48 protein-coding genes and 1 other annotated feature (2 of these 49 cut by a window edge) are annotated in these 57,671 nt (G+C 57.1%); of the genes, 37 read left to right on the top strand and 11 right to left on the bottom strand.

The window, feature by feature from the left end; genetic code table 11:
- The 11 genes from ACTQY1_RS04055 to malQ form a co-directional block, all read left to right on the top strand.
- On the top strand, positions 1-913 hold the 3' portion of the coding sequence (locus ACTQY1_RS04055) for an AAA family ATPase (RefSeq protein WP_022487197.1). The gene continues 5 nt to the left of window position 1, outside the view; the window shows 913 of its 918 coding nt (coding positions 6-918); its start codon lies beyond the left edge, outside the window; it ends in the stop codon at positions 911-913.
- A gap of 6 nt (positions 914-919) precedes the next feature.
- Positions 920-2,644: a VWA domain-containing protein gene (locus ACTQY1_RS04050; protein ID WP_022487198.1), complete on the top strand. Its 1,725-nt coding sequence runs from the start codon at positions 920-922 to the stop codon at positions 2,642-2,644.
- A 143-nt stretch (positions 2,645-2,787) separates the two neighbouring features.
- Positions 2,788-2,988 (top strand) — a binding site (T-box leader).
- A 36-nt stretch (positions 2,989-3,024) separates the two neighbouring features.
- Entirely contained in the window at positions 3,025-5,679 is a 2,655-nt protein-coding gene (locus ACTQY1_RS04045) for a valine--tRNA ligase (RefSeq protein ID WP_441373801.1), read from the top strand.
- An 18-nt stretch (positions 5,680-5,697) separates the two neighbouring features.
- Positions 5,698-6,978, top strand: coding sequence for a bifunctional folylpolyglutamate synthase/dihydrofolate synthase (locus tag ACTQY1_RS04040; RefSeq protein WP_308664618.1), 1,281 nt, complete (start codon positions 5,698-5,700; stop codon positions 6,976-6,978).
- Positions 6,979-6,982: 4 nt separating this feature from the next.
- Positions 6,983-8,281 carry an O-antigen ligase family protein gene (locus ACTQY1_RS04035; protein WP_308664619.1) on the top strand — a complete coding sequence of 433 codons (1,299 nt, stop codon included), beginning with the start codon at positions 6,983-6,985 and terminating at the stop codon, positions 8,279-8,281.
- Between the two features lie 634 nt (positions 8,282-8,915).
- A complete protein-coding gene (locus ACTQY1_RS04030) occupies positions 8,916-10,133 on the top strand; it encodes a glucose-1-phosphate adenylyltransferase (RefSeq protein ID WP_022486967.1) in 1,218 nt (405 codons plus the stop codon).
- The gene (gene glgD / locus ACTQY1_RS04025; protein ID WP_022486966.1) at positions 10,126-11,238 is read left to right on the top strand and encodes a glucose-1-phosphate adenylyltransferase subunit GlgD; all 1,113 of its coding nucleotides are present in this window, start codon (positions 10,126-10,128) and stop codon (positions 11,236-11,238) included. Before ACTQY1_RS04030 ends, glgD begins: the two co-directional genes overlap by 8 nt.
- A complete protein-coding gene (locus ACTQY1_RS04020) occupies positions 11,235-13,688 on the top strand; it encodes a glycogen/starch/alpha-glucan phosphorylase (RefSeq protein WP_308664315.1) in 2,454 nt (817 codons plus the stop codon). The genes glgD and ACTQY1_RS04020 overlap by 4 nt, the downstream gene beginning before the upstream one ends.
- 19 nt (positions 13,689-13,707) lie before the next feature.
- On the top strand, positions 13,708-15,675 hold the full coding sequence (glgB, locus tag ACTQY1_RS04015) for a 1,4-alpha-glucan branching protein GlgB (RefSeq protein WP_022486964.1): 1,968 nt from the start codon (positions 13,708-13,710) through the stop codon (positions 15,673-15,675).
- A 5-nt stretch (positions 15,676-15,680) separates the two neighbouring features.
- The gene (gene glgA / locus ACTQY1_RS04010; protein WP_308664313.1) at positions 15,681-17,318 is read left to right on the top strand and encodes a glycogen synthase GlgA; all 1,638 of its coding nucleotides are present in this window, start codon (positions 15,681-15,683) and stop codon (positions 17,316-17,318) included.
- A gap of 120 nt (positions 17,319-17,438) precedes the next feature.
- Entirely contained in the window at positions 17,439-20,732 is a 3,294-nt protein-coding gene (malQ, locus tag ACTQY1_RS04005) for a 4-alpha-glucanotransferase (protein ID WP_441373800.1), read from the top strand.
- Positions 20,733-20,804: 72 nt separating this feature from the next.
- On the opposite strand, the gene ACTQY1_RS04000 is transcribed toward malQ, so the two are convergent.
- The 5 genes from ACTQY1_RS04000 to citD form a co-directional block, all read right to left on the bottom strand.
- Complete coding sequence (locus ACTQY1_RS04000) at positions 20,805-22,139, bottom strand: CitMHS family transporter (protein ID WP_441368954.1); 1,335 nt, start codon at positions 22,137-22,139, stop codon at positions 20,805-20,807.
- 303 nt (positions 22,140-22,442) lie between these two features.
- Positions 22,443-23,777, bottom strand: coding sequence for a CitMHS family transporter (locus tag ACTQY1_RS03995; RefSeq protein ID WP_308664311.1), 1,335 nt, complete (start codon positions 23,775-23,777; stop codon positions 22,443-22,445).
- A gap of 317 nt (positions 23,778-24,094) precedes the next feature.
- Positions 24,095-25,657, bottom strand: a complete 1,563-nt coding sequence (citF, locus tag ACTQY1_RS03990; protein ID WP_022486946.1) for a citrate lyase subunit alpha — start codon at positions 25,655-25,657, stop codon at positions 24,095-24,097.
- 1 nt (position 25,658) lies between these two features.
- Complete coding sequence (locus ACTQY1_RS03985; RefSeq protein WP_022486945.1) at positions 25,659-26,570, bottom strand: aldolase/citrate lyase family protein; 912 nt, start codon at positions 26,568-26,570, stop codon at positions 25,659-25,661.
- 1 nt (position 26,571) lies between these two features.
- Entirely contained in the window at positions 26,572-26,871 is a 300-nt protein-coding gene (citD, locus tag ACTQY1_RS03980) for a citrate lyase acyl carrier protein (protein ID WP_022486944.1), read from the bottom strand.
- A 244-nt stretch (positions 26,872-27,115) separates the two neighbouring features.
- Between citD and ACTQY1_RS03975 the strand changes: the two genes are divergently transcribed.
- The 4 genes from ACTQY1_RS03975 (at position 27,116) to ACTQY1_RS03960 (ending at position 31,573) form a co-directional block, all read left to right on the top strand.
- A complete protein-coding gene (locus ACTQY1_RS03975; RefSeq protein WP_022486943.1) occupies positions 27,116-28,030 on the top strand; it encodes a LysR family transcriptional regulator in 915 nt (304 codons plus the stop codon).
- A 4-nt stretch (positions 28,031-28,034) separates the two neighbouring features.
- Positions 28,035-29,420 (top strand): triphosphoribosyl-dephospho-CoA synthase CitG, encoded by a 1,386-nt coding sequence (gene citG, locus ACTQY1_RS03970; protein ID WP_022486942.1) that lies wholly within the window; start codon positions 28,035-28,037, stop codon positions 29,418-29,420.
- Positions 29,421-29,842: 422 nt separating this feature from the next.
- A complete protein-coding gene (locus tag ACTQY1_RS03965) occupies positions 29,843-31,321 on the top strand; it encodes a putative sulfate exporter family transporter (protein WP_308664310.1) in 1,479 nt (492 codons plus the stop codon).
- Positions 31,322-31,351: 30 nt separating this feature from the next.
- On the top strand, positions 31,352-31,573 hold the full coding sequence (locus ACTQY1_RS03960; protein ID WP_022486940.1) for a hypothetical protein: 222 nt from the start codon (positions 31,352-31,354) through the stop codon (positions 31,571-31,573).
- A 35-nt stretch (positions 31,574-31,608) separates the two neighbouring features.
- Here ACTQY1_RS03960 and sdaAA read toward each other — a convergent pair whose 3' ends face one another.
- The 3 genes from sdaAA to ACTQY1_RS03945 form a co-directional block, all read right to left on the bottom strand.
- Positions 31,609-32,493, bottom strand: coding sequence for an L-serine ammonia-lyase, iron-sulfur-dependent, subunit alpha (gene sdaAA, locus ACTQY1_RS03955; RefSeq protein WP_022486939.1), 885 nt, complete (start codon positions 32,491-32,493; stop codon positions 31,609-31,611).
- Between the two features lie 10 nt (positions 32,494-32,503).
- Entirely contained in the window at positions 32,504-33,169 is a 666-nt protein-coding gene (sdaAB, locus tag ACTQY1_RS03950; RefSeq protein WP_022486938.1) for an L-serine ammonia-lyase, iron-sulfur-dependent subunit beta, read from the bottom strand.
- Positions 33,170-33,377: 208 nt separating this feature from the next.
- The gene (locus ACTQY1_RS03945) at positions 33,378-34,568 is read right to left on the bottom strand and encodes a dicarboxylate/amino acid:cation symporter (RefSeq protein WP_022486937.1); all 1,191 of its coding nucleotides are present in this window, start codon (positions 34,566-34,568) and stop codon (positions 33,378-33,380) included.
- A 166-nt stretch (positions 34,569-34,734) separates the two neighbouring features.
- On the opposite strand from ACTQY1_RS03945, the gene ACTQY1_RS03940 reads away from it, so the two are divergent.
- From ACTQY1_RS03940 to ACTQY1_RS03890, 11 genes are all read left to right on the top strand, one after another.
- Positions 34,735-35,694: a LysR family transcriptional regulator gene (locus ACTQY1_RS03940; protein WP_022486936.1), complete on the top strand. Its 960-nt coding sequence runs from the start codon at positions 34,735-34,737 to the stop codon at positions 35,692-35,694.
- 57 nt (positions 35,695-35,751) lie between these two features.
- Entirely contained in the window at positions 35,752-35,958 is a 207-nt protein-coding gene (gene rpmE / locus ACTQY1_RS03935) for a 50S ribosomal protein L31 (protein ID WP_012937812.1), read from the top strand.
- Between the two features lie 72 nt (positions 35,959-36,030).
- Positions 36,031-36,915, top strand: a complete 885-nt coding sequence (locus ACTQY1_RS03930; RefSeq protein ID WP_022486935.1) for a DUF1385 domain-containing protein — start codon at positions 36,031-36,033, stop codon at positions 36,913-36,915.
- A 12-nt stretch (positions 36,916-36,927) separates the two neighbouring features.
- On the top strand, positions 36,928-38,004 hold the full coding sequence (prfA, locus tag ACTQY1_RS03925) for a peptide chain release factor 1 (protein WP_022486934.1): 1,077 nt from the start codon (positions 36,928-36,930) through the stop codon (positions 38,002-38,004).
- Between the two features lies 1 nt (position 38,005).
- A complete protein-coding gene (gene prmC, locus ACTQY1_RS03920; RefSeq protein ID WP_022486933.1) occupies positions 38,006-38,914 on the top strand; it encodes a peptide chain release factor N(5)-glutamine methyltransferase in 909 nt (302 codons plus the stop codon).
- Positions 38,880-39,986: an L-threonylcarbamoyladenylate synthase gene (locus ACTQY1_RS03915; RefSeq protein ID WP_022486932.1), complete on the top strand. Its 1,107-nt coding sequence runs from the start codon at positions 38,880-38,882 to the stop codon at positions 39,984-39,986. Before prmC ends, ACTQY1_RS03915 begins: the two co-directional genes overlap by 35 nt.
- Positions 39,987-40,053: 67 nt before the next feature.
- Positions 40,054-40,491, top strand: coding sequence for a ribose 5-phosphate isomerase B (gene rpiB, locus ACTQY1_RS03910; RefSeq protein ID WP_022486931.1), 438 nt, complete (start codon positions 40,054-40,056; stop codon positions 40,489-40,491).
- Between the two features lie 9 nt (positions 40,492-40,500).
- Entirely contained in the window at positions 40,501-41,043 is a 543-nt protein-coding gene (locus ACTQY1_RS03905) for a TIGR01440 family protein (RefSeq protein ID WP_022486930.1), read from the top strand.
- Positions 41,044-41,097: 54 nt separating this feature from the next.
- Positions 41,098-42,345: a serine hydroxymethyltransferase gene (gene glyA / locus ACTQY1_RS03900; RefSeq protein WP_022486929.1), complete on the top strand. Its 1,248-nt coding sequence runs from the start codon at positions 41,098-41,100 to the stop codon at positions 42,343-42,345.
- 21 nt (positions 42,346-42,366) lie between these two features.
- The gene (gene upp / locus ACTQY1_RS03895; protein ID WP_022486928.1) at positions 42,367-42,993 is read left to right on the top strand and encodes a uracil phosphoribosyltransferase; all 627 of its coding nucleotides are present in this window, start codon (positions 42,367-42,369) and stop codon (positions 42,991-42,993) included.
- Positions 42,994-42,996: 3 nt separating this feature from the next.
- Positions 42,997-43,449: a deoxycytidylate deaminase gene (locus tag ACTQY1_RS03890; RefSeq protein WP_154487731.1), complete on the top strand. Its 453-nt coding sequence runs from the start codon at positions 42,997-42,999 to the stop codon at positions 43,447-43,449.
- Positions 43,450-43,601: 152 nt separating this feature from the next.
- On the opposite strand, the gene fliB is transcribed toward ACTQY1_RS03890, so the two are convergent.
- The gene (fliB, locus tag ACTQY1_RS03885; RefSeq protein ID WP_022486926.1) at positions 43,602-44,486 is read right to left on the bottom strand and encodes a flagellin lysine-N-methylase; all 885 of its coding nucleotides are present in this window, start codon (positions 44,484-44,486) and stop codon (positions 43,602-43,604) included.
- A 160-nt stretch (positions 44,487-44,646) separates the two neighbouring features.
- Between fliB and ACTQY1_RS03880 the strand changes: the two genes are divergently transcribed.
- The 9 genes from ACTQY1_RS03880 (at position 44,647) to ACTQY1_RS03840 (ending at position 51,101) form a co-directional block, all read left to right on the top strand.
- On the top strand, positions 44,647-45,627 hold the full coding sequence (locus ACTQY1_RS03880) for a 4Fe-4S cluster-binding domain-containing protein (protein ID WP_022486925.1): 981 nt from the start codon (positions 44,647-44,649) through the stop codon (positions 45,625-45,627).
- A gap of 80 nt (positions 45,628-45,707) precedes the next feature.
- Complete coding sequence (locus ACTQY1_RS03875; RefSeq protein WP_154487733.1) at positions 45,708-46,274, top strand: chorismate mutase; 567 nt, start codon at positions 45,708-45,710, stop codon at positions 46,272-46,274.
- Between the two features lie 9 nt (positions 46,275-46,283).
- Positions 46,284-47,741, top strand: a complete 1,458-nt coding sequence (locus ACTQY1_RS03870) for an SLC13 family permease (RefSeq protein WP_022486923.1) — start codon at positions 46,284-46,286, stop codon at positions 47,739-47,741.
- Positions 47,742-47,903: 162 nt separating this feature from the next.
- Complete coding sequence (locus ACTQY1_RS03865; RefSeq protein ID WP_441373799.1) at positions 47,904-48,725, top strand: zinc-ribbon domain-containing protein; 822 nt, start codon at positions 47,904-47,906, stop codon at positions 48,723-48,725.
- Between the two features lie 35 nt (positions 48,726-48,760).
- Positions 48,761-49,111 (top strand): hypothetical protein, encoded by a 351-nt coding sequence (locus ACTQY1_RS03860; protein ID WP_302574614.1) that lies wholly within the window; start codon positions 48,761-48,763, stop codon positions 49,109-49,111.
- A 62-nt stretch (positions 49,112-49,173) separates the two neighbouring features.
- Positions 49,174-49,617, top strand: a complete 444-nt coding sequence (locus tag ACTQY1_RS03855) for a universal stress protein (protein ID WP_154487734.1) — start codon at positions 49,174-49,176, stop codon at positions 49,615-49,617.
- A 13-nt stretch (positions 49,618-49,630) separates the two neighbouring features.
- The gene (locus ACTQY1_RS03850) at positions 49,631-50,068 is read left to right on the top strand and encodes a universal stress protein (RefSeq protein WP_022486919.1); all 438 of its coding nucleotides are present in this window, start codon (positions 49,631-49,633) and stop codon (positions 50,066-50,068) included.
- Between the two features lie 127 nt (positions 50,069-50,195).
- Positions 50,196-50,633, top strand: a complete 438-nt coding sequence (locus ACTQY1_RS03845; RefSeq protein ID WP_022486918.1) for a universal stress protein — start codon at positions 50,196-50,198, stop codon at positions 50,631-50,633.
- A 33-nt stretch (positions 50,634-50,666) separates the two neighbouring features.
- Entirely contained in the window at positions 50,667-51,101 is a 435-nt protein-coding gene (locus ACTQY1_RS03840; protein WP_154487735.1) for a universal stress protein, read from the top strand.
- Between the two features lie 92 nt (positions 51,102-51,193).
- Here the strand turns inward: ACTQY1_RS03840 and ACTQY1_RS03835 are convergent, their stop codons facing one another.
- On the bottom strand, positions 51,194-52,741 hold the full coding sequence (locus tag ACTQY1_RS03835) for a Na+/H+ antiporter NhaC family protein (RefSeq protein ID WP_441373798.1): 1,548 nt from the start codon (positions 52,739-52,741) through the stop codon (positions 51,194-51,196).
- A gap of 160 nt (positions 52,742-52,901) precedes the next feature.
- Here ACTQY1_RS03835 and ACTQY1_RS03830 point away from each other — a divergent pair, with 160 nt between their 5' ends.
- A complete protein-coding gene (locus ACTQY1_RS03830) occupies positions 52,902-54,428 on the top strand; it encodes an alanine/glycine:cation symporter family protein (RefSeq protein ID WP_022486916.1) in 1,527 nt (508 codons plus the stop codon).
- Between the two features lie 66 nt (positions 54,429-54,494).
- Here ACTQY1_RS03830 and ACTQY1_RS03825 read toward each other — a convergent pair whose 3' ends face one another.
- The gene (locus ACTQY1_RS03825) at positions 54,495-55,688 is read right to left on the bottom strand and encodes an aminotransferase-like domain-containing protein (protein ID WP_022486915.1); all 1,194 of its coding nucleotides are present in this window, start codon (positions 55,686-55,688) and stop codon (positions 54,495-54,497) included.
- 320 nt (positions 55,689-56,008) lie between these two features.
- Between ACTQY1_RS03825 and polA the strand changes: the two genes are divergently transcribed.
- Positions 56,009-57,671 carry the 5' portion of a DNA polymerase I gene (gene polA, locus ACTQY1_RS03820; RefSeq protein WP_441373797.1) on the top strand. 956 nt of this gene lie beyond the right edge of the window, so 1,663 of the gene's 2,619 nt are visible here — the first part of the coding sequence; the start codon lies at positions 56,009-56,011; the stop codon falls past the right edge of the window.

Raw genomic sequence — 57,671 nt, 5'->3', positions numbered from 1 at the left:
GCTGGAATTTTTAGAGAGTGAACAAATCAACCCGGAACTGATCCAGGGAATCCGGGCGTACCGGAAGGAATTTCCCACCCCGGAAGACCTGACGGCCCGTGTCCCTGTGCCCCATTTCCATTATTATGGAAAGGATGTGTGGGAAGAGGCCATTGCGGCCCTTCTGTGCGGCCAGAATCTGCTGCTGGCCGGACCCAAGGCCACCGGGAAGAACGTGCTGGCGGAGAACCTGGCAGCGGTGTTCGGCCGTCCCATGTGGAACGTGTCCTTCCACATCAACATGGATGCCACCGGGATGCTGGGCACTGATACCTTCAAAAACGGGGAAGTGGAATTCCGTCCCGGACCGGTGTACCAGTGCGCGGTGAAAGGGGGATTCGGGGTCTTCGATGAAATCAACATGGCCCGGAACGAAGCCATGGCTGTGCTCCATTCTCTGCTGGACTTCCGGCATACGGTGGATATTCCCGGTTATGACCTGCTCCATGCCCACAAGGCCTGCCGGTTCATCGCCACCATGAACTACGGCTATTCCGGCACCCGGGAACTGAACGAAGCCCTGGCTTCCCGGTTTGCGGTGATCCAGCTGCCGCCCATTTCCATGGAATCCCTGGACCGGCTGCTCCAGGACGAATTCCCCAGACTGCGGAAGGAACCCCGGAAGGCCTTCTGTCAGATCTTCAAGGACCTGGAAAAGAAATGCCAGGAAAGCGAAATCTCTGAAAAGGCCCTGGATCTGCGGGGGATGCTGGATGCCATCCACCTGATGGAAGCCGGGCTGGAAGCCCACAAGGCCCTGGATCTGGGAATCGTGAACAAATCCTTCGATGAATATGAACCGGGGCTGATCCGGGACGTGATCAATCTCCACATTCCCGGGAACTATACCAAAAAGGACATTTTCGAGGACTGAGGAACCATGGGAAAACTCAAGTACGATGCCAAACGCCGCCGGGCTTTGAATATCGTATGGGACGTGTCCTGGGACTACCGGTTCGATCCCGATTTTCTGGCCTATACGGAACAGGGTACCCCGGATCTATATCTGAACGCGGTGGTGGGCTTCACCCGGAAATATTATGATGTGAAGCTGATCCACCAGATGTTCGAGGAAATGGAAGACAGCGCCCTCCGGGATACCTTTACGGACCTGTTCTGGCTGGGACTGGAATACGCCACCTACGCCAAGGAGGCTCCGGTGCGGCCGGTGCTGCCCTATCTCCGGCAGCAGCATGCCAGGGCCTATTTTGACGGCACCAAACTGGACAAAACCGGAGTGGCCCACGAAATGCAGGCGGCACGGTGGCACGAGGTGCTGGGGGAGGGACTGGATCTCCATGACCCCTGGGCTAAGGGGCTCTATGCCAATCTTTGCTTCGATCCGGCCTGGGATACCAAGCAGCTGTGCGACCATTTCCGGAAGATTACCAAAAAGTACTTCGTCTCCCATTTCCTGGTCCGGGAAAGCCTGGAAAAAGTCATCATCAGCAAAGGCCTGGGGGACTTTATCGACTGGCTGCTGCCCCATGTGTTCCGGAAGCAGGAAAGCGTGTTCAATTTTCTCTATTCCAAGAAGCAGGCCATGGACATCCTGGCCGGGAAAAACGCCCACAACGGGCTCATGGCCATTATCACCGGCCAGACGGCGTCGGAAAACTACAACTATATCATCGACTGTTTCGGCGCCAGCATCTACCCGCCCCGGAAAATGCTGGATATTGACCAGGCCTGGTGCAACGGGCCTCATCAGGGGTGCCATCTCCACTTTACCCGGGGCCGGCTGGGGAGCAAAGGGGCCACCGGGGAAGCTTCCCGCTGGCTTGAGGGAGCCCACGCCCAGCGGGTGAAGAACCTGGCCTACTACAAGGATCACGGGGAACAGTGCCGGAAGAGTATAGCCCGGCTCACCAGCCAGCTCCGGAGCGTCATGCGCATGGCCCAGACCCGGCTGCCGGTGCCCGCCAAGGAAGGGGAACTGGTACCCGGCCTGGTGTGGCGGGCCCTGAAGGTGAACGACAGCCGGGTGTTCTTCGAACGGGAGACCGTCTCCAGCCCGGATTTCACCGTGGACCTGATGCTGGATGCTTCCGCCTCCCGGGGGGAGTATCAGCAGGTAATCGCCTCCCAGGCCTATGTGATCGCCGAAAGTCTCCGCCAGTGCGGGATTCCCTACCAGGTGTATTCCTTCTGCACTCTGCGGAACTATACGGTACTCACCCTGTTCAAGGACTATGCGGACAAGAAGCGGTGCACCAACATCTTCAACTATGTGGCCACCGGGTGGAACCGGGACGGGCTGGCCCTCCGGGGAGCCCGGCAGCTGATGGGGGACTTTACCCAGACCAAAAAGATCCTGATCATGCTCACGGATGCGGAGCCCAACGACGACAAGCCTCTGGTGGGAGACGGGCTGTTTAGCTCTTCGGAATACCGGGATGAAAAAGCCGTGGCCAACACCGCTGACGAAGCCGCCAGCCTCCGCCGGGAAGGGATCCGGATCATCGGGCTCATCAACGGAGAGAATCAGCACATCATGAAAGATGCCCGGAAGATCTTCGGGGAAGACTGTGTGGAAGTCCGGGATCTGGATAAAATGGCCGACAGCGTAGGCAAGATGCTGTGCCGGCAGATCGAGGCGCTGTGAAAAAGAGGGTGTTGCACGTTTTGTGCAGCACCCCTTTTCTGTCGGCGTTCAACGGCCGCTGACCGTTGACGGGGCCTTGAAAGGGTCCACCCCATTGACAATCCCGCGCACCCTTGTTACAATGACTCCATACAACCATACAGCCAAAGGCGATGATGGGAAGGAGTACAGCGCCCCTTGCACCGGCAGAGAGGATGCGGGTGGTGGAAGCATCCGGGCAATGCGCTGGAAGTCGTCCTGGAGCCGGCAGGAGGAAAGCCCTGTCCGTCACGGCACGTTACGCCGCTTTAAGGTGCTCAAGCAATTGAGAATGTAGGTGGTACCGCGAACAACTCGTCCTATACAGCAGGACGGGTTTATTTTTTTAAGGAGGCAGAGTTATGGCAGAAGAAAACAACATCCCCAAGGTCTATGATCCGGCTGCGGTGGAGAAGAAATGGTATGCATACTGGATCGATCACGGCTTTTTCCATCAGCCGGTGGACAAGAGCCGGAAACCCTTCAGTGTGGTGATCCCGCCTCCCAACATTACCGGCAAGCTCCACATGGGCCATGCCCTGGACAATACCCTCCAGGACATCCTGGTGCGCTGGCACCGGATGATGGGGGACAACACCTGCTGGCTGCCGGGCTATGACCATGCAGGACTGGCCACCCAGATCAAGGTGGAAGAGGAACTGAAGAAGAAGGAAGGTCTGACCCGGTATGATCTGGGCCGGGAAGAATTCATCAAACGGGTGTGGAAATGGAAGGAAGCCTACGGGGACGAAATCGTCCGGCAGCTGAAGAGCCTGGGGATTTCCTGCGACTGGGACCGGCAGCGGTTCACCATGGACGAAGGCCTGAGCCAGGCGGTCCGGGAAGCCTTTGTGAGCCTTTATGAAAAGGGCCTGATCTACAAGGGCACCCGGATGATCAACTGGTGCGTCAACTGCCGTACGGCTTTGTCCGATGTGGAAGTGGAACACCAGGACGATGCTGGTGCCCTGTGGTACATCAACTATCCCATTGTGGGCGAAAAGGACCAGTACCTGACCATCGCCACCAGCCGTCCGGAAACCATCCCCGGGGATACTGCCGTGGCCGTGAACCCCAAGGATGAACGGTACGGGAAACTGGTGGGAAAGAAGATCGCCCTGCCCACCACCAACCGGGAGATCCCCATTATCGCCGATGAATATGTGGACCTGGAATTTGGTACCGGCGCGGTGAAAATCACCCCGGCCCACGACCCCAACGACTATGAAGTGGGCCAGCGGCACAACCTGGAACAGATCGTGGTCATTGGCCTGGACGGGAAAATGACCAAAGAGGCTGGCAAATACGAAGGGGAAGACCGGTATGAATGCCGGAAGCACATTGTCCAGGATCTGAAGGACATGGGCCTTCTGGTGAAAATCGAAGATGCTCCCCACTCCGTTGGCCACTGCCAGCGCTGCCACCATGTGGTGGAACCCATGGTGTCCACCCAGTGGTTCGTGAAGATGAAACCCCTGGCGGAAGCAGCCATTAAATGCGTCACCGAAGGCCATACGGAATTTGTTCCCAGTCGGTTCACCAAAACCTATCTCCAATGGCTGGAAAACATCCATGACTGGTGCATTTCCCGGCAGATCTGGTGGGGGCACCGGATCCCGGTGTGGTACTGTGACGACTGCGGGGAAGTGGCCGCTTCCCGGACGGATCTTACCGCCTGCCCCAAATGCGGCAGCACCCATATCCATCAGGAAGAAGACTGCCTGGACACCTGGTTCAGCTCCGGCCTGTGGCCCTTCTCCACTTTCGGCTGGCCGCAAAAGACGGAAGAACTGGAACACTGGTATCCCACCAGCGTGCTGGTCACCGGCTATGACATCATCTTCTTCTGGGTGGCCCGGATGATCACCATGGGTGAGGAATTCATGGGGAAGGAACCCTTCAAGCACGTGTTCATCCACGGACTGGTCCGGGACGAACAGGGCCGGAAGATGAGCAAATCCCTGGGCAACGGCATCGACCCGGTGGAAGTGGTGAACAAGTACGGGGCGGATACCCTGCGGTTCATGCTGATCACCGGCAATACTCCGGGGAACGACATGCGGTTCTACTGGAACCGGATCGAAAGCACCCGGAATTTTGCCAACAAAATCTGGAACGCCTCCCGGTTCGCTCTCATGAACCTGGACGGTTATGACAAGAATGCGGAAAAAGCACCGCTCACCCTGGCGGACAAATGGATCCTCTCCCGGCTCCAGCACACCATCCGGGATGTGTCCAACTATCTGGAAAAATTCGAACTGGGCGAAGCGGGCCGTCTGATCTACGATTTCATCTGGGGCGAAGTGTGCGACTGGTACATCGAACTGGCCAAACCCCGTCTCTACGACCGGGAAAACGCCGCTGCCCGGGCTACGGCCCAGACGGTGCTGTGCCGGGTACTGGGAGATGCCATGAAGCTGCTCCATCCCTACATGCCTTTCATTACGGAAGAAATCTGGCAGCACCTGCCTCATGAAGGACAGAGCATCATGATCGCTCCCTGGCCGGTGGCGGATGAAGGGCTGATGGACGACACCGTGGAAAAACAGATGACTGCGGTGATGGATGTGATCAAGGCCATCCGGAACATGCGGGCGGAAGTGAACGCGGCTCCCGGCCACAAGGCTCCGGCCATGGTGCTGGTGGATGCCGACCTCCGGGACGTGTTCGCCGCCAACGGGGATTACATCCGGCAGCTGGGCACGGTGGATGTCCTGACCCTGGGGGCCATGGATGACGCCGCTCCGGAAAACGCCATGGCTGCTGTGGTGAACGGGGCCAAGGTGTATCTGCCTCTCAAAGGTCTTATCGACGTGGACAAGGAACTGGCCCGTCTCCAGAAGGAACTGGACGGGGCGGAAAAGGAAGCCAAGCGGGTAGCCGGGAAACTGAGCAACCAGAACTTCCTGGCCAAGGCTCCCGCCGAAGTGGTGGAAAAGGAAAAGACCAAACAGACGGAGATCCTGGCGCGGATCGACGGCCTGAAGGAACGGATGGCAACCCTGCGCAGCCTGTAAAAGGGAAAGGAGCAGACTATGGAATATGCGGACGCAGTAGACTATGTAGAAAGCCTGGGCAAGTTCGGCATCCATCTGGGCATGGAACGGATCCAGGGGCTTACGGCCCTTTTGGACCATCCGGAACGGAAGATCCGGACCGTCCATGTGACCGGGACCAACGGCAAAGGCAGTGTCACCACATTTCTGGCCAACATGCTCCAGCAGGCGGGGCTGAAGGTGGGGAGCTACACCTCCCCCCACTTTGTCCGGTACAACGAGCGGATCTGCCTCAACGGGGAAGAGATTTCCAATGAAGACTTTGCCGCGGTAACGGAAAAGACCAAAGCCGCTCTGGACCGGTTCCTGGCCCAGGGAGGAGAACAGCCCACCCAGTTTGAATTCATCACCGCCATGGCCTTCCTGTATTTTGCGGAAAAGCAGGTGGACTGTGCCGTGATCGAAGTGGGCATGGGCGGCCTGTGGGATTCTACCAACATCATCACCCCGGAGGTGTCCGTGATCACCAATGTGACCCTGGAACACACGGAACGGCTGGGGAAGACCATCGAAGCCATTGCCGCCCAGAAGGCGGGAATCATCAAACCGGGGGTGCCGGTGGTGACGGAGGCGGAAGGGAAGGCCCTGGAAGTGATCCGGGGTGCGGCGGAAGCCAACCATGCCCCTCTGTATGTATATGGGGATGATTTTTCCACCGAAGAACTCACCAGTTCCATGGACACCCAGACCTTTTTGTACCGGCTGGGAGAAAAGGAACTGGAAGTGGCCATCCACCTGCCCGGGGAACACCAGATCCTCAACGGGGCGGCGGCCCTTACGGCAGCGGAGATCCTCCGGGACAAGCACGGGGTGCCTGATGAGGCGGCCATGCTCCGGGGGATGGAGGCGGCCCGGTGGCCGGGACGGCTGGAGCGGATCCACCGGAACCCGGACATTATCCTGGACGGGGCCCACAATCCCTCCGGGGTGACGGTGCTCCGGAAGGCTCTGGATGAGTATTATCCCAAAGCCCGGCGGATCTACGTGTTCGGCATGATGGCGGACAAGGACGTGAGCCAGGTATCGGACATCCTGTTCCGTCCGGAAGACACCATCTATACGGTGCTGGCTCATGAGGGAGACCGGTCGGAGAAACCGGAAAAACTGGCCCAGCGGCTCCACAAGAATGCGGTTCCCATGGAGAATCTCACCGCTGCCTACCAACGGGCGGTGTCGGAAGCGGGGCCGGAGGACGTGGTGATCGTCTGTGGGTCCCTGTATCTCATCGGCACCTTCAAGGAACTGGGATTGGACCGGTAAGACCATGGGAAGACCGCAAGGCTGGGGTCTCCCCGCATCCTGGAACCTGAATCAGATTATTTTCGGGGTCCTTTCTCTGCTGTTTTTCATCCTGCCCCTGCATCAGCTGGGGGCGGGAATCGTGTTCAGCATCTGTTTTCTGCTGAACCTGGTGAACATCTGGAAGACCGGGCAGTTCTGGCCGGCCATCCAGATCCCCCGGACCATCAGCCGGCCCCTGTGGGCCCTGTTCATCCTGAGCGGGGTCAGCACCCTGTGGTCGGAAAACCCGGCCGCCTGCGCCCTGAACTGGCTGTGGGTGGTGGGGCAGGAGGCGGGGATTTTCTACCTGGTGCTCCGGTACGCCAGTACCGGCCGCCGGACCCTGTTCCTGACCAAAATCTTCATGATCTCTGCCGGGTTCGTGGCGGCCTTCGGCATCTGGCAGTATTTCTTCGGCACCAGTCTCCAGAATATGGAATGGATCGACCACCAGGCTTTCAAGCATCTGTCCCGGCGGGCCATTTCCACCCTGGTGAATCCCAACATCCTGGGCACCTTCCTGGTGTCCACGGTGGCTTACTGTGAAGGGCTTTTCGCTCCTCTGAAGGGAGGAAAGACCCGGTGGGCTCTAGTGGGGATCTTCCTTCTCTCCACCGCCTGCCTGATTTTGACCTTTTCCCGGGGCAACTGGGTGGCCTATTTCTGGGTGCTGTTCATCTTTGCCGGAGCGTTCTATCACAAGGCTTTCCTGCCCTTCATCGGAGGGGGCCTGGGGGTGCTGTACCTGTTCTGGAACCAGCTGGCGGAACGGCTCATGTCCATTTTTTCCGTCCATGACACGTCCGCGGAACTGCGGTTCTTCTACCTGGAAAGCTCCCTGGACATGATCCGGGACCATCCTTTCGGAGTGGGATGGTATGGATATGGCTATGCCTTCCCGGATTACAACTTCTTCATTTCGGAAGATGTGTTCATGTACCACAGCCACAACCTGCTGCTGAACATAACGGCAGAACTGGGGATACCGGGGCTGCTGCTGTTTCTCTGTGTGATGGTCCGGCTGTTCCTGCTGGCCCGGGAAATCCGGCACCGGAACCGGACCCTGCCCTGGCTGAGAGGGGTGGCCTGCGGGTACATGGCTTCCCTGGTGGGGATCTTTATCAGCGGCCTTACTGACCATACCCTGTTCAACAGTCAGCTGGGCATGCTGTTCTGGGCAGGGAACGCCATCCTGCTCATTGCGGACCGGCTGAGCGGCGGAAGAGGCGGCCCATCAGGCACCGCATCTTCCTGTGTGGCGTCTGAAGTACGGAACAAGTAGAAGCCAAACGCAGTTAGCCTTTGGCCGGGATGGGAAACGCAGCTGACGCTGCTAACCCACCACCAGCCTTGCGGCTGGTCCCCCGCCCTTGAAAAGGGCGGATATATGCTTGGGCCTTCGGCCCAATGCTTTTGTGGCACGAGAGAGCAGCCTGCGTGATAGTATCCGCCCTTGAAAAGGGCGGATATACGCTTGGGCCTTCGGCCCAATGCTTTTGTGACACGGGAGAGCAGCCTGCGTGATAGTATCCGCCCTTGAAAAGGGCGGATATACGCTTGGGCCTTCGGCCCAATGCTTTTGTGATACGAGAGAGCAGCCTGCGTGATAGTATCCGCCCTTTACAAGGGCGGGGGACCGTTGCGCTTGCGCAATGGTGGTGGGTTAGCAGCCCACTGGCTGCGTTTTTCTTCAAATGAATCTGGCCAAAGGACAGGTTTTAGCCAGTGGTCCGAGCCTTACGACTTGAGACCTTAAAAAGGGGCTGTTGCTCATGCAACAGCCCCTTTTTTTCATAAATATGGTAAAATAGACAAAGAGACAGCGACTGCAGGGGTATATTTTCCTGTTCTTACCAGCTTGCAGACAGTTGTATACGAAAAACATGCAGCACCTATCTTTACAGGAGGCGATGATTTTGAGGAAAATAGAATGTCTGGCTATGATCCTGGCCGGCGGCAAGGGCAGCCGTCTGGGAGTCCTGACCAAAAACGTGGCCAAACCGGCGGTGCTTTTCGGCGCCAAATACCGGATCATTGACTTTACCCTCAGCAACTGCCGGAATTCCGGGATCGGTACCGTGGGGATCCTGACCCAGTACCAGCCTCTGGAACTGAACTGGTACATCGGCAACGGAAGCAGCTGGGACCTGGACAGCGGGGACAGCGGGGGCACCTTTGTGCTGCCTCCCTACATGAACGACAAGGATTCCTCCAACTGGTACCAAGGCACGGCGGATGCCATCTACCAGAACCTGAATTTCCTGGACATGATCGATCCCCAGTATGTACTGATTCTGTCCGGGGACCATATCTATTCCATGGATTACAGCACCATGCTGGCTTTCCACAAAAAGCACCGGGCCAAGGTCACCGTCAGCACCTTCCGGGTACCCCTTTCCGAAGCGTCCCGGTTCGGGATCATGAACGCCAATGAGGATATGAGCATCCGGGAATTCGAGGAAAAACCCGCCCAGCCCAAAAGCAACCTGGCGTCCATGGGCATCTACATTTTCGACAAGGATGTGCTGAAACAGTACCTGATGGAAGATGCGGCTCGGGAGGATTCGGACCATGATTTCGGGAAGAACATCATCCCCCGGTTGCTGGAAGACAAAGTGCCCACCTTCGCCTATCCTTTCGAAGGGTACTGGAAGGATGTGGGGACATTTGAAAGCCTGTGGCAGGCCAATATGGACCTGTTGTCCGACAACCCGCCCATCAGCCTCAACGACCCCGACTGGCGGATCTATTCCGGGAACCAGTCCCTGCCCGCCCACTATGTGGGACCCAATGCCTCGGTGATCAGTTCTCTCACCGGGGAAGGGGCGGTAATCCTGGGGAACGTGTTCCATTCCGTGATTTTCTACAATGTAACGGTGGAAGAAGGGGCCACGGTCACCGATTCGGTGCTGATGCCCGGTACGGTGGTGGAAAAAGGCGCGGTGGTGGACCATGCCATCCTGGGTGAACGGTGCCGGGTACGGGCTGGCGCAGTGATCCGGGGCGCCGCCGGCAGCATCAAAGTGTTCGGCAACGACCATGTGGTCACCGGCAGCGAAGGACTGGAAGCACAGGTCCAGCCGGCAGGCCCCAGCAGAAAGAAGGACGGGAAAGGAGCGGTGGTCAATGGATAACAACATCATCGGGCTCATCAATCTTCAGGGGCCCAATTACATGGCGGAACTGAGCAGGAAACGGCCCATGGCTTCTGAACCTTTTGCCGGGAAATACCGGCTCATCGATTTTGCCCTGTCCACCATGGTCAACGCCGGGGTGGACACGGTGGGGCTGCTGCTGCCCTTCCACAGCCGTTCCGTACTGGACCATGTCCGGTCCGGTAAGGACTGGAGCCTGGCCCGGAAACAGCACGGTCTGTTCTACCTGCCGGTGGACGAGGCCCGGGAAGTGACCAATCCTCAGACCGGGGACATCCGGACTTATTACAAGAATCTGAGGTTCGTGGAACGGGAACGGAACCACTACCTGCTCCTTTCCGGCTGCGATGTGGTCCACAACATCGACTACAACCAGCTGCTCCACTATCACCGGAACCGGAATGCGGATGTGACATTGGTGTACAAGACCCTGGAAGCGGACTGTGAAGGGGACGGATATGTGGTATCCGTCAACGAAAGCGGCCATGTGACCAAACTGGTGAAATCAGAAACCCTGAAGAAGGGGGACAAAATATACCTGGGGAGCATGCTCCTGGACGGGGGGCTGTTCGTGGCCATGGTCCGCAGGGCCTTTGCCCAGGATCCCAACCAGTATCTTATGGACGTGATGGCCCGGAACGTGTCCCATCCCGGAATCTACGGCTATGAATACCGGGGTTATGCCAAACGGATCCATTCTCTTAAAAGCTATTACGAAGCCAATATGGACATGCTGAACCTGGACAACTGGAAGGCCGTGTACCGGCCGGACCGGAAAATCTACACCAAGGTGAAGGATGAGGCTCCGGCCAAATACATGGCGGATGCCAAAGTCACCAACTCCCTGGTGGGGGACGGATGTGTCATCGAAGGCACCGTGGAAAACTCCATCCTGTTCCGCCGGGTGCGGGTGGGACGGAATGCGGTGGTGAAGAATTCCATCATCATGCAGAACACGGTGATCGGCGAAGAAGCCCGGGTGGACCGGGTAATCTGCGACAAGAACCAGGAAGTCCAGCCGGAAGCGTTTCTCAACGGAAAGCCGGATGCGCCCCTGTGCGTGATCCAGTATGATATCCTCTGACCTGTCCGGCTGCGGAAAAGGAAGGCGGGGTCATTACGAAAACCTGGAAAAATCCAAAACAATTTGTCAGTCTCTTCACCCAGAAGGCCAAGGTCCTGTTCAATGAGGAACCGGAAGCCCTGAGTCCCAAAAAGGTGTACCTGGTGCTGGCCAACCTGGTGAAGGACCTGATCTATGATGACTGGCTGGCTACGGAACAGCGGTACGATTCCCGGCAGGCCAAGCAGGTGTATTATTTCAGCATCGAGTTCCTGCTGGGCCGGCTGCTGGATGCCAACCTGATGAACTGCGGCATGGAGGACCTGGCCCGGGAAGGACTCCGGGAACTGGGGTTCGATCTGGATGCCATCCTGCCCCAGGAGGCGGATCCGGGGCTGGGGAACGGAGGCCTGGGCCGTCTGGCGGCCTGCTTCATCGATTCCATGGCAGCGCTCCAGCTGCCGGGCCACGGGTGCAGCATCCGGTACCAGTACGGTCTTTTTGAACAGCATATTGTGGACGGTCAGCAGGTGGAACTGCCGGATACCTGGCTCCAGGACGGGTTCCCATGGGAAACCAAACGGTCGGACAAGGCGGTCCATGTCCGGTTCGGGGGGAACTGCTACATGCGCCCGGACGGCAAGGGGGGGCTGGAATGCGTCCATGAGGGATACAGCTCGGTGCTGGCCATCCCCTATGACGTGCCGGTGCCCGGGTACCGGAACCATACGGTGAACACCCTCCGGCTGTGGCAGGCAGAATATGCCCCGGACGGGATCCTGAGCCCCAGCCAGGGCGGGGACTTTCGGAAGATCCTCCAGTACCAGGACACCACCCAGCAGATCTCCCGGTTCCTGTATCCGGATGATTCCACGGAAGAAGGCCGGAAGCTGCGGCTGATGCAGGAATATTTCTTCGTATCCGCCGGGCTTCAGAGCATTGTCCGCCACTACCGGGGGCTCCACCGGGACATCCGGGAATTCCCCCGGCATGTGGCCCTTCACATCAACGACACCCATCCTGCCCTTTTAATCCCGGAACTGATGCGGATCCTTCTGGACGAAGAGGGATTGGGGTGGGAGGAAGCCTGGAACCTTACGGTATCCAGCATATCCTATACCAACCACACCATTATGCCGGAGGCCCTGGAACGGTGGTCCATTCCCCTGTTCCAGAGCCTGCTGCCCCGGGTGTATCTCATTGTGGAAGAACTGAACCGCCGGTGGCTGGCCGCCTACCGGAAGAAATTTCCGGGACGGGAAGACAAGGCGGAACAGGTGGCCATCCTCTGGGGCGGCCAGGTGCGCATGGCCAATCTGGCAGTGGTGGGCAGCCACAGTGTCAACGGGGTGGCGGAGCTCCACACGAAAATCCTGAAGGAAAGCACTCTGCACCCCTTCTATGAGGTGTTCCCGGACCGGTTCAACAACAAGACCAACGGGGTGACCCACCGCCGGTGGCTGCTGGAATCCAATCCACCTCTGGCTTCTCTCATTTCTGACACCATCGGTACGGAGTGGATCCGGCACCCGAAAAAACTCAAGGACCTGATGGCCTACCGGGACGACCCGGCCTTCCAGGAAAAACTGGAACAGGTGAAGCAGGACCGTAAGGATGCCCTGGCCCGGTGGGTCCAGGAGACCAAGGGGATCACCCTCGATCCCCATTCCGTCTTTGACATCCAGATCAAGCGGTTCCACATGTACAAGCGGCAGCTGCTGAACATCCTCCATGTGTATTCCCTGTATCTCCGTCTGTTGGAGGACCCGGAAGCGGTGCCTCTGCCCCAGACCTTTATTTTTGGCGGCAAGGCGGCAGCTTCCTACGGGGAGGCCAAGGTGGTGATCAAGCTGATCCATACTGTTTCCCAGCTCATCGACCGGGAGCCCCGGGTGCGGGAAAAACTGAAGGTGCTGTTCCTGGAAAACTACAATGTGTCCCTGGGCCAGCGGCTGTTCCCGGCAGCGGATGTAAGCGAGCAGATTTCCACTGCCAGCAAGGAAGCTTCTGGAACCGGCAATATGAAGTTCATGATGAACGGGGCCATTACCCTGGGGACCCTGGATGGAGCCAATGTGGAAATCTGCCGGCTGGTGGGGGACGCCAACTGCGTGATCTTCGGCCTCCGGGCAGAAGAAGTCCAGAAGTTCTACCGGGAGGGGGGCTATTCCTCCTGGGAACTGTACCGGCAGGATGAGGAAATCCGCCGGGTACTGGAAATCTTCCAGGCCAATCCCCTGTTCAGTCAGCTGTATGAAGACCTGCTCCGGCGGAACGATGAATACTTCGTCCTGAAGGATTTCGATGCCTATCGGAAAGCCCATCAGGAAATCCTCCGCCGGTATCAGGACCGGCCGGGCTGGCTCCGGGCTTCGGCGGTGAACATTGCCCAGTCCGGCCATTTCTCCAGCGACCGGACCGTGTCCCAGTATGCCCGGGACATCTGGAAGGTGAAGCCCGTACGGGTCTGAACCATGGAAAGGAGCCCTTATGCGTCTGAGTGCCATTGATTCATACAGTATGTACCTGTTCCACAACGGGACCAACGGAAACAGCTGCCGTCTCCTGGGAGCCCACCGGACCGTATGGCACAGGAAACCCTGTGTCCGTTTTTCCCTCTGGGCTCCCCATGCCCAAAAGGTCAGTGTGGTGGGGGATTTCAATCACTGGGATCCGGAAGCCAACCCTATGGAACGGGCAGAAGACGGGGAAATCTGGAAAACCTTTGTTCCCGATCTGCCGGAAGGGACCCTGTACAAATATGCCATCATCACCGCTTCCGGGGAAACCATCCTGAAGGCGGATCCCTATGGATTCCGGGCCCAGCTGCGGCCGGACACCGCTTCGGTGGTGGCTTCCCTGAACTACCGGTGGCGGGACGGAGCCTGGCAGAAGAGCCGGGCAAAATACGATTCCTACCATGGGCCCATGAACATCTACGAAGTCCACGCCGGCAGCTGGCGGCGTCATGAAGACGGCAGCTTCCTGAGCTACCGGGAACTGGCGGACGCCCTGGTGCCCTATGTGAAGGACATGGGTTATACCCATGTGGAATTCATGCCCCTGTGCGAATATCCCTTTGACGGGTCCTGGGGATATCAGGCCACCGGGTATTTTGCTCCCACCAGCCGGTATGGGAAGCCGGAAGATCTCATGTATCTGGTGGACCAGTTCCACCGGAACGGCATCGGGGTGATCCTGGATTGGGTCCCCGGCCATTTCTGCCGGGATGCCCACGGGCTCCGGTTCTTTGACGGGGAGCCTTTATACGAATCCGGGAATCCCCTGCTGGCGGAAAACAAGGACTGGGACACCATGAACTTCGACTACGGCCGGCCGGAAGTACGGAGCTTCCTCATATCCAGTGCCCTGTTCTGGCTGGAGGAATACCATTTCGACGGTCTCCGGATCGACGCGGTGGCCAGCATGCTGTACCTGGACTACGGGAAAAAGGACGGCCAGTGGCAGGCCAACAAATACGGGGGAAGGGAGAACCTGGAAGCAGTGGAATTCCTCCGGCAGCTGAACACGGCGGTGTTCCGGGAAAAGCCCCAGGCCCTTATGGTGGCGGAAGAATCCACCACCTGGCCTCTGGTGTCCCGGCCGGTGGATCAGGGAGGCCTGGGCTTCAACTACAAATGGAACATGGGCTGGATGAACGACATGCTCCAGTACATGAGCACGGATCCCCTGTACCGGAAAGGGTGCCAGGACCTGATCACCTTTTCCCTGTACTATGCTTTTTCGGAAAACTTCATCCTGCCCCTGTCCCACGACGAAGTGGTCCATGGGAAAAAATCTCTCATCGACCGGATGCCAGGGGACTACTGGCAGAAATTTGCCGGGCTCCGGGCCTTTTACGGGTATTGGATGAGCCATCCCGGGAAGAAGCTGCTGTTCATGGGCGGGGAATTCGGCCAGTTCATCGAATGGCGGTATGCGGAGCAGCTGGACTGGCTGCTGCTGGATTATCCCAAGCATCAGGAACTGCAGGCTTACAGCCGGGCGCTGAATCATTTCTACCTGGACCACCCGGAATTCTGGCAGGTGGATTACGACTGGACCGGCTTTGAGTGGATCAGCTGCGACGACCGGGACAACAGCGTCATTGCCTTTGTCCGGAAGGGACAGGATCCGGATGCGGAAACCGTTGTGGTGTGCAATTTCACCCCGGTGGTACGCCGGGAGTATCGGATCGGGGCCCCGGAACCGGGGGCCTGGGAAGAAGTGTTCAACAGTGACGCCGAAGAGTTCGGCGGCAGCGGAGTCCGGTGCGGGACGCTCCGGGAGGACGGCCGGGTGCTGGTGGAAACGGAAAAGGTGCCTTTCCACGGCCGGGAACAGTCCCTGGTGCTGACCCTGCCGCCTCTGGGTGTGCTTTATTTGAAAAAAATCAGGAAAACCGAAGGGGACGGAACCAAGAAAGTCAATCTCCCGGGTAAAGAAAGAAGAAGGTGATTCCCATGAAAGTGTTATTGGCAGCTTCAGAAGCCGTGCCCTTCATCAAAACCGGGGGCCTGGCGGATGTAATGGGGGCCCTGCCGGCCAAACTCCGCCGGGAAGGGGTGGAAACAGCTCTGGTGATCCCCAAATACGCCCAGGTGGCGGAAAAATACGGTGGCCGGATGGAACAGGTGTGGCAGGGAACCGTGGATCTGGCCTGGCGCCGGCAGTACGTAGGGGTGGAAAAGATTACCCTGGAAGACGGGGTGCCGGTGTTCTTCATCGACAACGAATATTATTTCAAACGGGAGGGCCTGTACGGGTTCTTCGACGACGGGGAGCGGTTCGCCTATTTCTGCCGGGCGGTGCTGGCCATGCTGCCCCATATCGGGTTCCGGCCGGATATCATCCACAGCAACGACTGGCATACGGGGCTTATGGGAGTGTACCTGAAGGAGGACTTCCAGAAGGATCCCTTCTACCAGGGCATCAAAAGCCTGTTTACCATCCACAACATGAAATACCAGGGCATCTACGGGCCGGAAATCGTGGAGGATGTACTGGGGCTGTCCCGGAGCCTGTTCGACAGTGGGAAAATCGAAAACGGCGGCTGCGTCAACTACCTGAAGGCCGGGATGGAATATGCGGACGCTGTGACCACCGTAAGTCCCTCCTATGCGGAAGAGATCCGGTATCCCTATTTCGGGGAAGGAATGGACGGCTATGTGCGGCTGTGCCAGGGGAAGATCACCGGGATCCTCAACGGCATGGATGAAAAGGCCTATGACCCGGCGGAGGATCCCCGGATCCCCTATGGCTATACGGACAAAGACGTGTTCATCCGGAAGCCCCTGGACAAGGAAGCCCTCCAGAAGGAACTGGGACTGCCGGTGAGCCGGCGGGTGCCGGTGTTTGCCATGATCTCCCGTCTGGTGGAAGCCAAGGGGCTGGATCTTCTGACCTGCATCATGGACGAACTGCTCCAGGAGGACATCCAGCTGGTGATCGTGGGCACCGGGGACAAAGCCTATGAACAGGCCCTTACGGACCTGGCCTCCCGGTATCCGGACAAGGTGTCCGTGAACATCCTGTTCAGCGAGGATCTGGCACATCGGGTGTATGCCGGGGCGGATTTCTTCCTGATGCCCTCCCGGTACGAAGCCTGCGGCCTGAGCCAGATGATCTCCATGAAATACGGCACCATTCCTGTAGTCCATGCCACCGGAGGCCTGCGGGATTCGGTCCAGAACTTCGAAAAGTTCTCCGGGGAAGGGAACGGCCTGTCCTTTGCCCACTTCAACGCCCATGAGCTGCTGTTCACCATCAAACGGGGGCTCAGCGACTATGAGGAGGACACGGTGTGGGAAAAGCTGGTGCTCAATGCCATGCACAGTGACAACAGCTGGGACAAGTCCGCCCGGGCCTACAAGGCTCTGTATGAAAAAATCGCCGGGCCGGGGGAAGCGCCGACACCGGCTGTGAAGCTGACACTGGAAGATGTGGCGGTAAAACTGCCGGAAGAGGCACCGGGGGAAGGACTGCGGACCAAAGCTGCCGGCACCCGGAAGCGGGCCCTCCGTAAAACCGCCGCCCACAAGAAGACGGCCCGGAAGACGCCGGTCCGGAAAGCCGTCCGGAAAAAACCGGAGTTCCGGTAAGGGACTCCGGGGATCCGGCTGGAATAGAAAAGGATAAGCATCGTGGAAATTACAGCCTATCATGATTCTCGTCAGACAGCCTGCCGTTTCCCCTTCGGGGCGGTCCCGGGAGGGACTGCCGTGACCCTGCATCTGGTGGTGCAGGGTCGGGGGACGGAGGCTGTCTTTCTGCGTCTCTGGGAGGATGACCGGGAGATCCTCCTGCCTATGGAGTGTACGGAGAAAGAACAGGAAGCCCCGGAGAGGGCGGAAGCCAGGCAGCCGGGGGAGGAACCGGAAGTCAGGTCCCGCCGGTACGGAATCACCTTCACCGTGCCGGACCGGGGCTGCCTGGTGTGGTATTATTTTCTGATCCGACAGGGAGAGGAAACCTGCTGGTACGGCAACAATGAGGCCCAACAGGGAGGAATGGGCCAGCTGTGGGACCGGGAGCCCCCTTCCTTCCAGATTACCGTCTACGACCGGGACTCGGTGACGCCGGCCTGGCTGAAACAGGCGGTGGTGTACCAGATTTTTCCGGACCGGTTCTGCCGGGGAAAGGTGCCGGCGGACCGGTTCCAGGGAAAGCCGGGAGCCCTGATCCACAGCGCCTGGGAAGGGGATCCCTGCTATGTAAAGGACAAAGAGGGCCAGGTGGCCTACTACGACTTCTACGGAGGCACCCTGGAGGGAATCCTGGAAAAGCTTCCCTATCTGGAAGAACTGGGCGTGAACTGTCTGTACCTGAACCCCATTTTCCAGGCCCGGAGCAACCACCGGTACGATACTGGGGACTACAAGGCCATCGATCCCTTCCTGGGTTCTGAAGAAACCTTCCGGATCCTGTGCCGGGAAGCACGGCGCCATGGGATGCGGATCCTCCTGGACGGGGTGTTCAGCCACACCGGGGCCGACAGCCGGTACTTCAACCGGGCCGGGACCTATAAGGGCCTGGGCGCCTGGCAGGGACCCGCTTCTCCCTATTACAAGTGGTACCATTTCCGGAAATATCCGGAAGACTATGGCTGCTGGTGGGGGGACCGATCCCTGCCGGAAGTGACGGAAACGGAGCCTTCCTACCTGGATTTCATCATCCGGGACAAAGACAGCGTGCTCCATCACTGGCTGGATGCCGGAATAAGCGGCTGGCGGCTGGATGTGGCCGACGAACTGCCCGACGGGTTCCTTACCTGTTTCTACCAGGAACTGAAGGCAAAGGAGCCGGATGCGGCCCTTATCGGGGAAGTGTGGGAAGACGCCTCCAACAAGGAGAGCTACGGAATCCAGCGCCAGTACCTGTCCGGGGGGAAACTGGACAGCGTGATGAACTATGTGCTCCGAAACCTGATGCTGGATTTTGCCCTGGGGAAAACGGACGCCCAGGGAGCGGACCGCCGGTACTGGCAGCAGGTGGAGAACTATCCCCGGGAGAATCTGTACGCCATGCTGAACCTTTTGGGGAGCCATGACGTGGAGCGGCTCCGGACTCTGTTGGAAGCCCGGTATGAACCGAAAAAGGCCCGGGCGCTCAACGGACTCCTCCGGGCCTGGCAGATGACCCTTCCCGGGGCTCCGGCAGTGTATTACGGAGATGAAGCCGGGCTCACCGGGGGCAGGGACCCGGAGAACCGGAAGCCCTTCCCCTGGGGGAAGGAGGACAAACAGCTGGAAGGCTGCTGCCGGAGCCTGATCCAGCTCCGCCGGTCTCATACTGCCCTGTCTACCGGACGGTTCCAGACTTTCTGGGCCCGGGGAGACGGGTATGTATATGGAAGGTTCCTGGAAGGGGGCCGGGACGTGTTCGGCCAGCCGGGTGAAAACGGAGTCTTTGTAATCGCCCTGAACCGGGGAGACCAGCCTCTCCAGGCGGAAGTGGATACGGAAGGCCTGGCGTACGGAGAACTGGAACCGGTATGGAACCTGGGGGACTGGCTGGAAGCAACGCAGACGGAAAGAAAGCCGGTGCCGGTTACGGGAGGTTCCTTTGTACTGGATCTGCCGCCTCGGAGCGCTGTAGTGTACCGGTGCCGGGAAAAAGCCCCGGAGAAGGCCCCTGGCAGGCTCCTGGAACGGGGCGCCGGGGTGCTCCTCCATTCCACTTCCCTGCCCGGGGAAAACGGCCGGGAGATCCTGGCTTCTGCTCTTGGGTTCCTGGATTTCCTCCAGGCTGCCGGCCAGAAGATCTGGCAGATCCTGCCCCTCAATCCGCCAGGGCTGGGAGATTTTCCCTATTTGTCCCAGTCTGCTTTCGGAGGTCAGGAAGCTCTGTTTGCCGGGGCCTTCCCGCTGCCTCGGAAAGAGGACCCGGAATTTGCCGTATACTGCCGGAAGAATCGGTACTGGCTGGAGGATTATGCCCTGTTCCGGGCTCTCCAGGGCAGGTTTCCCGGGCAGCCTTGGCAGACCTGGCCGGAAGAACTGAAAAACCGGGAGCCGGAGGCCCTGGAGAAAGCCCGCCGGGAGCTGGCAGACCAGATGACCAGGGCCGCCGGAGGGCAGTTCGTGTTCTGGAAAGCCTGGCAGCAGATCCGCCGGGCCGCCCGGGACCGGGGCATCACCCTCCTGGGGGATATGCCTCTCTTTGTGGCACCAGACAGTGCTGATGTGTGGGCTCACCGGGAACTGTTCCAGCTGGACGGGGACGGATATCCCACGGAAGTGGCCGGAGTACCCCCGGATTATTTCAGCCGGACGGGCCAGGTGTGGGGGAACCCTTTGTACAACTGGCAGGCTATGGAAAAGGAAAACTGGCGCTGGTGGCAGGAACGGTTCCAGGTGCTGGCCACAGAGGCAGACTGGGTCCGGATCGACCATTTCCGGGGGTTTGCAGCGGTTTGGGGGGTGAAAGCCGGTGCGCAGGATGCCCGGGAAGGCCGGTGGATCCCGGGGCCGGGAGCGGCTCTTTTTGAAGCCGTGGAGCAGGCCGTGCCGGACCTGGGCTTTGTGGCGGAAGACCTGGGGATCATCACCCGGGATGTGACAGAGCTCCGGGAAAAACTGGGGTTGCCGGGAATGCGGATCCTCCAGTTCCACAGCCGGACCCGTGAGGACGGAATCAGGGATTTTGCCACGGAACCCGGGTGCCTGGCCTATACCGGAACCCATGACAACAACACCCTGGTGGGGTGGCTCCAGGAAGACCTGGAGGAGGATGACTTCCAGAAAATCTGGGCCATGGTAATGCCCCGGGAAGCCGGAGTGCCGGACCGGAAGCGGGCTGCAGAACTGGTGGAGCCCCTGATCCGGTATCTGTACAGCCGGAACGCCCGCTGGACCATCGTCCCTGCCCAGGACCTGCTGGCCCTTCCGGGAAAATACCGGATGAACACCCCGGGCACCCCCACCGGGAACTGGCAGTGGAAGCTGGAAAAAGGCCAGCTGACAGAGAAACTGGCAGAGCGGCTGAGGAAGATGGTAAAGGAATGGGCCCGCTGAGGCGGGCCCATTCTGTCAACAGACAGCTGACAAAAAAACCACCCCCGAAGGGGTGGCTTTTTTGTATGAATCTTACAGATGGAACAGACCCAGCATCAGGCCGCAGGCCAGGGAGATCCAGGACAGAACCCACAGGCGGGGAGCACAGAAGGTGAGCAGTTCTTTGATGGAGATGCCAGCCAGGCCGCAGGCCAGGAAGGTGGTGGCAGCGTGAGGAGTAACCATAACGCCGTAGTTCTTCCCGATCAGCATGGCCATAGCCATGTTGTGAGGATCAACGCCGAACTGCTGGCCAACGCCGATGGCCAGAGGCAGCAGGCCGAAGAAGTAGGAGTCGGTACCCAGCATCATGCCGATGGGTACGGCGAAGAATCCGAACACATCCTGCAGATGGGGCCCCAGAGCTGCGGGAACAATGGCAATCAGCATCTGGGCCATAGCCTTCATCATGCCGGTCTTGGAGAGAACCCCCAGGAATACGCCGGAAGCCAGCAGGATCATGGGCATGGTCAGAGCGGTGGCAGCGTGCATCTTAATGGCACGAGCCTGGTCTTTGGCGGAATGGAAGTTGGCAACCAGGGCCACGGCCAGACCGAACATGAAAGCACCGTACAGAGGAATCTTGGTGAAGCACAAGAGGCCGATAACGAACAGGGTCAGGATGCCGTTGAACCAGATCATCTTGGGACGGCGCATGAATTCAGCATCTTCAGCGGACAGGTCATCGTCAGCGGATTTGTCTTCGTCGTCGTCAGACAGCTGAGCCGCTTTGCCGGTAGGATTCAGACCAGCTCCACGGCGTTTTTCCATAACCCCCATGTAAGCGGCGAATACCAGCAGGATGATCAGACCAACGCCCTGCAGGGGCAGCAGTTCCTGCCACAGAGCGTTTACGTCAGCATTCAGCACCACGCCGGTACGGGCTACAGGACCGCCCCAGGGCAGCAGGTTCATGATGGACATGGCCGCGCCGATGATGCACACCAGCACCACAGGACGCATGTGGAGCTTTTTGTAGATGGGGAGCATGGCGGGGATGGTGATCAGCAGGGTGGAAGCCAGAGCGCCGTCCAGGTGGGAAATAACAGCGATGCAGGCGGTGGCCACCGTAACCATCACAATGTTGGAACCGGCTTTTTTCACCAGCCAGTTCACCATGGGATCAAACAGACCCATATCACCCATCATGGAGAAGTAAACGATGGAGAAGATGAACAGTACAGCCGTAGACCAGGTCTTGCTCACCCCGGCTTTTACAAAGCCAAAGATTTCCGCAGGGGAGAACCCGCAGATGAGAGCCGCAATCACAGGTACCATCACAAACAGAGGTACCGGGTTGGATTTACCGCGGATCAGAGCGGCCACGATAATCACAACCATCAGGAAACCAACAATGCCCAAGAACATAATGCATTTCCTCCTTTGAATGGATTTTTGCCTCCGGAGCGGGCAGGCATCCGGGAGCGGATGAAAGATGAATCCTTTTCCTTACGCCACCATGGTAACATATGAACTTTCTGAAAACTAATATAAATATGAATATGCGATATATAAGAAAATTCTTATAAAACAGGCCAGAAACAAGGTGCCATGCGGGGCTCGGGGAATGGATATAATTTTCAGACTTTCACAGCAATAAAAACTTCTTGGGAAAACGCGGACCAGTAACAAAAAAACCACCCCCAAAGGGGTGGCTTTTTTTTATGAATCTTACAGATGGAACAGACCCAGCATCAGGCCGCAGGCCAGAGAGATCCAGGACAGGACCCACAGGCGCGGTGCGCAGAAGGTGAGCAGTTCTTTGATGGAGATGCCAGCCAGGCCGCAGGCCAGGAAGGTGGTGGCAGCGTGAGGAGTAACCATAACGCCGTAGTTCTTCCCGATCAGCATGGCCATAGCCATGTTGTGAGGATCAACGCCGAACTGCTGACCAACACCGATGGCCAGAGGCAGCAGGCCGAAGAAGTAAGAGTCGGTACCCAGCATCATGCCGATAGGCACGGCGAAGAACCCGAATACATCCTGCAGATGGGGCCCCAGAGCGGTAGGAACGATGGCAATCAGCATCTGAGCCATAGCCTTCATCATACCGGTCTTGGACAGCACACCCAGGAATACGCCGGAAGCCAGCAGGATCATGGGCATGGTCAGAGCGGTGGCAGCGTGCATCTTAATGGCACGGGCCTGGTCTTTGGCGGAATGGAAGTTGGCAACCAGGGCCACAGCCAGACCGAACATGAAGGCACCATACAGAGGAATCTTGGTGAAGCACAGCAGGCCGATGACGAACAGGGTCAGGATCCCGTTGAACCAGATCATCTTGGGACGGCGCATGAATTCAGCATCTTCAGCGGACAGATCATCGTCAGCGGATTTGTCTTCGTCGTCGTCAGACAGCTGAGCGGCTTTGCCGGTAGGGTTCAGACCAGCTCCACGGCGTTTTTCCATAACGCCCATGTAAGCGGCGAATACCAGCAGGATGATCAGACCAACGCCCTGCAGGGGCAGCAGCTGCTGCCACAGAGCGTTTACGTCAGCATTCAGCACCACGCCGGTACGGGCCACAGGGCCGCCCCAGGGCAGCAGGTTCATGATGGACATGGCTGCACCGATGATGCACACCAGCACCACAGGACGCATGTGCAGTTTCTTGTAAATCGGCAGCATGGCAGGGATGGTGATCAGCAGGGTGGAAGCCAGAGCGCCGTCCAGGTGGGAGATAACGGCGATGCAGGCGGTGGCAATGGTAACCATTACGATGTTGGAACCGGCTTTTTTCACCAGCCAGTTTACCATAGGATCGAACAGGCCCATATCACCCATCATGGAGAAGTAAACGATGGAGAAGATGAACAGTACTGCGGTGGACCAGGTCTTGGAAACACCGGCCTTTACGAAATCGAAGATCTGTACAGGAGTGAACCCGCAGATCAGAGCAGCGATGACGGGAACCATCACGAACAGAGGAACCGGGTTGGATTTACCACGGATCAGAGCTGCCACAATGATGACAACCATCAAGAAACCAACAACGCCCAAAAACATAGTGCAATTTCCTCCTTTGGAAATAAAATGGGGTGTTCCCTGGACGGGCAAGTCCGGGAACCGGAAAATAGTGCATAACACTCATACATAGTAACATATGAACATATTGAAAACGAATATAAAAATCGGAATAAATCTCATAAGCATATACTTATAGAAACGGTGCAACCCTAGGCTGTATGCGGGTTTCAGAAGAAAAGCGAAATTGTTTCATTTGAACATAAATAGAGATAATTTAAGAATATTTTAAAAAAGGGGGTGAGGGATCGGAGAATAAAAAAGCCATCCCCGAAAGGATGGCTTTTTCACTTATGGAATTAGAATTCCGCTTTCTTAACCTGACGGACTACGTCCATAACGGAACCGTCACGGGCTTCGATGATGCCCACGATCCGGTCGCCGAACTGTACAGGGTCAGGAGTGCCTACCATCTTGTATGCGGTATCCCGCAGTTCTTCGATGGTGCAGATGGGAAGATCGGTGTCTTTTACAGCATCGATGATATCCTGACGGCGGGGGTTGATGGCAATGCCGTAGTCGGTGACAACCACGTCAACGGTTTCACCAGGAGTGGTGACCGTGGTGCATTCGGTGCAGATAGCCGGGATACGGCCCTGGAGCAGCGGAGCAATGACGATGGTGCATTTGGCACCGGCAGCGGTATCCGGATGGCCGCCCTGAGCCCCGGTGATCACGCCGTCAGAACCTACCACAACGTTGACGTTGAAGTGGGTATCCACTTCCAGTGCGCCCAGGATTACATAATCCAGCTTGTTCACATAAGCGCCCTTGTTGAAGGGATCGGCATACTGGGAGGTGGTGATTTCGTAATGGTTGGGGTTGGTTTTGATGTCTTCGATGGAAGCCATGTCAAAATCCTGGGTGTCGGCAATCTTGTCGATCAGGCCTTCATGCTGGAGTTCGCAGATGGCCTGGGCAATACCGCCCATGGCAACCCCGATGTGGATGTTGTCTTTCCGCAGATGTTCTGCCAGGAATTTGGTGGAGGCAATGGAAGCACCGCCTACGCCGGTCTGGTAGATGAACCCATCTTTGTACCAGGGAGTGTGCACCATGAAGTCAGCGGCATACTTGGCCATCAGGAGCTTTCTCTGGTCGGTGGTGGGTTTGGCAGCACCGGTGGCAATCTTGGTGGGGTCGCCGATGGCGTCCACTTTGACCACATAGTCCACGTTGGTCATGTCGATGGAAGCAGGCACGTTGGGGAAGGGTACCAGGGTATCGGTAACCACAACCACTTTGTCCGCATACTGGGCGTCTACGGCAGCATAGCCCAGCACGCCGCAGTCAGCGCCGTTCTGGCTGCCTACTGCACGGCAGTTCCCCATGTCATCAGCGCTGGGAGCACCGATGAAGGAAATGTCGATGTGGGTTTCGCCGGATTCGATGGCACGGACACGGCCGCCGTGGCTGCGCATGATGGCCAGGCCTTTCAGTTTGCCGTTGGAGATGGCTTCACCGATCTTGCCCCGTACGCCGGAAGCCTGGATGTTGGTGATGGTGCCGTCTTCGATCATGGGAACGATGGCGTTCTGAGCCTTGCCCAGAGAGGTGGCGCAGATGGTCAGGTCTTTGATGCCCATTTTGTGGACAGCTTCCATAACCATGTTCACCACATAGTCCCCTTCACGGAAATGATGGTGGAAGCCCAGGGTCATGCCGTCTTTGATGCCGCATTTCTTCAGGACTTCTTCAATGGAATCCACTACTTTGCTGTAGTTGGGGTCAATCACAGGGGCAACTTTGTGGGTTGCGGCCTGGTATACTTTCTGATGTTTGGCATAGCTGCCGGCAAAAGCGTCTTTCCCGGTCAGCTTCAGGATTTCTTCAGGAATCTCTCTACCTACTGCGTTCTTCATCTTATAAATCCCCCTTGTACACACCGGCAGCCTTGGCCATGGAAATGGTTCTCTTGGCGCCGTCATAGAAGGCGATATCCAGCATCTTGCCGTTCAGCTGGAATACACCGATACCCATGGCTTTCTTGGTATCGATTTCCCGTACCACAGCTTCCGCCCAGCGGATCTGTTTTTCAGTCGGGGTGAACACGTCATGGCAGACAGGGATCTGACGGGGGTTGATGATGGATTTCCCATCGAAGCCCATTTGTTTGATCATTTCCACATCCTTGCGGAAGCCTTCCATGTCGTCCAGGTCGGTGTACACCGTATCGAAGCACATACGGCCGGTGGCACGGGCGGTGATTACCATCTGCTGACGGGCGCCCATCAGTTCCACACCGCTCTTGGAAATGCTGGTCTGCAGGTCACGGGTGTAGTCCCCGCCGGACAGAGCAATCCCGAACAGACGGTCGGAAGAGGTGCAGATGTCATACAGGTTCAGCATCCCTTTGGTGGATTCGATGGCAGCCATGATCAGGGTGCTGCCGATGGGACGGTGGAATTCCTTTTCAGCGGCCAGGATGTGTTCTTCCACAGTCTTGATGTCCTTGCCGGATTCAGTCTTGGCCAGACGGATGGCGTCGCAGCCGCCGGCAACGGAAACACGGATATCTTCTTTCCAGTGAGGAGTTTCCAGACCGTTGATCCGGACCACTCTTTCACAGCCATGATAATCGATTTCTTTCAGGGCATGGAACAGGGAGTACCGGGCAGCATCCTTCTGGTTTTCTGCAACGGCATCTTCCAGGTCCAGCATAATGGAATCGGGTTTGTATACATACGGGTCTTTGACCAGGCTCGGTTTTTGAGCGTTCAGGAACATCATGGATCTTCTCAGACGCTTGAAGTTCGGATTCGTATTGATAACCATCTTACAGCACCTCCCAGGGATTCGGCGTATCAGGATCCTCGTTGACAGAACGGAACACTGCGCCTTCCACGCGTGCTTTTAAAGTGCAGTCCAGAGCGCCCTTGTCCACAACAGAAACCTTTGCATTGGTTACGTCCAGTTTCTTCAGGGTATCCAGGACAACAGCCTTGATCTGCCGTCCATACTGATGGATGACGCTGCTTTCAATGGTGAGCTCAATGCCGTTGGTCCCGGGTTCTACCGTGATCTGGGCATCGGAAGACTCAACAGTGCCAGCCATGGCTGCCTTCTTCAATTCCATTAAAATCACTCCTTCTGAAAATCGTACATTGTACATTATGATGCACTTTGATAGTATCACAGGAAAAATTGGAAATCGAATATAAATAATGATATAATCTGTATAAGTCATTCCTTATCAAACGGCAGAAACTCCCACTCCATGCGGGGTACGGGGATTTGTGCAATTGTGTCAAAATATAAGAAATTAAAACTTCTTTGGAAATAGGGGAATTTTTGGGAAAAAAAAGGAAACGGAGGGTGTTATGAACCTGAAACATGCGCAGTATATTATGGAAATCATCAAGGAAGGGAGCATCACCAATGCTTCCAAGACCATGCACGTATCCCAGCCGGCCCTGAGCCAGACCATCAAGGCGGTGGAAAAATACCTGGGGGCTCCCATCTTCCTGCGGAACACCAATCCCATTGTGCTGACGGAAGCGGGGAAAAAATACATTGCAGCGGTGAAACAGGTGATCACCATCAGCTCCAATCTGCTCCATGAGGTGGCGGATATCCAATATGAAGGGTACGGCACCCTGCGGCTGGGAATCCCGGTCCAGCGGGCCATGCAGATGCTGCCCGCAGTGATGCCGGTGTTCCGTCAGCGGTATCCCCATATCAAGCTCCAGATCCATGAAGCGGGCAGCAACATTACGGAAAACGAAGTCCTCAACGGGGGCGTGGACCTGGCGGTGCTCACCACCACGCCCACCAACGACGAACTGAAGTATGAACTGGTGGAAACGGAAGACGTGGTGCTGGTAGCCAACAAAATGACCACCCTGGCCCAGCGGGTGAAGCCCGGGACCCCCATCCACATCACCGAAGCCAAGAACGAGGAATTCGTCTCCATTACCGAAGGCCACAATGTACGCCGGGTCCAGGATACCCTGTTCAGCGTCTATGAAATCAAACCCAATGTGATCTTGGAAACCTCCAGCATCGAAGTGGGGAAACGGCTGGTATCCGCCATGGAGGCAGTGTTCATCTGCCCGGATGTGTATCTGGACAATTACTTCTTGTCACAGGACAAGTGTGTGTTGTATCCTTTACTGGGCGTGGCCAACAAACGGTACTGCTATGTATGCTGCCGGAAGGACGCCTATCTCAGCCCCTATGCCCGGGCCTTCATCGAACTGATCCGGACCCTGGGGAAAACAAGGAAGGAACCATGACTCTATGAAAGAACCTGTAATCCATCTGGCCGGCCCGGCTGTGGAAGTGCCGGATATGCTCCTGGCCCGGGACGGCCGTGCTGCCGCCCAGAAAAAACTGCTGGAGCGGTATCACAAGCCGCTGCTGTTCTTCACCCAGAACATCCCGGGGCCGGTGAAGACTTCTGTCCTGATCCATCTGGGGTTCCTGGAGGGAATCCGCCGGTTGGAAAAGGCCCTGGCAGAAGCCGGGATCCCCATCCTGTTCCAGAAGGTCATTGACTGGAAAACCGGCTATGAAAAATACTATGTACTGGACGGGGATGCCCTCCGTATCAAGAAAATCGCCTGCACCATGGAAGGACAGGACCGGCTGGGCCGGCTCTATGACATGGATGTGCTGGCAGAAGACGGGCACAAGATTTCCCGGACGGACATCGGGCTCCCCGGCCGGCTGTGCCTGGTGTGCTCCCAGCCGGCCCAGGCCTGCGCCCGGAGCCGGAAGCACAGTGTGCCGGTGCTGGTGCGGAACATCCACCGGATATTGGAAAATTTTCTCATGGATCGGGTGGAACAGGCACTGCGCCAGGGACTCCAGGGAGAAGTGGATGCCACTCCCAAACCGGGGCTGGTGGACCGGGACAATCCGGGCGCTCACCGGGACATGGACTGGCACACCTTTGCCCGGAGTACTGACGCCATTGTGCCCCATCTCCGGCAGATGGCTGAAAAAGGCTGGAACTGGGAAGGGGAGGACGAAGCCCTGTTTGCCGCCCTCCGGCCCATGGGGGCGGCGGCGGAAAAGGCCATGTTCCGGGCTACCGGGAATGTGAACACCCACAAGGGAATCATCTTTTCCCTGGGCCTTGTGACCAGCTTCACCCTCCGTCACCTGGCCCGGACCGGAAAGGTGGAAAGCGAGGCGGTGCTCCGGGAAATCGGAGCGGCGGTGACACCTCTTCTGGAACGGGATTTTGCCAAAATCGACCGGTACCATCCCCACACCCACGGAGAAGTGCTCTATGTGGAACAGGGGTGCCGGGGAATCCGGGGGGAAGCCATGGACGGGTTCCCGGCGGTGGCAAAAATCGCCCTGCCGGCTCTGCGGAAGTTTCGGCAGGAAGGGAGACCGGACAACGAGGCCTATATCCAGACCCTGCTGCTGCTCCTGAGCCAAGTGGAAGACACCAACATCCTCAGCCGGTCCGACCAGGCTACCCTGGAACAGGCCCAGAAAGAGGCCGGGGCCGTGCTGGACAAAGGGGGCGCCTTCACCCGGGAAGGACTCCAGGCCGTCTGGGACCTGAACGAAAGCTTCGTAAAAAAGAACATCAGCCCGGGAGGCTGTGCGGATCTCTTGATCCTGGCCATTTTTTTGGAGAAGATGGAGGGATTGACGGCTGACCGCTGAAAAAAAATGGGGCGTGCTGCTCCATTTTTTTTCTTGACAAATTCCCACTAATTAGCTATACTTTCCTCATGCATTTAATGCATAGTGAAATTATATGAATTCTAAATCTGAAACGGGGAGAAGAATCATGGGAACGTACACGATGTGTTGCTGTTGTTGCCGAATGTGCAGCAGCGGCGGGACGGAGACTGTATAACCGGTCTTTGGACAAATGAACAGCTCTGCACGGAACATCATCAGCAGCGGAGGGACTGGCCCCTGGGAAGCTGCAGCGGCGGGAAATATCCCGGATGCTTGGTCAGCGGGAAAGATCCCGGCAGATGAGTCAGTGCAGACCCATGGTTTTTCTATTGCGCGCCATCTGTCGGACAGGTGGCGCTTTTTTGCGGCCACCGGAGCAAAATACAGATGAGGTGGTTATCATGGCAAACGAAACGAAAATCCCGGCAGTCCGTCCCACAGGGCTGCTGGGCAGCGAAGACTGGTGGGCCGTATGGCTGGGCCTGTTCATTACGCTCCTGGGTCTGGGAAAGATCTGGGGCTTTGACCTTTTGGGATGGGCGGCCACCTTTGGAGTGTGGATCGATCCTGCCAAAGCGGTGGGCACCGGATCCAAGGCCTATGCCTGGCTGGGCAGTGCCGGGGCTCTGGCAGCCACCTGGGTGTTCACCCTGGCAGTCACCTCCCTGGGGGCTCATTTCATGAAGGCGGATGTGAAAAAATTCGCCGGGGGCTTTTCGGTGATCTACTGGATCACCATCCTGTCCAACATCCTGGGGAACTACGCCTACCTGGCCGCCACGCCCAACAAACGGGAAGCCTTCCACATCGGCTGGTCCCTGAGCCTGGGAGAACTGGGCTTTGTGTTCGCCCTGCTGGCCGGACTGGTAATCGGGAACTTCTTTCCCGGCCTGGCCAAATATCTCTCCCATGCAGGCAAACCGGAATGGTACATCAAGACCGGCATCGTGATCCTGGGAGCCAACATCGGGATCCAGGCCATCAGTGCCCTGGGTCTGGCCAGCACCGTAATCCTCCGGGGTTTGTGCGCCGTGGTGGAAGCCTACCTGATTTACTGGCCGGTGGTGTATTTTGTGGCCCGGAAATTCTTCAAGTTTACTCCGGAATGGGCCGCTCCCATGGCTTCCGGGATCTCCATCTGCGGGGTGGCCGCCGCCATTGCCACCGGCAGCGCCATCAAAGCCCGGCAGATCATCCCCACCATCCTGGCTTCCGTAATCATTGTGTTCGTGGCAGTGGAACTTTTGATCCTGCCCTTTGCCGCTGCCTATTTCCTGCCCGGGGATCCCATGGTGGCCGGCTCCTGGCTGGGTCTTGTGGTGAAAAGTGACGGAGGCGCCGTAGCTTCCGGGGCCATTGCGGACAGCCTGATCCGCAGCCGGGCCCTGGAACTGTTCGGGGTCCGGTACCAGGAAGGATGGATCCTCATGGCGGCCACCACTTCCAAAGTGTTCATCGACATTTTCATCGGAGTCTGGTCCTTTATCCTGGCGGTGGTCTGGTCCGTGTACCATCTGAATGATCCCAAGGCTGCTGCCGGCGGCGGAAAGGTATCCAAAAAGGAAATCTGGAACCGGTTCCCCAAATTCATCCTGGGCTTCGTCCTGGCTCTGGTGGGGATCTTCCTGGCGGGCTGGGCCCATCCCTCCATTGTGGCCGGGGCCAAAGCCGGTGCCGGTCAGGCCAACCTGCTCCGGGCGGTGTTCTTCGGCCTGTGCTTCTTCTCCATCGGCCTGGTGACCAATGTGCGGAAGCTGTGGAAAGCCGGCCTGGGCCGGGTGATCGGGGTCTATTCCGTAGCCCTGGCCGGGTTCATCATCTGGGTGGGCCTGGGCATCTCCTACATTTTCTATCACGGCATCCTGCCGCCTACCCTGTAAGATCTTTTTGTGAGAAAGAAGGGATATAATATGGAAAGCGAAATCCTTACCAACGTCCATTCCACCGCCGATCAGTATTATGAAAGACAGGTGGTCCGTCCCACCGGGGCCAAAGTCCATGCCGCCCAACTGGAGGCTGACGAAGAAGAATACTTCCCCCTCCAGCCCATAGAGAAAAAACTCTGCGCCTGGTCCCTGGGAGTGGGACTGACGTTGATGGCCGTGTTCATCGGGGTGTTTGAGAGAATATAAAAAAAGAGCTGTTGCATGCGCAACAGCTCCTTTTTTTATTCCTTCCCAAACACCTGCTCTTTCAATCTCTTCCCTGTCTTGGTGACGGCCAGGCCGCCGCCGGCGGTTTCTCTCAGGGAGGCGGGGAGAGCGCTGCCCACAGCCCGCATGGCTTCTACACATTCATCCACCGGGATACAGGAACGGATCCCGGCCAGGGCCATGTCCGCTGCAGAGAAGGCGATGACCACCCCGCTGGCGTTCCGCTTGATGCAGGGGATTTCCACCAGTCCGGCCACCGGATCACATACCAGGCCCAGCTGGTTGGCAATGGCCATGGCACAGGCGTCCGCCGCCATCTGGGGAGTGCCCCCGGCCAGTTCCACCAGGGCTGCCGCTGCCATGCCGGAAGCACTGCCGCATTCTGCCTGGCAGCCTCCCTGGGCCCCGGCGATGCAGGCGTTCTGGGCGATGACCATACCGAAAGCGCCGGCGGTGAAGATGGACATGATCACATTCTTCCGGTCCATGCCCTTTTCTTCCATCATGGTCAGGAGACAGCCAGGGAGGATGCCGCAGCTGCCGGCGGTGGGGGTGGCCACGATCCGGCCCATGGAGGCATTGCAGCCTGCTACGGACAGGGCCCGGGCAATGGCGTGGTCGATGATGGTGCCGGAGAGGCCGCCGTTGGTCCGGGCGGTGTAGTCGTTCATTTTCCAGCCTTCCCCGCCGGTGAGTCCGGAAGTGGACTTCTGGTCTTTCTTTTCTCCGAATTTCACCGCATCGATCATTACGTCCAGATCGGTGGACATCCGGTCGAATAGTTCTGCCTGGCTTTGTTCCATGGATTCCGCCTGGTCAGCCAGGACCAGTTCGCTGATTTTTTTGCCGCTTTTTTCTGCGGCTTCCACCAGTTCAGCAATGGATGTATAGGTAAACATGGTTTCCTCCTTAAATGGCACGGATCAGGATTACGTTGGTAACGTACTGGACGGAACGGATGGCGTCGATTACATCCGCCGGGGGCATCCCGTCCACTTCGATGGTCATCATGGCAATGCCGCCCTTGACGGGACGGGTGAGCCGGAAGCTGCCGATGTTGATGTCCTTGTGTTTCTGCCACATAATATTGGTTACAGCCGCAATGACCCCCGGCCGGTCGTAATGGGGCACCAGGATGGTATTCCGTTCCCCGGTGAAGTCCACCTTCATGCCGTCCACATAGTCCACCCGGATGTTGCCGCCGCCGATGCTGGCTCCCTGGACCGTGTGCTGGCTGCCGTCAGCACAGGTCACCTGGATCCGGGCGGTGTTGGGATGGGAATTGGGGATCTCCGTGGGGATGTAGGTGTAATGGATGCCTTTTTTGTCCGCAATGGAGAAGATGCTGCGGATCTCTTCAGAATAGCTGTGGTACCCCAGGATCCCGGCCAGCAGGGCCTTGTCCGTGCCGTGGCCTTTGTAGGTTTTGGCGAAGGAACCGGACAGTTCGATTTTAATGTCCTTGGGCTCGCTCTGGAGCAGCTTGTTGGCCACCCGTCCCAGACGGACGGCACCGGCAGTGTGGGAACTGGAAGGACCGATCATCACCGGCCCGATAATATCGAAAATGTTCATGATGAACCTCCTGAAAGTGAAATAAAAAAACGTTCCATTCTCTCTGTCTGACCGGAACCGGACGCAGGGAGCAGGCTGTCAGGGAAATCCGGTAAAACAGGAAGGATTGTCGGATGTTTCCCTGACAGCATACCCATGGTGCCTGAATCTTGTCAAGCAGACAACTGCAGAAGGGGATCAGATGGAGATGGAACGCTTTTGACGGAAATTATTTTTTGATCCAGGTTTTGTAGATTTTGTCCACCACTACGGCGATGGCATTGTCCCCGGATACGTTGCAGGCGGTCCCGAAGGAATCCTGGGTAATGTACAGGGCAACCATCAGGGCGCAGATGGGGCCGTTGGGGTCGCCCTGTTCTTTCCCGAAGATCATCCACAGGAAGGGCAGGGCCGTCATGATGGAACCGCCGGGAGCACCCGGAGAAGCCACCATGGCAACCCCCAGGGTCATGATGAAGGGAATGACCGTGCCCAGGTGGATGGGGATCTGGTACATAAGGCAGACCGCCGTGGCACAAGCAGTAATGGTGATCATGGAACCGCACATATGGATGTTGGCGCACAGAGGGATCACGAAGTTGCGGATCTGTTCGCAGACGCCGTCAGCCTTGGAGCATTCCAGGTTGACCGGAATAGTGGCTGCGGAAGACTGGGTCCCCAGGGCGGTGGTATAGCCCGGGATCTGGTTCTTCATCAGGGTGAAGGGGTTTTTCCCGCTGAAGGAACCGGCAACCATGAACTGTACGAACAACAGAATCAGATGCATGGCGATGACCACCAGGAAAACTTTCCAGAGAACACTCAGGATCACGAAGGTCTTGCCGGAACGGGTCATGTCCACAAAGGTGCCGCAGATGTACAGCGGCAGGAAGGGAACAATGGCATGGGTCAGGACCTGGTCGATGATCTTGGAGAAATCTTTAAAGCAGTTGTACAGGGTATCCCCGATTTCCTTGCCCCGGAGGGAAGACAGGCACAGGCCCACGATGAAGGCCAGCACCACAGCAGAGATGGTGTCCAGGATGGGCGGAATGGAAATGGAGAAGAAGGGCGGCAGGCTCTTGCCGGCAGTCTTGGCCAGTTCTTCCAGCACCCCGGCGCTGATGAAGGACGGGAACAGGGTGTCTGCTACGGTAAAGGAGAAGGTCCCGCCAATCAGGGTGGAACCGTAGGCGATAATGGCGGTAATCAGGAGCAGCTTGCCTGCGCCCTGGCTCAGATCTGCGATGCCCATGGTCACATAGGCCAGAATCATCAAAGGAATGACGAATTTCAGGAAATTGCTGAAGATGCCGGAAAGAGTAACGACGGTACGGCAGACATCTTCCGGCAGATACTGCCCAATAAGGATACCAATGATAATGGCGATGATGATTTTTGGTACAAGACCGAGTTTCATGAAAACTAACCTCCCCTGAACTTGACAAACCGCTTCCCGCCGGCTGGGAAGCTTGCGTTTGACTTTTCTGTTTATTCAGTGTACTATGGTTGTACTCATAAAGCAAATTAATAAACTCGATTTAATCGATGAAAATTTTTAATAACAACAAGGGGCTGTTGACAAAATGGAACTAAGAGAATTAAAAAGCTTTCTGAAAATTATGGAACTGGAAAGTTTCTCCCGAGCGGCGAAGGAACTGGGGTACTCACAGTCCGCCCTCAGTGTACAAATTCATTCTCTGGAAAATGAGCTGGGGGTCCGTCTTTTTGACCGGCTGGGCAAGCAGGTAACTCTGACTCCTCCTGGCAGGCAGCTGGCCCGGCGGGTACTGCCCATTCTCCAGGAGGTGGAGGAACTGGAGAATGTGATGCACAACCGGCCGCCGGCAGAAGCCCTGCGGATCGGCATGATCGAAAGCCTGTGCAAGGCCCACATGCCCCAGGTGATGGATTACGTATGCCGGAACCTGCCACAGCTCCATATCACCATCACCATCGATTCGCCCAGTGTGCTGCTGGACGCCCTGAACCACAACAAGGTGGATCTGGTGTATGTACTGGACAAGCCTTTATATGATGGAAAATGGGAAAAGGTTTTCCAGAAACAGGAGAATATTGTGTTTGTGTGTTCTGTGGATTCTCCGCTGGCCCGGGAAAAAGACCTGAAACTGGACCAGGTGATCCGCCAACCCTTTTTCCTGACGGAAAAGGCAGACAACTACCGGCTGAGCCTGGACCAGCAGCTGGCGGCCCGGCAGCTGGCCCTGAACCCTATATTGGAAGTCAGCGATACCGGATTCATCCTGGATATGGTCCAGCGGGGACTGGGCCTGTCCTTCCTGCCCCAGTACGTGGTGGAAAACAGCCCCTACCGGGACCGGCTGCAGATCCTCCAGGTGAAGGATTTCCACATGCACATGTACCGGCAGCTGTTCTACCACAAGGACAAATGGCTGACCCAGGCCATGAAAGTGTTCCTCCGGCTGGCACTCCGGGAGAATCCTCCGGACAAAGGGGAGAACCCCCCGGATTTTTCCTGGAATAGGGAGAAGGACTCTTGCACGGACAAGGGGAGTATGATATAATTGTCAAGCGTTAATGTCGGGATATATTAATGCAATTTCAGAAAGAGGTGTTTCATAATGAAAAAGGGTATCCATCCTAACTACGGTGAATGCACCGTGATTTGTGGCTGTGGGAATACATTCAAAACTGGCAGTGTGAAAAAGGAACTGCGGGTGGACGTTTGCTCCAAATGCCATCCTTTCTTCACTGGTAAGCAGCGTGATATGTCTGCCAGAGGCCGGATCGAAAAATTCAACAAACGGTACGGCAAAGACGCAAAATAAAAAATGCGCTTGAACAGGGAGTGACTTGCAGACATTGCAGCACTCCTTTTCTTGTATCCAGGGAGTCATGGTATGACCAAAAAATTAAGTGTCGGTGGCCAGGCGGTCATCGAAGGAGTGATGATGCGGGGACCGGGGAAGATTGCCGTAGCGGTGCGCAAACCCAACGGAGAGATTACCGTGGACCTGAAGCCTGCAGGAAGCATCAGCGACCGGTATCCCATCCTGAAGAAGCCCTTCCTCCGGGGGGTGGTTTCCCTGGTGGAATCCCTGGGGTACGGCATGAAGGCTCTGTCTTTTTCCGCCCAGGTATCCGGGGACGAAGAGGACGGGGAAGAATCCATGAGCAGCCTGGAAATGGCAGGGACCATGGCGGTTTCCATCGGACTGGCGGTGCTGCTGTTCGTGGTGCTGCCCACCGGGGCCATGAAGCTGCTCCAGAACCAGGGAGTGGGGCCCATGGTCCTGAACCTGTGCGAAGGGCTTATGCGGCTGGCCATTTTCCTCCTGTACATCTGGGGGATTTCCCGGCAGAAAGACATCCAGCGGGTGTTCCAGTACCATGGGGCGGAGCACAAGACCATCTATACCTATGAACACGGGCTGCCTCTGCGGGTGGAGAACGTACGGCCCTTTTCCACTCTCCATCCCCGGTGCGGCACCAATTTCCTGATGATTGTCATGCTCATCGGGATCTTCATCTTTGCCTTTCTGGGCTGGCCCAGCCTGTGGGAGCGGATCCTGTCCCGGATCCTCCTGATGCCGGTGGTGGCCGGGATCAGCTACGAAATCATCCGGTTTGCAGGAAAGCATATGGACAAGGCCTGGGTACGGGCCGCCATACTGCCGGGGCTGGCCCTCCAGAAACTGACCACCCGGCAGCCGGACGACGACCAGATCGAAGTGGCCATCGCTTCCCTGAAAGCGGTGCTGCCGCCGGAAGAAATCATTGAATGACGGGGAACGCCTATGTTTGAGAATTTGGATAAACTCCAGGACCTGGAAGACCGGTACCTGGACCTGGAAGCCAAGATCAGCGATCCGGAAGTGATCGCCCGGCAGGAGGAGTGGCTGAAATACACCAAGGCCCATTCCAAACTGACGGAGATCGTCACGGTGTACCGGGACTACAAAAAACTGGTGGACACCTGGAAGGACGATGAAGCCATTGTCAAAGCCAGGGAAGACCAGGAACTCACCGCCATGGCGGAAGAGGAAATGAAGGAACTCCAGCCTCAGCTGGAGGCCTATGAGGAAAAACTGACCCTGCTGCTTTTGCCCAAGGATCCCAACGATGAAAAGAACATCATCATGGAGATCCGGGCGGGAGCCGGGGGAGACGAAGCGGCCCTGTTTGCCGGGGACCTGTTCCGGATGTACACCCGGTATGCAGAACAGAAAGGCTGGAAGGTGGAACTGATGGATTCCAGTCCCACTGGCCTGGGGGGCTTCAAGGAAGTGGTGTTCATGGTGTCCGGCACCGATGTGTACAGCCACATGAAGTTTGAAAGCGGGGTCCACCGGGTCCAGCGGGTGCCGGATACGGAATCCCAGGGCCGGGTCCACACCTCCACGGTGACCGTGGCGGTGATGCCGGAAGCCCAGGAAGTGGATATCGAACTGAACCCGGCGGATATCCGGGTGGATACCTATCGGGCCGGAGGGGCCGGGGGCCAGTACGTGAACAAAACCGAATCCGCCGTCCGGATGACTCACATCCCCACCGGGATCGTGGCCCAGTGCCAGGACGAAAAATCCCAGGCCAAGAACCGGGAAAAGTGCCTGCGGGTGCTCCGGTCCCGGATCCTGGAAGCGGAACAGGAAAAACAGCGGGCGGCCACCGCGGCGGAACGGAAAAGCCAGGTGGGCACCGGAGACCGGAGTGAACGGATCCGGACCTACAACTATCCCCAGGGCCGGGTCACCGACCACCGGATCGGGCTCACCCTCCACAAGCTGCCGGACATCATCAACGGGGACCTGGATGAACTCCTGGATGCCCTGATGATGGCGGAACAGGCCAAGAAACTCCAGCAGGTGAAATAAGATGCAGGAACAAAGAACCGTTTGGACCATATTGAAAATCCTTCAGTGGACTCAGCAGTACTTCAGCTCCAAAGGCGTGGAAAATCCGCGCCTGGATGCGGAAGTGCTGCTTTGTGCTGTGCTGGACAAAAGCCGGATCCAGCTGTACACCAATTTCGATGAGCCCCTGGAAGAACAGGAACTGAAACAGTACCGGAGCTATGTGGCCCGGCGGGCGGCCCGGGAGCCGGTGGCCTATATTCTGGGACACAAAGGGTTCCTCCAGTATGATTTCAAGGTGACCCAGGACACCCTGATTCCCCGTCCGGAAACGGAGCTTCTGGTGGAACAGCTGGTGAGCCTGACCAAAGACCGGGGTCCGTTACGGATCCTGGATCTGGGCTGCGGCAGCGGGGCCATTGTCGATTCCCTGCTGGCAGAACTGCCGGAGGCTCATGGCACCGGGGTGGACATCAGCCCGGGAGCCGTGGAAGTGACCCGGGAAAACGCCCGGAGCCTGGGGGTGGAGGACCGGCTGGATACGGTGGTGTCCAACCTGTATGAAAAGGTCCCGAAGGAACCGAAGTTCCAGGTACTGGTCTCCAACCCGCCCTACATCCCGGAAGGGGATCTGGCCGGGCTCCAGGCGGAAGTCCACCGGGAACCCCGGCGGGCCCTGGATGGGGGCCGGGATGGCCTGGACTTTTACCGGCGGATCCTGAAGGATATCTGGGAGTATCTGGATCCCCAGGGCCTGGCGGCCTTCGAGATCGGCCAGGACCAGGGAGAGGACGTGGCCCGGCTGTGCCGGGAAGCGGGCCTGGATTGTGTGAAAGTACGGAAAGATTACGGGGACAAGGACCGGATGGTCTTTGCCGCCAAAGGGGGTTCTGTCTATGGAAACGCAGTGCTGGAAATTAAAGAACGATGAACCGCTGGATTCCCAGCTGGAACCGGCGGCTGCCCTGCTCCGGCAGGGAGAAGTGGTGGCCTTTCCCACGGAAACCGTGTACGGCCTGGGGGCGGACGGGCTGAACGGAGAGGCCTGCCGGAAAATCTTTGCCGCCAAGGGACGTCCGGCGGACAATCCCCTGATCCTCCACATCAGCGAAATGGAAGAGATCCGGCCCCTTACGTCCGGGCTTTCCCCCATGGCGGAAAAACTCATGGCTGCCTTCTGGCCCGGACCCATGACCCTCATTGTGCCCAAGTCGGAGATCATCCCGGATGTGGTCACTGCCGGTCAGGAGACGGTGGCGGTCCGGTTCCCCAGCAATCCTGTGGCCCGGGCCCTGATCCGGCTTACCGGACGGCCTCTGGCGGCTCCTTCCGCCAACAAATCCGGGAAGCCCAGCCCCACCAACGCCCAGGATGTGCTCCAGGACATGGAGGGCATCATCGGAGGAGTGGTGGACGGAGGCCCCTGTGACATCGGGGTGGAAAGCACCATCATCGACACTACCGGGAAAGAACCGGTGATCCTCCGTCCCGGGGGCATCACCGAAGAGATGATCCAGCAGGTGATGGGGGCCGTGGAACTGGACCCGGGACTGGTGAGCCCGGACCAGAAGCCCAAGGCTCCGGGAATGAAGTACCGCCATTATGCGCCCAAGGCCCCCATGGTGCTCATCGAAGGACCGGATGCGGGAGCAGGGGTGATCCGGGCGGCCATTATGGGGGAAGCCTGGGGACTGAAAGTGGGGGTGCTGGCCCTGGACGAAACGGTCCAACACCTGCCCCATACGCCCCATCTGGTGATCTGTGATGCCGGAAAGGATCTGAAGGATCTGGCAGAGAACCTGTACACGGAACTCCGGGAATTCGACCGGCAGCAGGTGGACATCATCCTGGGAGAAGGGGTCTCCACCCAGGGACTGGGCCTTGCCATCATGAACCGGATGCGGAAAAGCGCCGGTCACAACATCCTGGTCTACGACCGGGGGCTGTACAAAAAACAGAGCGGCCAGGTGCCGGAGTTTTTACAGGGAATGGTAATAGAATAACAGGTGTGTTACAATAAATATGATATGCGGCGAACGCATTTTACTTTGGAGTAGGGAGGCAAAACTTATGAAAATCATGATCGGCTGTGACCACGGCGGTTTTGAATTGAAGGAAGTTTTGAAGAAATATCTGGCGGACAAGGGCTATGAAGTGGAAGATGCAGGGGCTTACACCCCGGACCGGGTGGACTATCCGGACTACGCCAAGAAGGTGGGCGAAGGGGTGGCTGCCGGCAAGGCGGACCAGGGCATCCTGATCTGCGGCACCGGCTTGGGCATGTCCATTGCCGCCAACAAGATCCACGGCATCCGGGCCGCGGTGTGCGGAGACTGCTACAGCGCGGAAAAGGCCCGGGAACACAACAATGCCAATATCCTCTGCCTGGGGGCCCGGGTGCTGGGCACCGGCCTGGCGGAACAGATCGTGGATGCCTATCTGGGGGCTTCCTTCCTGGGCAGCTACCATACCCAACGGGTACAGAAGATCATGGACCTGGAGAAATAAGGTGAGACCATGAATCTGGAGGCACTTGCACAGGAAATCGAGGAAGATGCGGAAGAACTGATCGGTGTGGCCAAGGGCAGAGCCGGTCAGGTACTGGTGGTGGGCTGCAGCAGCAGCGAGGTGCTGGGAAACAAAATCGGCACCGGTGGTTCCATGAAAGTGGCCAAGGTGCTCTACACCACCCTCCGGAAAGTGTGCCGGAAACACAAGATGATCCTGGCCGCCCAGTGCTGCGAACATCTGAACCGGGCCCTGGTGGTGGACCAGAAGGCCATGGAGAAATTCGGCTGGCAGCAGGTGACGGTCCGTCCCATCGAACATGCCGGCGGGGCTTTTGCAGCCACGGCCTACAATGAACTGAAGAACCCGGTGGTGGTGGAAGAAATCCAGGCGGACATGGGGCTGGATATCGGCCAGACCCTGATCGGCATGCACCTGAAACGGGTGGCGGTGCCGGTGCGTCTGTCCCGGAAAAAACTGGGGAATGCGGTACTGACGGCAGCACGGACCCGGCCGCCTCTCATCGGTGGGGAACGGGCTGTGTACAAATAAGCGGAAGACCCTGAAAAGAGCCGATCCGTATCAATCCAGCGAGGAGAAAACGAGATGAACAACCAGAAACTGGGCCTGGCAGATCCCCAGGTGGCGGCGGCCATCGGGGAGGAACTGGGCCGGCAGCGTCACAAAATCGAACTGATTGCTTCGGAAAACTTTGTGTCCCCGGCGGTAATGGAAGCCATGGGGACCGTCCTCACCAACAAGTACGCGGAAGGGTATCCCGGCCACCGGTATTACGGGGGCTGTGAATACGTGGACAAGGTGGAAGAACTGGCCCGTCAGAGAGCCTGTGAGCTGTTCGGGGCGGAACACGCCAATGTGCAGCCTCACTGCGGGGCCAATGCCAACCTGGCCGCCTTCTTTGCCTTTGTCCAGCCGGGAGACACGGTGATGGGCATGAATCTGTCCGAAGGGGGCCATCTGTCCCACGGATCCCCGGTGAACATCTCCGGGAAGTATTTCCACATCGTCCCTTACGGAGTGGATCCTGAAACAGAACGGATCGACTATGACAAGCTGGAAAAAATCGCGGAAGAATGCCGACCCAAAATGATCATCGGCGGGGCCAGTGCCTATCCCCGGATCATCGATTTCGAACGGATGGCGGCCATCGCCCACAAGGTGGGGGCCTTCCTGATGATTGACATGGCACACATTGCCGGTCTGGTGGCGGCAGGACTCCATCCCAGCCCGGTGCCCTATGCGGATGTGGTGACCACCACCACCCACAAGACGCTTCGGGGACCCCGGGGCGGCATGATCCTGTGCCCGGAAAAATACGCCAAACAGATCGACAAGGCGGTGTTCCCCGGCACCCAGGGCGGCCCTCTCATGCACATCATCGCCGCCAAGGCAGTGGCTCTGGGCGAAGCCCTGAAACCGGAATTCAAGGATTACCAGAAACAGATCATCAAAAATGCCGCTGCCCTGGCGGAAGAACTGACCAAACAGGGTCTGCGGCTGGTTTCCGGCGGTACGGACAACCATCTGGTACTGGTGGATACCCGGTCCAAAGGCCTTACCGGCAAGGACGCGGAACACATGCTGGATGCCATCGGCATCACCTGCAACAAGAACACCATCCCCAACGACCCGGCCAGCCCCTTTGTGACCAGCGGCATCCGTCTGGGTGCGCCGGCTGCCACCACCCGGGGATTCCTGGAAGAAGACTTCCGGGAAGTGGCCCGGATCATCGGCCTGGTGCTCAGCAATCCTGGGAAAGAAGAAGCTCAGAAAGAAGCCGCTGCCCGGGTGGCTGCCCTGTGTGAAAAATACCCTCTCTATCCGAATCTGTAATTGGGAAAGGAACCTGAAACCATGCAAATCCATGTTGTGAACCATCCTCTGATCAAAGAAAAAATGACCCACTTGCGTGACAAAAAGACGGCTCCCCGGAATTTCCGCCGGTTGCTGGATGAAATCGCCCAGCTGCTGCTGTTCGAAGTGACCCGGGACCTGCCCATCCGGGAAGTGCCGGTGACCACTCCCATTGCGGAAACCACCGGGTATGCCTTGGACATCACCGGTATCACCGTGGTGCCCATCCTCCGGGCGGGGCTGGGATTCCTGGATGCAGTGCTGGACCTGATCCCGGAAGCACGGGTGGGGCATATCGGCCTGACCCGGGATGAAAAGACTCTGGAGCCCATCAAATATTACTGCAAGATCCCCAAGGACAAGGATGCGGAAATCATCCTCATCGACCCCATGCTGGCCACCGGCGGCAGTGCCGCTGCAGCCCTGTCCATGCTGAAGGCCGATGGCTACAAGCACTTCCGGTTCATGTGCCTGGTGGCCGCTCCGGAAGGGGTGGAACTGGTGAACAAACTGCACCCGGATGTGCCCATCTATACAGCGGCCCTGGATGATCATCTCAATGAGCACGGGTACATTGTGCCCGGGCTGGGGGATGCCGGGGACCGGGTGTTCGGGACGGTGGAATAAGGTATGGACAGACCTGACTGGGACAGTTATTTCATGGAAATCGCGGAAGTGGTTTCCAAACGGTCCACCTGCCTGCGGAGAAAGGTGGGGGCCGTGCTGGTGAAGGACCGGCAGATCCTGGCCACCGGGTACAACGGGACTCCAAAGGGGCTGCCCCACTGTGAAGTGGTGGGATGCCTCCGGGAAAAGCTCCATGTGCCCAGCGGTCAGAACCATGAGCTGTGCCGGGGCATCCATGCAGAGCAGAACGCGGTGATCCAGGCGGCGGTGAACGGGGTATCCACCCTGGGCGCCACCTTGTACTGCACCCATCAGCCCTGTGTGGTGTGTTCCAAGATCCTGATCAACGCCGGGATCAAGCGGATTGTCTACGCCAATCCCTACCCGGACAAACTGGCACAGGAAATGCTCCACGCGGATACTTCCCTGGAGCTGGAAGAGTTTCATAAGAAGTGAAGGGGGGCTTTGCCCCGGTCACTAGTCTCTAGTCTCCAGCCGCGAGACTCACGACTCGAGACCTCAAAAGGGGCTGTTGCACATGCAACAGCCCCTCTTTTATTCTGGAACCTGCCAAACGCAGGTTCCTTCCATTGGCTAGTGACTAGTGACTAGTGACTGATTTTATTGCCCCAAAGGGACAATAAAATCCCCACATTTTCCGTATCATACTCGATTTGCTCGGACCAGCGGCGGGGGGCTTCCAGCAGGTCTCCGGTGCGGGCGGCCTGGAGCAGGATAAACTGGGTGCTCTTTTGGGCGTAACGGGCCAGGATATCCATGCCGTAAGAGGCTTCCTTGTCCAGCTGCCGATAGAAAATGTACTGGTACAGACGGTCGAAGAAGAGCAGGGGAGCATTCTCCGCAAAAGTATGGTACCGGTCCAGGGCCCCCTCCAGGTCCCTTTCAATTTTCTGGAGGTCCCGGGTCCAGGCTTGGTCGATGGGCTCTGTGGCGGAAAGTTCCCGGATCATTACTTCCAGCTCTTTCCGGGTCAGATCCGGAGAAAAATGGAGCTTTGCTTCCGGCAGGTCCTCCAGCCCCATTTCTTCCAGCAGTTCCGGAAAGGTGAAAACATCTCCGGTTTCTTCCTGGGTAAAGTGGAGGGGCCCCGGCAGCGCCACCATGACCTCGCAGGTCTTCTCACAGCACAGGCCGGTGCCGCAGAGAATGTATTCATACACATAGGTGAAGAACCGGGGATGGACGGTGCAGATATCGCAAAGGGCGTCTTCCCCCAGTTCCTTGATCACCCGGCACAGTCCGTCCGGATCCAGCAGATGGCAGTATCCCTGGGGATTCAGCCGGAAATGCCAGGTGCCGTCTTCCCGGACCATGGACCGGCGCAGGTCGTCCCCCAGCTTTCCGGGCAGTTGCCGGTAGTATTCCGCCGTGTCTTCATCGATGTCGATTTCCCACACCTGGCAGCAGGTATGGCGGCAGGACCCTCCTTTGCAGGCAAAATCGTTGAACCCTTCCGGGATGATGGAAATCATGGAAACCCCTCCTTTTGACATGACATCATTATAACACGGAAGTTTTGCTGAAAAAATTGGAACACTTTCACAGTTTATGGTAAAATATAAGCTAGGTTTGTGTGTGATTTTAGCGTGCGGCTCCTGGGAGAGCTGCAAAAGAAGTTCGAGGGGATTGACCATGATCAAGAGAGAAAAAACCGCAGTGGAAGCAGCCAGACACCCGTACAAGACCCGCAACGGCGGGGCCACGGTCACTGTTTTTGTGCCTTATGACTGCCGGAACCACTGCCCGTTCTGTGTGAATAAAGAAGAGTATGCCGATATGACGGGATTTTCCCTGGAGGCCATCTGTGAAAGCATCCGGAAAATGGATGCCCTGACTCCTTACTGCGACTTTGTCTTTACCGGAGGGGAGCCCCTGGCCAACCTGAAAAGTCTCCAGGTGATGCTGGACCAGGTGTCCGATACCCATAAAGTGTACATCAACACCACCCTGCCGGTAAGCCGGGAACAGAGCGAAGAGGAAGTGCTGGCCTTCCTGGAGAAGAATGCCGGGAAAATCACCTGCCTCAATATCAGCCGGCACATGCAGCACTATGTGGAGGAATCCAATGACGGACTCCTGGCCCGGCTGCCGGTCCGGTTCCGGATCAACTGCGTCCTGTACAAGAAGTATCCCAAGGATCAGCTGATTCCCTTTATGGAACGGTTCCGGAAGGTCCACGCCCCTTCCATCCAGTTCCGGTTCGACTATACGGAGACCACCCCGGAAAACCTGTATGACGAACCCCATGACCAGATTCTCCGGGACCTGAAGCAGGTGGCCTGTTACACCGGTCTGGACGGCTGCCGGATGCGCTGCGGGTTCCATTTCAAATACAAGGATCTGGAGCTGGTGTACCACAAGACCCTGCCCTACAGCACCATTGTGGAAAAGGATCCGGCAGACGGGGAAACCTATGCCATCCTGTACGATATCCTGATCAAGCAGAATGGACGGATCGATTCGGACTGGGATGGCACGGTAATGGATCTGGACGCCTACGCCCGGTGCAAGTTCGAGCCCTACGATCTGAAATGGCTGGAACGGGTGCCCGCCCGTCAGGTGGAAGAAGAGAAAGAAGAACTGTTGGGGGCCCAGCCCTGTACGGCAGTGTGAAAGAGGGGTGTTGCGCAGGCAACACCCCTTTGCTATAATGGGGAAAAATCCAAGAAGCATGGTAGGAAAGGAAGATTGTTATGAAACTTGACCAAGTGCGTGCCAAAATCGATGCCATCGATCCTCAGATCCGGGCTCTTCTCATGGAGCGGCTGGACTGTTCCAAACTGGTGGCGGAAGCCAAACAGGAAGCCGGGGAGACCAACATTTACCGGGCGGACCGGGAACAGGCCATTCTGGAAAAACTCTCCCAGGGCGTGCCGGAAGACCGGCTGCCGGAATACCTGGCGGTGGTCCGGAAGATCATGGAAACCAGCCGGATGTACCAATACGGCATGCTCTTTGACTGGAATCCCCAACTGTTTGCTCAGCTGGCCAAAGACATTGACATCCACTCCGGAGGCACCCGGGTGGTGGTCCGGCTCACCCGTCCGGATCAGCCCAATGCCATGAGCAGTATCCTGAACATGGTGGGGGATTACGGGTACAACATGCAGTACATGGAACTGCTCCATTTCAATAAACCGGAAAAAACCGTCACTTTCGACCTGACCATCCTGGGGGATCTCAGCGAAACCAACATGCAGAAGCTTATGTTCCAGCTGTCCAAGGAAAGCCAGGATTTCCGGATCCTGAAAAACGAATAAGAGGGAATCATGACTAAATCCCAAAAAGATCTGTTCTGGCTGGCGGCTTCCCTGGCCGCCGGCTTTGCCGTAAGACTGCTGCCGGCACCGGCTCCCTTGACCCAGGAGGGGCTGGCGGTGCTGGGCATCTTCCTCACCTCCCTCATGATGTGGATCACCATTTCCATTGACTGGCCCAGTCTGATCACCGTGTTCCTTCTGGGCTTTTTGCCCCATTTCGGGTTCGGGAACACCCTGAAGGGAACCTTCGGGAACACCACCGTGGCCTTCCTGCTGTTCACCTTCATGCTGGTGTATCCCCTGTCCCAGACCCATTTTGTCCGGCGCTGCACGGTGACCTTCATCACCAACGCCATTGCCCGGCGGGGCCCCTGGTCTTTTGTCACCTTCCTGTTCTTTGCGGTGACTTTCATGGGGCTGTTCATTTCTCCTTCCGTGCTGTTTGTGGCCTTCATGCCTTTTCTGGAAGACATTTTCCAGGTGCTGGAGCTGAAGAAGGGGAGCCCTTCTGCCAATATGATCATGCTGGGGACGGCCTTCTGCATCAGCCTGTCCTCTGGGATGACCGCCATCGGCCATGTGTGGCCCACTATGGCCATGGGGTACTATACGGCAGCCACCGGACGGGATGTGAACCAGTTCCAGTACATGGCCATGGGGATCCCCACCGGGGTGCTGCTGGTGATTTTGCTGCTGCTGGTGTTCAAGTTCCTGTACCGGCCGGCGGATATCCAGGCCATCGACCCTCAGAAGGCCATGGGACTCCGGGGCACTGTACCCCGGGCGGACAACCGGGAAAAGATCATCCTGGCCACCATGGCCCTGACGGTGCTCCTGTGGGTGGGGCCCAGCCTGGTAAAAGGCTGGAATCCGGGCCTGTATAAAATGATCAGCAGCTGGACCACTGCCATGCCGCCTCTTCTGGGGTGCATCATCCTGTTCATTGCCCGCCATGAGGGGAAACCCATTATGAACTTCAAAGAAGTGATGACCAAAGGGGTGCTGTGGGCTTCCATCGTCATGACCGGGGCCGCCACCATGCTGGGGTCCGCCCTGACCCACAACGAAATGGGCATCAAGGCCTGGCTCAGCGGCATGCTGGCGCCGGTAGCCAGCGGACTGCCGGTCCTGGGGCTGATTTTGTTCTTCTTTGCCTGGTGTGTACTGGAGACCAACTTTTCCTCCAATATCGTCACTACCACCGTAGTCAGCGCCGTGGCCCTTTCTGTGTGCCAGGCTCTGCCGGCGGGAGTGATTTCCGTAGGGGCGGTAGTGTGTCTCATCGGTTTCGGGGCCGGGATCTGCAACATGACCCCGGCGGGCCAGTCCACCATCAACACCGTGGCCATCGGGTCCGGCTGGACCACCGCCCGGGATATGTTCATCTGGGGAGGCATCTTCGCCCTCCTGGCCATTCTGGTGATGACCTTTGTGGGATATCCCATCGGGAGTGTGGTTCTGGGGTAAGAGGGGGGTGTGAAGAAATTCACACCCCCGGTCACTCGGCCAGTGACCAGTGACCGCTGACCAGTGACAGAAAGGGGCTGTGAAAAAATGATTTCTCATTTTTTCACAGCCCCTTCTTTTTGCTATAATAAACAGTATGGATAAGACAGGAGGTTGGAAAAGATGATCAGATTTTGTCCTCACTGCGGGAAGGAACTGGAGCCCGGGGTACGGTTCTGCCCTTCCTGCGGGAAAGCGGTTCCGGAAATACAGAGCCAGGGAGCAGAGAGCACCCGGCCGTCTGCACCGGCGGGAGGGAACCCTGCCTCTGCCAACAGGAACAGGATCCTGGCAGGAGGGCTTGTCGTCCTGCTGCTCCTGGGCGGAGGAGCCTTTTACTTCCAGCATCAGAAATCCCAGGAAGCGTCCCAGGCAGCAACTATGGCGGCTCAGGAAGCCAAAACGGAAAAGACGGAAAAAACGGCGGAGCCACAGGGAACCAAAGACCCTGTCGGGACCGTCCAGAAAATCCTGGATCAGGAAGGCCTTTCCGGAAAGGTGATGGCCACCTCCTATGGTCATGATCCCAACGGCAGTCTGAGCCTGATCGGGGGCAAGGGACGCCGGCTGCTGGTCATTGATGAAAAAAATCACCAGAAGGCTTTTGTGGATGCCACGCCCAGGCTGTACCAGTTCATCAATCATCGTACCGGGAACCTGCCTCCTGTCACCTTTCAGATGCGGGTCCTCAGCGAGCAGCCAGGCGATGATGAAAAAGCCGGGTATTGGGATGGAACCAGCCATGTAATTCCCGTTTATGCCCAATATTCCTTCGATGGGGAGGGAAAAGTGGTCCCGGGGATGCTGAATACGGGAGCTGGCGCCAGACCGTCCCATTACCATGACTATCTCAAAGAACAGCGCCATGTGGATCTGGCCAATCTGGTCCTTACAGAAATGCAGGCCCTTCACGAAAACGCCGATGCCAATCATGTGCAGCTGTAATCCCTGCAAATTTTCAAGAAAGAGGTTTTGACCCTATGGAATTTTTTCTTTTTGTACTGCTTCTGACCCTGGTTTCTTTTTCCATGGCTGTGCTCTGCTATGGACTGACCATGCGGTTTTTCAACGGATCCAAACTGGCCCGGTACATTCTGACCCCTCTGGCAGTGGTGGGGTGGGACTTCCTGGTGGTAATCCAGGACCAGACCATGCGGTGGGTTTTGGGGCTCCTGCCCATTGCTGCTCTGGCGGCCCTTTTCTTCTACGCCCGGAAAAAGTATGCGGAGGATCCGGAACCGCTGGAACTGGCCCGGAGACAGAACGGCTTTACCCCGGACCGGAAAATGCGCCGGTACCAGAAAAGAAATCAGAAAAAAAGCAAAAAATAAAAGGGATTTTTCGCAAAAAGGCGAATAATATCCATAAAGAGCAAGGAAGGGGATGAATGTATATGTTCCAAAAAATCTTGGTGCCGGTAGATGGATCGGATACGGCGTGGAAGGCCCTGAAAACAGCGGCAGCGCTGGCGTCCAGATTTCAGGGAGAAATCCGGGTATTCACTGTTATGGAACCGTACAACAGCCTCAGCCTGTTCCAGATTACCCTGGATCAAAACCTCATGGACCGCAGCAACCGGGAAATGAAAAAAGCCAGTCTGGCGGTCCTGGATACGGCCAAAGAAAAACTCACGGAATATGGCTTCCATGGCAAGGTTTCCTATGAAGACGGTGAAGGAAATCCGGCTGAACTGATCCTGGAGAAGTCCCGGGAAGACGGCTGTGACTCGGTGGTCATCGGCAGCCGGGGCCTCAGCGGGATCACGGAATTCCTGTTGGGCAGTGTCAGCTCCAAAGTGTCCCAGTATGCGGAAGTACCTGTATTCGTAGTGAAATAAAGGGGGAGATTCTATGTTCAAAAAAATCCTGGTGCCGGTGGATGGTTCCCAGACTTCCTGGAAGGCTCTGGAAACGGGGAAATCCCTGGCGGAAAAATATGACGGCGTCCTGGTGGTCATTACGGTGATGCTGCCCTACGGGGCCGGCGGCCTGCTCCAGATGTCCCTGGACCAGACCCTGATCGATCAGAACAATGCAGCTATGAAAAAAGCCGGTTTTGCCACCCTGGAACTGGCCAAGGAAAAACTCAGCGGCTATAAGGGTGAAGTGGAATATGTGGAAGAAACCGGGAACCCGGCGGAACTGATCCTGGACGCCTGCAAGAGCAAGGGCTGCGATACCATCGTCATCGGCAGCCGGGGCCTTAGCGGGGTGGAGGAATTCCTGTTGGGCAGTGTCAGCAGCAAGGTTTCCCAGTATGCCAAAGTCCCTGTTATGGTAGTGAAATAACCTGACAAAAAAATTGCTGCTTCGGCAGCAATTTTTTTTCGGAAAAAGCAGGAATTTACAATCTTTCGGTGAATATACTCTATAAGAAAGAAAAAATTGTAACGAAGAATGCGTTGGAGGTGGTTGTATGTTTGAAAAAATCTTGGTTCCGGTGGATGGGTCTGAAACGTCCTGGAGAGCCCTGGCGGAAGCCCGGGAACTGGCGGAAGCCTTCAAGGGAGAACTGCTGGTGGTGAACGTAATCCAGCCCTACAACAATTCGGCCATGCTGGTGGTGCCTCTGGATCAGGCAACCATCAGTCAGGGAAATGAAGAACTGACGAAAATCGGCAACAGTGTCCTGGATACAGCCAAAGAAAAGCTGAAGGACTTCAAAGGCAAGGCAGAATTCGACCTGGAAGTGGGCCATCCGTCTGAACGGGTGCTGGCCGTATGCAAGGACAAGAAATGTTCCGCCATCGTCATCGGCAGCCGGGGCCTCAGCGGCATTGCGGAATTCTTCCTGGGCAGCGTCAGCAGCAAGGTGTCCCAGTATGCCGATGTGCCGGTGCTCATTGTGAAATAACCCAAGATTGTTCCGGAAAAGGGGGAATATCTTATGATCAACAAAATCCTGGTTCCTGTAGACGGTTCGAAAATTGCCCTCCGGGCTCTGGATTTTGCCATGGAACTTGGCAGCAAATTCGGATCCCAGATCATTGTGATCAATATTGACGTGCCTTATGACCTGAGCCGGATCAAACCTCCCCGGAAGGACAAAAACGGCAATATCATCCCGCTGGAAGCGGCTGCTCCCACTCCGCTGGAAGAAGCAGAACGGGAAGCCAAGAAAGTTTCCTACAGCACCATCACCTTCAAGAAAGTGGTGGACATCGATCCGGCAGAACGGATTTGTGGGGAAGCCGAGAAGGATGATGTGGACATGATCATCATGGGCAACCGGGGTATGGGTGTACTGGCAGGGTTCTTCCTGGGCAGTGTCAGTACCAAGGTATCCCAGAGCGCTCATTGCCCGGTGACCATCGTAAAGTAAGAAGGAACCGGCCACAACTCCAAACGCGGGAATAAAAAGGGGGTGTTGCACATAAGGTGCAACACCCCCTTTGGTTACCGGTGTGAATTTTTTCACACCCCTTTTTTCTTCAATCTCATTCTGGCCCGTCTGTGGAGCAGGAACAGGGCCAGCAGCAGAAGACCGATGCCGGTGATGAGGGTCAGGACCACGCTGCCCCCGGAGAAACCGGCGGCCAGGTAGGCCATGAAACAGCAGGCGGCCACCAGGCAGGCGTAGGGGATCTGGGTCCCCACATGCTGGATGTGGCTGCATCCGGCCCCGGAAGAGGAGAGGATGGTGGTGTCAGAAATGGGGGAGCAGTGGTCCCCGAACACGGAGCCGGCCAGGGTGGCGGACAGGGTCACGGTCATGATGGTGGGAGTGGCGGACTGGCAGATGAACACCACAATGGGGATGAACAGACCGAAGGTGCCCCAGGCAGTACCGATGGAGAAGGAAAGCCCGGCTGCCACCAGGAATACAATGGCCGGCAGCAGTTCCATGGGTAGATGGCTGGTCTGGACCAGCATGCCAATGTATTTCCCGGTGCCCAGGTAGTTCTGGCACAGGGTGCCGATGGTCCAGGCCAGGGTCAGGATGATGTAGGCAGGGACCATGGTGTTGATCCCGGCACCGATGCTGTCCATGAACTGCCGGAAGCTCAGGAGCCTGCGGGGAACGAACTGGACAAAGGTCACCACCAGGGCCCAGAACCCGCCCAGCACCAGCGCGGCGGAAGAATTGCTGTTGCCGATGGCGGCCTGGAAGGAGAGCCCTTTGGACCAGTAGCCTCCGTTGTACAGCATGGCCAGGATGGTAAAGACGATGAGAGCGGCAATGGGGATCAGCAGGTCATACACGGTGCCTTTGGCAGTCACCGGCTGCTGCTGTTCCCGGGCTTTCTGATCAATGGCGCCCAGTTCTCCTTTGGTTTCCGCCAGGTCTTCCACTGTGGCCATGGGCCCGAATTCCAGGTCCGTAACGGACAGGACGGTGACCATCAGGATGGACAGGATGGCGTACATGTTGTAGGGGATGGTGGCGAAGAAAGCGGACATTTCATTGGGGAAGGCGCCGGTTTCGTACAGGGTGGACCCTACGGCAGCAGCCCAGCTGGAAATGGGGGCGATGATGCACACGGGGGCGGCGGTGGTATCGATGATGTAGGCCAGCTTGGCCCGGGAAATCCGGTACTTGTCCGTTACCGGCTTCATGACCGTACCTACGGTGAGGCAGTTGAAATAGTCATCGATGAAAATCAGGATCCCCAGGATGCTGGTGGCCAGTTCTGCAGCCCGGCGGCTGGTGATCTTTTTGGTGGCCCACTGACCGTAGGCCTGGGAACCGCCGGCCTTGTTCACCACAGCCACCAGGGAGCCCAGCAGGGCCAGGAACAGGATGATGTTGAACTTGTCCGGAGTACCGACGGTTTTGGACATGATCTCAAAGGCGGCGGAGCTCATGTCCACCAGGCCTCCGCCGGAAGCGGCCGCATAAATCAGACCGCCGGACAGGATCCCCAGCATCAGGGAGGAAATCACTTCTTTGGTGATGAGCGCAAGAGAAATGGCAATAATCGGGGGCAGCAGGGACAGGATCCCCACATCTACAGGTTCCATAATTGACTCCTTTTCTTACAGGGTATAGATTGATTTTGGAAAAAATATGTTTTATTTTATCATATTTCTACCGTCATTTCACAAAGACGACGAAATTTGTTGAAAAACTTTCAGACTATGTTATAGTAAAAGAATAAAAATATGAATGAGGGAGATGCTTATGGAGAATTTGTTTGCATGGATCAACTCTGTCCTGAAGTTCGTCGGCCCCCTGTCCGACTTCTTCTGGGACATTCCTACCCAGTTTGCATGGTACAAAAACCTGCCCCTGTTGGGAAGCTTTTCGTTCGCCATTATTGTGCTGGTAGGATCCGGCATCTATTTCACCTGCCGGCTCCACTGTATCCAGCTGACCCATATGGGAACGGCCATCCGGCTGCTGGTCCACCGGCGCAGTGCCGCCACCGGGATCTCGCCGCTGGCGGCCTTTATGCTCAGTTCCGCCATGCGGGTGGGCCCCGGGAACATCCTGGGGGTCACCGGGGCCATTTCCGTAGGGGGACCGGGAGCCCTGTTCTGGATGTGGGTATCTGCGTTCTTCGGCATGGCTACCGCCTTTGTGGAAGGGACCATGGCCCAGCTGTTCAAGGAAAAACGTCAGGGACAGTTTGTAGGGGGACTGCCCTTTTACGGACGGGCTCTTTTCGGAGGCAGCCAGGGTGTGGGCATCTTCCTTTCTCTCCTGTACATCTTCTATGCCCTGGGATGTCTGCCGGCCCAGGGATACAATGTGGTTTCTTCTGTAGGGGCCATCGGGTCCATGGTCAGCGGTACGGAGATTCCCACCAACTCCCTCTTCTATTACGGCACGGCAGCTGTGGTACTGGTCTTTACTGCCCTGCTGGCCTTCGGGGGCATCAAAAAGGTGACAAAGGCCACCAATGCCATGGTTCCGGTGATGGCGGTGGTATACGTGGCCACTACGGTGCTGCTGATTGTGGGCAATGTACGGTCCGTTCCTTACTTTTTTGAAGCGGTGTTTGCGGGAGCCTTCCGGCCGGAAGCCTTTTTCGGCGGGGTGTTCGGTACCGTCCTGGTCCAGGGAGTGAAACGGGGGCTGATGAGCAACGAAGCGGGCCAGGGGACCATTACCATGTCCGCCGCATCCGCCGATGACGAACATCCCTGCGAACAGGGGCTCCTGTCCGCTGCCGGGGTGTTCCTGGACACTCACATCATCTGCACCATGACCGGGTTCATTGTGATCATGGCCCATGCCTGGACCCAGGATCCTGCCGCCTGGAAAGCCGCCGGGAAGCTGCCCAAATATCTCCTTTCCGTGACCCAGCTGACGCCCACTGCCGGGATCAATACGGCGGTGAACCTGGCCCTTACCCTGTGCTTCTGCCTGTTTGCCTACACCTGTCTCATCGGAATGGTGTCCTTTTCGGAAATCGCCGCTGCCCGTCTGAGCAAAAATCCCCAGGTGATCGTCACTGTCCGGTGCCTGTGCCTGCTGGTGGCCGCCTTCGGCATCCTGGTGAACATTGCCGGCTATGACCTGAGCAACCTGTGGGCCTTCTCCGACCTGGCCAACATCATCATGGTCTACTGCAACGTGCCCCTTTTGTACAAGGGATTCCAGTACGTGCTGAAAGCCCAGCGCCACTTTGTCAGCGAAAGCCCTGAACCCTTCGACGGAAAAAAGATCCTGGGCATTGATACCCCCTGCTGGCCGAGAAAATAAGGGGGTGAAAGATTCGCGACCCGCGACCCAAAAATGGGGCTGTTGCTTATGCAACAGCCCCATTTTTTACTTCCCTTCTTTGATCTCCTTCAATGCTTCAGCCATCCGTTTTACCCCTTCCACAATCCGGTCATCAGGCATGTTGGAGTAGTTGATCCGCATGTGCCGGTCGTTCTTGATGTTGGGGTAGAAGAATTCGCCCAGTACACCGGCCACGTTCTTTTCGATGCACTTGTCGAACACCTTCCGAGCGCTGACCCCTTCCGGGAAGGTCAGCCACAGGAACAGGCCCCCTTCCGGATGGGTCCAGGTGGTGCCGTCGGTGAAGGTTTCTTCCATGGTCTTCAGCAGCAGGTCACGGCGGTGCTTGTACAGCTTGTTGATTTCCGCCACATGGTCATCCAAGCTGTATTCATCCATGTACCGGTCGATGATGGCCTGGTCAAAGGCGGAGGTGTGCAGGTCGGCACTCTGTTTTACCTTGACGAATTCCTTCATCAGGGTGGTGGGAGCGGCCAGCCAGCCAATCCGCAGCCCCGGGCAGAAGGTCTTGGAGAAGGTCCCCATGGCCATCACCAGGTCTTTGGTGTCCATGCTCTGGAGGGAGGGGAGGGTTTCCCCTTCATAGCGCAGTTCCCCGTAGGGATTGTCTTCCAGCACCGGGATATTGTATTTGTTGACGATTTCCATGAATTTCTGCCGCCGTTCCAGGCTCCAGCAGATGCCGGTGGGGTTCTGGAAATCCGGGATCACATAGATCAGTTTGGCCCGGGGCGTTTCCGCCAGGATCTTGTCCAGTTCTTCCGGGATCATGCCCTTTTCGTCAGTGGGGACTTCCTTGAACACCGGCTGGTAGGCCTTGAAGGCATTGATGGCAGCCAGGTAGGTGGGGCTTTCCATCAGCACCACATCCCCTTCGTCAAAGAAAATCTTCCCGGCCATGTCCAGGTTCTGCTGGGAGCCGGTGGTGATCAGGATGTTTTCCGCTTTCAGATGGGATTTGTATTTCCGGTTCATCCGGTCGGCAATCTTGGCCCGGAGGGTGGGACGGCCTTCTGTGGTGGCGTACTGGAGCACCTTGTGGCCTTCAGCGGCGCAGACTTCCTGACACACCTTGCCGATTTCTTCCACCGGGAACAGTTCCGGTGCCGGCAGCCCCCCGGCAAAAGAAATCACTTCCGGACGCTGGGTCACTTTCAGGATTTCCCGGACCGCAGAAGCCTGCATCCCGGCCATCCGTTTGGCAAATTTGTATTCCATAATAAAAACCTCCCCCAAAATCAGCTGTCTTTTCAGGACAGTACCAATTTCATTGTATCCTAGAAAATGCTATCACTATTGATTTTTACCGTCAAGAAAATGCATTTAATATATTGTATACAAAAGTCCTAAAGAGTTATTTCTGTACAGTTCTATACAAAAACAGAAGAATAGAAAAAATACAGTAATGTAGTATGGATTTATCAGCAGGCAACGGCCGCTGACCGTTGACGGGAACTGCTGCCCCCGCAACAGCTCCCCCTGTCCCTTTCAAATATGGTATAATAATATGATTAGAATAACACTGAGGATGGTGCGCAATGGACGAAAAATTCCTTCTTATTGACGGCAGCAGTCTGATCCACCGGGCTTTCTTTGCTCTGCCGCCTTTGACCAATAAAAAAGGGGTCAACACCGGGGCGGTGTACGGCCTGTGCAATATGATCCTGAAGCTGCTCCAGGAGATCAAACCCAGCTACATGCTGGTGGCTTTCGACAAATCCCGGAAAACCTTCCGAACGGAAAAATTCCCGGACTATAAGGGCCAGCGGAAGGCTACGCCTCCGGAACTGAAGGAACAGTTCCCTCTGTCCATCCGACTGCTCCAGGCCATGGGGATCCCCACCCTGGAAGTGGACAACTACGAAGCGGATGATATTATCGGCACCCTGTCCAGCGGGGCTCCGGACAGTGTCCAGGTCCGGATCGTCACCGGGGACCGGGATGAATTCCAGCTGATCAAAAACAATGTCCAGGTGCTGTTCACCAAAAAAGGGATTTCCAATATTGCCGTCTATGACGAAAAGGCCTTCGGGGAAGAATACCAGGGACTGGAACCCCGGCAGATCATCGACCTGAAAGGGCTCATGGGGGATACCAGCGACAACATCCCCGGGGTACCGGGAGTGGGCCCCAAAACGGCCCTGAAGCTGATTGCCCAGTACGGCACCGTGGAAAACACCCTGGACCATGCGGAAGAAGTGAAGGGAAAAGCCCTTCAGGAGAAGCTCCGGAACAACCGGGATCAGGCCCTTTTGTCCAAAGACCTGGCCACCATCTGTCTCCAGGTACCCATTGAAAAGGATCCGGCGGCCTATCCTCTCACAGGTCTGACGGAAGAAAGCCGGAAACTGATGCAGGAACTCCAGTTCAAGAACCTGTGGGACCGGTTCGTACCGGTACTGGGCTGCGCAGCAGGCACGGAAGAGGCCAACGATGATCCTCTGTCCCTGTTCGGTCAGCCGGTAGCTGCAGATACCCTGGAAAGGGTGGAAATCAGCGACGATGCCCAGGGAGACAGGCTGGTGGAAGAAATCCGGGCCAAAGGGGACCAGGTGGCCCTGGCCTATGTTCTCCAGGGCAATCTGCCCAGCCAGCGGCTGGAACAGCTGGACCTGGTCTTTGCCGGAAAGCATTATGTCTTCCACCCGGAACAGGCGGGGAAACAGGCGGTGCTGGCACTTCTTGAGAATCCGGATCTGCCCAAGGCGGTGGCAGATCCCAAGGAGCTGTACAAATATATGATGGGACAAGGGAAAGCCCTTCAGGGAGTCACCGACGATCCTTCCCTGGCCGGCTATCTTTATGAACCGGGAGCCAGCAGCTACGGGATCCAGGGTTTGGGAGAAGAATTCCTCTCGGCGGCCAGCGGAGAAGCCGCCCAGGATACAGCGGCCCTGGTGCCGGTGCTCCGGGACAGGCTCCAGGAACGGGGACTTACCCGGCTCTATGAAACCATCGAACTGCCCCTTACGGAAAACCTGGCGGAAATGGAATGGAACGGGATCACCATCGACCAGGCCATGCTGGACGAAGTCACCGAAGAAATGACCAAAAAGGTACAGGCTCTGGAACAGCAGGCTTTTGACCAGGCAGGGGAACAGTTCAATCTGAATTCTCCCAAACAGCTGGGGGCCCTGCTCTTTGAAAAACTGGGGCTGCCCGTTATCAAAAAGACCAAGACCGGCTATTCCACTGATGTGT

Source organism: Acidaminococcus sp. HCP3S3_G9_1, assembly GCF_052122455.1.
Classification (GTDB): domain Bacteria; phylum Bacillota; class Negativicutes; order Acidaminococcales; family Acidaminococcaceae; genus Acidaminococcus.
This window is presented reverse-complemented; position numbering and strand designations above follow the sequence as displayed.

Coding starts and splice junctions, on each gene's coding strand:
- ACTQY1_RS04050 (WP_022487198.1), top strand. CDS start 920: ATGGGAAAACTCAAGTACGATGCCAAACGCCGCCGGGCTTTGAATATC.
- ACTQY1_RS04045 (WP_441373801.1), top strand. CDS start 3,025: ATGGCAGAAGAAAACAACATCCCCAAGGTCTATGATCCGGCTGCGGTG.
- ACTQY1_RS04040 (WP_308664618.1), top strand. CDS start 5,698: ATGGAATATGCGGACGCAGTAGACTATGTAGAAAGCCTGGGCAAGTTC.
- ACTQY1_RS04035 (WP_308664619.1), top strand. CDS start 6,983: ATGGGAAGACCGCAAGGCTGGGGTCTCCCCGCATCCTGGAACCTGAAT.
- glgD (WP_022486966.1), top strand. CDS start 10,126: ATGGATAACAACATCATCGGGCTCATCAATCTTCAGGGGCCCAATTAC.
- glgB (WP_022486964.1), top strand. CDS start 13,708: ATGCGTCTGAGTGCCATTGATTCATACAGTATGTACCTGTTCCACAAC.
- glgA (WP_308664313.1), top strand. CDS start 15,681: ATGAAAGTGTTATTGGCAGCTTCAGAAGCCGTGCCCTTCATCAAAACC.
- ACTQY1_RS04000 (WP_441368954.1), bottom strand. CDS start 22,139: ATGTTCTTGGGCATTGTTGGTTTCCTGATGGTTGTGATTATCGTGGCC.
- ACTQY1_RS03995 (WP_308664311.1), bottom strand. CDS start 23,777: ATGTTTTTGGGCGTTGTTGGTTTCTTGATGGTTGTCATCATTGTGGCA.
- citF (WP_022486946.1), bottom strand. CDS start 25,657: ATGAAGAACGCAGTAGGTAGAGAGATTCCTGAAGAAATCCTGAAGCTG.
- ACTQY1_RS03985 (WP_022486945.1), bottom strand. CDS start 26,570: ATGGTTATCAATACGAATCCGAACTTCAAGCGTCTGAGAAGATCCATG.
- citD (WP_022486944.1), bottom strand. CDS start 26,871: ATGGAATTGAAGAAGGCAGCCATGGCTGGCACTGTTGAGTCTTCCGAT.
- ACTQY1_RS03975 (WP_022486943.1), top strand. CDS start 27,116: ATGAACCTGAAACATGCGCAGTATATTATGGAAATCATCAAGGAAGGG.
- citG (WP_022486942.1), top strand. CDS start 28,035: ATGAAAGAACCTGTAATCCATCTGGCCGGCCCGGCTGTGGAAGTGCCG.
- ACTQY1_RS03965 (WP_308664310.1), top strand. CDS start 29,843: ATGGCAAACGAAACGAAAATCCCGGCAGTCCGTCCCACAGGGCTGCTG.
- ACTQY1_RS03960 (WP_022486940.1), top strand. CDS start 31,352: ATGGAAAGCGAAATCCTTACCAACGTCCATTCCACCGCCGATCAGTAT.
- sdaAA (WP_022486939.1), bottom strand. CDS start 32,493: ATGTTTACCTATACATCCATTGCTGAACTGGTGGAAGCCGCAGAAAAA.
- sdaAB (WP_022486938.1), bottom strand. CDS start 33,169: ATGAACATTTTCGATATTATCGGGCCGGTGATGATCGGTCCTTCCAGT.
- ACTQY1_RS03945 (WP_022486937.1), bottom strand. CDS start 34,568: ATGAAACTCGGTCTTGTACCAAAAATCATCATCGCCATTATCATTGGT.
- ACTQY1_RS03940 (WP_022486936.1), top strand. CDS start 34,735: ATGGAACTAAGAGAATTAAAAAGCTTTCTGAAAATTATGGAACTGGAA.
- rpmE (WP_012937812.1), top strand. CDS start 35,752: ATGAAAAAGGGTATCCATCCTAACTACGGTGAATGCACCGTGATTTGT.
- ACTQY1_RS03930 (WP_022486935.1), top strand. CDS start 36,031: ATGACCAAAAAATTAAGTGTCGGTGGCCAGGCGGTCATCGAAGGAGTG.
- prfA (WP_022486934.1), top strand. CDS start 36,928: ATGTTTGAGAATTTGGATAAACTCCAGGACCTGGAAGACCGGTACCTG.
- prmC (WP_022486933.1), top strand. CDS start 38,006: ATGCAGGAACAAAGAACCGTTTGGACCATATTGAAAATCCTTCAGTGG.
- ACTQY1_RS03915 (WP_022486932.1), top strand. CDS start 38,880: ATGGAAACGCAGTGCTGGAAATTAAAGAACGATGAACCGCTGGATTCC.
- rpiB (WP_022486931.1), top strand. CDS start 40,054: ATGAAAATCATGATCGGCTGTGACCACGGCGGTTTTGAATTGAAGGAA.
- ACTQY1_RS03905 (WP_022486930.1), top strand. CDS start 40,501: ATGAATCTGGAGGCACTTGCACAGGAAATCGAGGAAGATGCGGAAGAA.
- glyA (WP_022486929.1), top strand. CDS start 41,098: ATGAACAACCAGAAACTGGGCCTGGCAGATCCCCAGGTGGCGGCGGCC.
- upp (WP_022486928.1), top strand. CDS start 42,367: ATGCAAATCCATGTTGTGAACCATCCTCTGATCAAAGAAAAAATGACC.
- ACTQY1_RS03890 (WP_154487731.1), top strand. CDS start 42,997: ATGGACAGACCTGACTGGGACAGTTATTTCATGGAAATCGCGGAAGTG.
- fliB (WP_022486926.1), bottom strand. CDS start 44,486: ATGATTTCCATCATCCCGGAAGGGTTCAACGATTTTGCCTGCAAAGGA.
- ACTQY1_RS03880 (WP_022486925.1), top strand. CDS start 44,647: ATGATCAAGAGAGAAAAAACCGCAGTGGAAGCAGCCAGACACCCGTAC.
- ACTQY1_RS03875 (WP_154487733.1), top strand. CDS start 45,708: ATGAAACTTGACCAAGTGCGTGCCAAAATCGATGCCATCGATCCTCAG.
- ACTQY1_RS03870 (WP_022486923.1), top strand. CDS start 46,284: ATGACTAAATCCCAAAAAGATCTGTTCTGGCTGGCGGCTTCCCTGGCC.
- ACTQY1_RS03865 (WP_441373799.1), top strand. CDS start 47,904: ATGATCAGATTTTGTCCTCACTGCGGGAAGGAACTGGAGCCCGGGGTA.
- ACTQY1_RS03860 (WP_302574614.1), top strand. CDS start 48,761: ATGGAATTTTTTCTTTTTGTACTGCTTCTGACCCTGGTTTCTTTTTCC.
- ACTQY1_RS03855 (WP_154487734.1), top strand. CDS start 49,174: ATGTTCCAAAAAATCTTGGTGCCGGTAGATGGATCGGATACGGCGTGG.
- ACTQY1_RS03850 (WP_022486919.1), top strand. CDS start 49,631: ATGTTCAAAAAAATCCTGGTGCCGGTGGATGGTTCCCAGACTTCCTGG.
- ACTQY1_RS03845 (WP_022486918.1), top strand. CDS start 50,196: ATGTTTGAAAAAATCTTGGTTCCGGTGGATGGGTCTGAAACGTCCTGG.
- ACTQY1_RS03840 (WP_154487735.1), top strand. CDS start 50,667: ATGATCAACAAAATCCTGGTTCCTGTAGACGGTTCGAAAATTGCCCTC.
- ACTQY1_RS03835 (WP_441373798.1), bottom strand. CDS start 52,741: ATGGAACCTGTAGATGTGGGGATCCTGTCCCTGCTGCCCCCGATTATT.
- ACTQY1_RS03830 (WP_022486916.1), top strand. CDS start 52,902: ATGGAGAATTTGTTTGCATGGATCAACTCTGTCCTGAAGTTCGTCGGC.
- ACTQY1_RS03825 (WP_022486915.1), bottom strand. CDS start 55,688: ATGGAATACAAATTTGCCAAACGGATGGCCGGGATGCAGGCTTCTGCG.